Origin of the sequence: Halorubrum yunnanense (assembly GCF_026586675.1) — an archaeon.
Classification (GTDB): domain Archaea; phylum Halobacteriota; class Halobacteria; order Halobacteriales; family Haloferacaceae; genus Halorubrum; species Halorubrum yunnanense.
In genome coordinates this window covers 1-55,641 of the sequence record NZ_JAODIX010000027.1, presented here as the reverse complement: position 1 = coordinate 55,641, position 55,641 = coordinate 1, and the positions used below count along the sequence as shown (strand labels likewise).

General features: G+C 68.2%; 55 protein-coding genes, 3 tRNA genes, 1 rRNA gene and 1 pseudogene (1 of these 60 only partly in view). 35 read left to right on the top strand and 25 right to left on the bottom strand.

Going from position 1 to position 55,641, the window contains the following annotated elements:
• Together N5096_RS05985 and N5096_RS05980 are read right to left on the bottom strand one after the other, a co-directional pair.
• Positions 1–1,824, bottom strand: the 5' portion of a protein-coding gene (locus N5096_RS05985; protein WP_267663406.1) for an ABC transporter ATP-binding protein. 123 nt of this gene lie to the left of the window's left edge; only the first 1,824 of its 1,947 coding nucleotides appear in the window; the start codon lies at positions 1,822–1,824; the stop codon falls past the left edge of the window.
• A gap of 149 nt (positions 1,825–1,973) precedes the next feature.
• The gene (locus tag N5096_RS05980; RefSeq protein WP_267663439.1) at positions 1,974–2,303 is read right to left on the bottom strand and encodes a DUF7538 family protein; all 330 of its coding nucleotides are present in this window, start codon (positions 2,301–2,303) and stop codon (positions 1,974–1,976) included.
• Between the two features lie 163 nt (positions 2,304–2,466).
• Between N5096_RS05980 and rnz the strand changes: the two genes are divergently transcribed.
• The 3 genes from rnz (at position 2,467) to N5096_RS05965 (ending at position 4,775) form a co-directional block, all read left to right on the top strand.
• The gene (gene rnz, locus N5096_RS05975; protein WP_267663405.1) at positions 2,467–3,399 is read left to right on the top strand and encodes a ribonuclease Z; all 933 of its coding nucleotides are present in this window, start codon (positions 2,467–2,469) and stop codon (positions 3,397–3,399) included.
• A 73-nt stretch (positions 3,400–3,472) separates the two neighbouring features.
• Positions 3,473–3,892 (top strand): HIT family protein, encoded by a 420-nt coding sequence (locus N5096_RS05970; protein WP_267663404.1) that lies wholly within the window; start codon positions 3,473–3,475, stop codon positions 3,890–3,892.
• 94 nt (positions 3,893–3,986) lie between these two features.
• On the top strand, positions 3,987–4,775 hold the full coding sequence (locus N5096_RS05965; protein ID WP_267663403.1) for a P-loop NTPase family protein: 789 nt from the start codon (positions 3,987–3,989) through the stop codon (positions 4,773–4,775).
• A gap of 34 nt (positions 4,776–4,809) precedes the next feature.
• Here the strand turns inward: N5096_RS05965 and N5096_RS05960 are convergent, their stop codons facing one another.
• On the bottom strand, positions 4,810–5,322 hold the full coding sequence (locus N5096_RS05960) for a DUF7858 family protein (RefSeq protein ID WP_267663402.1): 513 nt from the start codon (positions 5,320–5,322) through the stop codon (positions 4,810–4,812).
• A gap of 164 nt (positions 5,323–5,486) precedes the next feature.
• Here N5096_RS05960 and N5096_RS05955 point away from each other — a divergent pair, with 164 nt between their 5' ends.
• A complete protein-coding gene (locus N5096_RS05955; protein WP_267663401.1) occupies positions 5,487–6,467 on the top strand; it encodes a transcription initiation factor IIB in 981 nt (326 codons plus the stop codon).
• 102 nt (positions 6,468–6,569) lie between these two features.
• Positions 6,570–8,201: a GTPBP1 family GTP-binding protein gene (locus N5096_RS05950; RefSeq protein WP_267663400.1), complete on the top strand. Its 1,632-nt coding sequence runs from the start codon at positions 6,570–6,572 to the stop codon at positions 8,199–8,201.
• 7 nt (positions 8,202–8,208) lie between these two features.
• Here the strand turns inward: N5096_RS05950 and N5096_RS05945 are convergent, their stop codons facing one another.
• Positions 8,209–8,550 (bottom strand): dihydroneopterin aldolase family protein, encoded by a 342-nt coding sequence (locus N5096_RS05945; protein ID WP_267663399.1) that lies wholly within the window; start codon positions 8,548–8,550, stop codon positions 8,209–8,211.
• A gap of 23 nt (positions 8,551–8,573) precedes the next feature.
• Positions 8,574–9,419, bottom strand: a complete 846-nt coding sequence (locus N5096_RS05940; protein ID WP_267663398.1) for a PHP domain-containing protein — start codon at positions 9,417–9,419, stop codon at positions 8,574–8,576.
• Between the two features lie 117 nt (positions 9,420–9,536).
• On the opposite strand from N5096_RS05940, the gene N5096_RS05935 reads away from it, so the two are divergent.
• The 10 genes from N5096_RS05935 (at position 9,537) to N5096_RS05890 (ending at position 19,375) form a co-directional block, all read left to right on the top strand.
• Positions 9,537–10,871 (top strand): amidohydrolase, encoded by a 1,335-nt coding sequence (locus N5096_RS05935; protein ID WP_267663397.1) that lies wholly within the window; start codon positions 9,537–9,539, stop codon positions 10,869–10,871.
• Between the two features lie 84 nt (positions 10,872–10,955).
• The gene (locus N5096_RS05930) at positions 10,956–11,594 is read left to right on the top strand and encodes a LysE family translocator (protein WP_267663396.1); all 639 of its coding nucleotides are present in this window, start codon (positions 10,956–10,958) and stop codon (positions 11,592–11,594) included.
• 236 nt (positions 11,595–11,830) lie between these two features.
• The gene (locus tag N5096_RS05925; protein ID WP_267663395.1) at positions 11,831–12,883 is read left to right on the top strand and encodes a hypothetical protein; all 1,053 of its coding nucleotides are present in this window, start codon (positions 11,831–11,833) and stop codon (positions 12,881–12,883) included.
• 158 nt (positions 12,884–13,041) lie between these two features.
• On the top strand, positions 13,042–14,331 hold the full coding sequence (locus N5096_RS05920) for an adenosylhomocysteinase (RefSeq protein WP_267663394.1): 1,290 nt from the start codon (positions 13,042–13,044) through the stop codon (positions 14,329–14,331).
• 74 nt (positions 14,332–14,405) lie between these two features.
• Positions 14,406–14,579 carry a hypothetical protein gene (locus N5096_RS05915; RefSeq protein WP_267663393.1) on the top strand — a complete coding sequence of 58 codons (174 nt, stop codon included), beginning with the start codon at positions 14,406–14,408 and terminating at the stop codon, positions 14,577–14,579.
• Positions 14,580–14,640: 61 nt separating this feature from the next.
• Entirely contained in the window at positions 14,641–15,390 is a 750-nt protein-coding gene (gene nucS, locus N5096_RS05910; protein WP_267663392.1) for an endonuclease NucS, read from the top strand.
• A gap of 108 nt (positions 15,391–15,498) precedes the next feature.
• Positions 15,499–16,029, top strand: coding sequence for a 50S ribosomal protein L16 (locus N5096_RS05905; RefSeq protein ID WP_267663391.1), 531 nt, complete (start codon positions 15,499–15,501; stop codon positions 16,027–16,029).
• A 152-nt stretch (positions 16,030–16,181) separates the two neighbouring features.
• A complete protein-coding gene (locus N5096_RS05900) occupies positions 16,182–18,236 on the top strand; it encodes a DEAD/DEAH box helicase (RefSeq protein ID WP_267663390.1) in 2,055 nt (684 codons plus the stop codon).
• A gap of 92 nt (positions 18,237–18,328) precedes the next feature.
• Positions 18,329–18,399: transfer RNA gene (locus N5096_RS05895), tRNA-Pro, on the top strand.
• Positions 18,400–18,658: 259 nt separating this feature from the next.
• Positions 18,659–19,375, top strand: a complete 717-nt coding sequence (locus tag N5096_RS05890; protein ID WP_267663438.1) for an SDR family NAD(P)-dependent oxidoreductase — start codon at positions 18,659–18,661, stop codon at positions 19,373–19,375.
• A gap of 99 nt (positions 19,376–19,474) precedes the next feature.
• Here N5096_RS05890 and N5096_RS05885 read toward each other — a convergent pair.
• Together N5096_RS05885 and N5096_RS05880 are read right to left on the bottom strand one after the other, a co-directional pair.
• A pseudogene (locus tag N5096_RS05885) lies at positions 19,475–20,113 on the bottom strand (RNA-guided endonuclease InsQ/TnpB family protein); the annotation flags it as partial.
• Between the two features lies 1 nt (position 20,114).
• Positions 20,115–20,753 (bottom strand): IS6 family transposase, encoded by a 639-nt coding sequence (locus N5096_RS05880; protein WP_267663389.1) that lies wholly within the window; start codon positions 20,751–20,753, stop codon positions 20,115–20,117.
• A 532-nt stretch (positions 20,754–21,285) separates the two neighbouring features.
• Between N5096_RS05880 and N5096_RS05875 the strand changes: the two genes are divergently transcribed.
• Positions 21,286–21,468: a hypothetical protein gene (locus tag N5096_RS05875; RefSeq protein ID WP_267663388.1), complete on the top strand. Its 183-nt coding sequence runs from the start codon at positions 21,286–21,288 to the stop codon at positions 21,466–21,468.
• Positions 21,469–21,541: 73 nt separating this feature from the next.
• Here the strand turns inward: N5096_RS05875 and N5096_RS05870 are convergent, their stop codons facing one another.
• From N5096_RS05870 to N5096_RS05860, 3 genes are all read right to left on the bottom strand, one after another.
• Positions 21,542–21,772, bottom strand: coding sequence for a hypothetical protein (locus tag N5096_RS05870; protein WP_267663387.1), 231 nt, complete (start codon positions 21,770–21,772; stop codon positions 21,542–21,544).
• A 127-nt stretch (positions 21,773–21,899) separates the two neighbouring features.
• On the bottom strand, positions 21,900–22,643 hold the full coding sequence (locus N5096_RS05865; RefSeq protein ID WP_267663386.1) for an SDR family NAD(P)-dependent oxidoreductase: 744 nt from the start codon (positions 22,641–22,643) through the stop codon (positions 21,900–21,902).
• Between the two features lie 831 nt (positions 22,644–23,474).
• Positions 23,475–24,068, bottom strand: a complete 594-nt coding sequence (locus N5096_RS05860; RefSeq protein ID WP_267663385.1) for a beta-class carbonic anhydrase — start codon at positions 24,066–24,068, stop codon at positions 23,475–23,477.
• A 223-nt stretch (positions 24,069–24,291) separates the two neighbouring features.
• On the opposite strand from N5096_RS05860, the gene N5096_RS05855 reads away from it, so the two are divergent.
• Both N5096_RS05855 and N5096_RS05850 read left to right on the top strand, forming a co-directional pair.
• Positions 24,292–24,365: transfer RNA gene (locus N5096_RS05855), tRNA-Phe, on the top strand.
• A 923-nt stretch (positions 24,366–25,288) separates the two neighbouring features.
• Complete coding sequence (locus tag N5096_RS05850; protein WP_267663384.1) at positions 25,289–25,771, top strand: DoxX family protein; 483 nt, start codon at positions 25,289–25,291, stop codon at positions 25,769–25,771.
• Here the strand turns inward: N5096_RS05850 and N5096_RS05845 are convergent.
• On the bottom strand, positions 25,768–26,055 hold the full coding sequence (locus N5096_RS05845; protein ID WP_267663383.1) for a DUF7577 domain-containing protein: 288 nt from the start codon (positions 26,053–26,055) through the stop codon (positions 25,768–25,770). The two genes, N5096_RS05850 and N5096_RS05845, sit on opposite strands and share 4 nt — an antisense overlap.
• Before the next feature lie 73 nt (positions 26,056–26,128).
• Positions 26,129–26,671 (bottom strand): hypothetical protein, encoded by a 543-nt coding sequence (locus N5096_RS05840; RefSeq protein WP_267663382.1) that lies wholly within the window; start codon positions 26,669–26,671, stop codon positions 26,129–26,131.
• Positions 26,672–26,870: 199 nt separating this feature from the next.
• Here N5096_RS05840 and N5096_RS05835 point away from each other — a divergent pair, with 199 nt between their 5' ends.
• A complete protein-coding gene (locus N5096_RS05835; protein ID WP_004048101.1) occupies positions 26,871–27,065 on the top strand; it encodes a cold-shock protein in 195 nt (64 codons plus the stop codon).
• A gap of 208 nt (positions 27,066–27,273) precedes the next feature.
• Here the strand turns inward: N5096_RS05835 and N5096_RS05830 are convergent, their stop codons facing one another.
• A complete protein-coding gene (locus N5096_RS05830) occupies positions 27,274–27,588 on the bottom strand; it encodes a 2Fe-2S iron-sulfur cluster-binding protein (RefSeq protein ID WP_267663381.1) in 315 nt (104 codons plus the stop codon).
• Positions 27,589–27,749: 161 nt separating this feature from the next.
• Between N5096_RS05830 and N5096_RS05825 the strand changes: the two genes are divergently transcribed.
• Positions 27,750–28,913 (top strand): DUF7093 family protein, encoded by a 1,164-nt coding sequence (locus N5096_RS05825; RefSeq protein WP_267663380.1) that lies wholly within the window; start codon positions 27,750–27,752, stop codon positions 28,911–28,913.
• 78 nt (positions 28,914–28,991) lie between these two features.
• Positions 28,992–29,375, top strand: coding sequence for a DUF5611 family protein (locus N5096_RS05820; protein ID WP_267663379.1), 384 nt, complete (start codon positions 28,992–28,994; stop codon positions 29,373–29,375).
• A 21-nt stretch (positions 29,376–29,396) separates the two neighbouring features.
• Here N5096_RS05820 and N5096_RS05815 read toward each other — a convergent pair whose 3' ends face one another.
• Complete coding sequence (locus tag N5096_RS05815) at positions 29,397–29,990, bottom strand: histidine phosphatase family protein (protein ID WP_267663378.1); 594 nt, start codon at positions 29,988–29,990, stop codon at positions 29,397–29,399.
• A gap of 117 nt (positions 29,991–30,107) precedes the next feature.
• Here N5096_RS05815 and N5096_RS05810 point away from each other — a divergent pair, with 117 nt between their 5' ends.
• The 3 genes from N5096_RS05810 to N5096_RS05800 all read left to right on the top strand — a co-directional run bounded on the left by N5096_RS05810 (position 30,108) and on the right by N5096_RS05800 (position 32,573).
• The gene (locus N5096_RS05810) at positions 30,108–30,926 is read left to right on the top strand and encodes a hypothetical protein (RefSeq protein WP_267663377.1); all 819 of its coding nucleotides are present in this window, start codon (positions 30,108–30,110) and stop codon (positions 30,924–30,926) included.
• 57 nt (positions 30,927–30,983) lie between these two features.
• Complete coding sequence (locus N5096_RS05805; protein WP_267663376.1) at positions 30,984–31,442, top strand: universal stress protein; 459 nt, start codon at positions 30,984–30,986, stop codon at positions 31,440–31,442.
• Between the two features lie 150 nt (positions 31,443–31,592).
• Complete coding sequence (locus N5096_RS05800) at positions 31,593–32,573, top strand: ROK family protein (RefSeq protein ID WP_267663375.1); 981 nt, start codon at positions 31,593–31,595, stop codon at positions 32,571–32,573.
• A 19-nt stretch (positions 32,574–32,592) separates the two neighbouring features.
• Here N5096_RS05800 and N5096_RS05795 read toward each other — a convergent pair whose 3' ends face one another.
• The gene (locus tag N5096_RS05795) at positions 32,593–33,603 is read right to left on the bottom strand and encodes a PrsW family intramembrane metalloprotease (protein ID WP_267663374.1); all 1,011 of its coding nucleotides are present in this window, start codon (positions 33,601–33,603) and stop codon (positions 32,593–32,595) included.
• Between the two features lie 152 nt (positions 33,604–33,755).
• On the opposite strand from N5096_RS05795, the gene N5096_RS05790 reads away from it, so the two are divergent.
• Both N5096_RS05790 and N5096_RS05785 read left to right on the top strand, forming a co-directional pair.
• Positions 33,756–34,169 (top strand): DUF7532 family protein, encoded by a 414-nt coding sequence (locus N5096_RS05790; RefSeq protein ID WP_267663373.1) that lies wholly within the window; start codon positions 33,756–33,758, stop codon positions 34,167–34,169.
• A complete protein-coding gene (locus N5096_RS05785; protein WP_267663372.1) occupies positions 34,166–35,617 on the top strand; it encodes a DUF402 domain-containing protein in 1,452 nt (483 codons plus the stop codon). Before N5096_RS05790 ends, N5096_RS05785 begins: the two co-directional genes overlap by 4 nt.
• A 154-nt stretch (positions 35,618–35,771) precedes the next feature.
• Here N5096_RS05785 and N5096_RS05780 read toward each other — a convergent pair whose 3' ends face one another.
• The 3 genes from N5096_RS05780 to N5096_RS05770 all read right to left on the bottom strand — a co-directional run bounded on the left by N5096_RS05780 (position 35,772) and on the right by N5096_RS05770 (position 37,277).
• A complete protein-coding gene (locus N5096_RS05780) occupies positions 35,772–36,098 on the bottom strand; it encodes a NifU family protein (protein WP_092566548.1) in 327 nt (108 codons plus the stop codon).
• 128 nt (positions 36,099–36,226) lie between these two features.
• Positions 36,227–36,550 (bottom strand): hypothetical protein, encoded by a 324-nt coding sequence (locus N5096_RS05775; protein ID WP_267663371.1) that lies wholly within the window; start codon positions 36,548–36,550, stop codon positions 36,227–36,229.
• A gap of 121 nt (positions 36,551–36,671) precedes the next feature.
• Positions 36,672–37,277 (bottom strand): 2Fe-2S iron-sulfur cluster-binding protein, encoded by a 606-nt coding sequence (locus tag N5096_RS05770; protein ID WP_267663370.1) that lies wholly within the window; start codon positions 37,275–37,277, stop codon positions 36,672–36,674.
• Positions 37,278–37,410: 133 nt separating this feature from the next.
• On the opposite strand from N5096_RS05770, the gene N5096_RS05765 reads away from it, so the two are divergent.
• Together N5096_RS05765 and N5096_RS05760 are read left to right on the top strand one after the other, a co-directional pair.
• Positions 37,411–37,893 carry an RNA-binding protein gene (locus N5096_RS05765; protein WP_267663369.1) on the top strand — a complete coding sequence of 161 codons (483 nt, stop codon included), beginning with the start codon at positions 37,411–37,413 and terminating at the stop codon, positions 37,891–37,893.
• 534 nt (positions 37,894–38,427) lie between these two features.
• Positions 38,428–39,273, top strand: a complete 846-nt coding sequence (locus N5096_RS05760) for an endonuclease/exonuclease/phosphatase family protein (protein ID WP_267663368.1) — start codon at positions 38,428–38,430, stop codon at positions 39,271–39,273.
• Between the two features lie 8 nt (positions 39,274–39,281).
• On the opposite strand, the gene N5096_RS05755 is transcribed toward N5096_RS05760, so the two are convergent.
• On the bottom strand, positions 39,282–39,992 hold the full coding sequence (locus N5096_RS05755) for a DUF1028 domain-containing protein (protein WP_267663367.1): 711 nt from the start codon (positions 39,990–39,992) through the stop codon (positions 39,282–39,284).
• 409 nt (positions 39,993–40,401) lie between these two features.
• Between N5096_RS05755 and N5096_RS05750 the strand changes: the two genes are divergently transcribed.
• The 4 genes from N5096_RS05750 to N5096_RS05735 are packed head-to-tail and all read left to right on the top strand — an operon-like array spanning position 40,402 to position 49,550.
• Positions 40,402–42,477 carry a PrkA family serine protein kinase gene (locus N5096_RS05750; protein WP_267663366.1) on the top strand — a complete coding sequence of 692 codons (2,076 nt, stop codon included), beginning with the start codon at positions 40,402–40,404 and terminating at the stop codon, positions 42,475–42,477.
• Between the two features lies 1 nt (position 42,478).
• On the top strand, positions 42,479–44,944 hold the full coding sequence (locus N5096_RS05745) for a kinase anchor protein (protein ID WP_267663365.1): 2,466 nt from the start codon (positions 42,479–42,481) through the stop codon (positions 44,942–44,944).
• Positions 44,935–46,314 (top strand): DUF444 family protein, encoded by a 1,380-nt coding sequence (locus tag N5096_RS05740; RefSeq protein ID WP_267663364.1) that lies wholly within the window; start codon positions 44,935–44,937, stop codon positions 46,312–46,314. Before N5096_RS05745 ends, N5096_RS05740 begins: the two co-directional genes overlap by 10 nt.
• The gene (locus N5096_RS05735; protein ID WP_267663363.1) at positions 46,311–49,550 is read left to right on the top strand and encodes a SpoVR family protein; all 3,240 of its coding nucleotides are present in this window, start codon (positions 46,311–46,313) and stop codon (positions 49,548–49,550) included. The genes N5096_RS05740 and N5096_RS05735 overlap by 4 nt, the downstream gene beginning before the upstream one ends.
• Before the next feature lie 32 nt (positions 49,551–49,582).
• Here the strand turns inward: N5096_RS05735 and N5096_RS05730 are convergent, their stop codons facing one another.
• The 4 genes from N5096_RS05730 to N5096_RS05715 all read right to left on the bottom strand — a co-directional run bounded on the left by N5096_RS05730 (position 49,583) and on the right by N5096_RS05715 (position 52,256).
• Positions 49,583–50,320 carry an alpha/beta hydrolase gene (locus N5096_RS05730; RefSeq protein WP_267663362.1) on the bottom strand — a complete coding sequence of 246 codons (738 nt, stop codon included), beginning with the start codon at positions 50,318–50,320 and terminating at the stop codon, positions 49,583–49,585.
• Positions 50,317–50,931, bottom strand: coding sequence for a VOC family protein (locus N5096_RS05725; RefSeq protein WP_267663361.1), 615 nt, complete (start codon positions 50,929–50,931; stop codon positions 50,317–50,319). The genes N5096_RS05730 and N5096_RS05725 overlap by 4 nt, the downstream gene beginning before the upstream one ends.
• A 151-nt stretch (positions 50,932–51,082) precedes the next feature.
• Positions 51,083–51,292 carry a hypothetical protein gene (locus tag N5096_RS05720; protein WP_267663360.1) on the bottom strand — a complete coding sequence of 70 codons (210 nt, stop codon included), beginning with the start codon at positions 51,290–51,292 and terminating at the stop codon, positions 51,083–51,085.
• Positions 51,293–51,413: 121 nt separating this feature from the next.
• On the bottom strand, positions 51,414–52,256 hold the full coding sequence (locus N5096_RS05715) for a hypothetical protein (protein ID WP_267663437.1): 843 nt from the start codon (positions 52,254–52,256) through the stop codon (positions 51,414–51,416).
• A gap of 1,027 nt (positions 52,257–53,283) precedes the next feature.
• Here N5096_RS05715 and N5096_RS05710 point away from each other — a divergent pair.
• The 3 genes from N5096_RS05710 to N5096_RS05700 are packed head-to-tail and all read left to right on the top strand — an operon-like array spanning position 53,284 to position 54,856.
• The gene (locus N5096_RS05710; protein WP_089769501.1) at positions 53,284–53,505 is read left to right on the top strand and encodes a UPF0175 family protein; all 222 of its coding nucleotides are present in this window, start codon (positions 53,284–53,286) and stop codon (positions 53,503–53,505) included.
• Positions 53,506–54,012, top strand: a complete 507-nt coding sequence (locus tag N5096_RS05705; protein ID WP_267663359.1) for a PIN domain-containing protein — start codon at positions 53,506–53,508, stop codon at positions 54,010–54,012.
• Between the two features lie 43 nt (positions 54,013–54,055).
• A complete protein-coding gene (locus N5096_RS05700) occupies positions 54,056–54,856 on the top strand; it encodes an SWIM zinc finger family protein (RefSeq protein WP_267663358.1) in 801 nt (266 codons plus the stop codon).
• Between the two features lie 148 nt (positions 54,857–55,004).
• Here the strand turns inward: N5096_RS05700 and N5096_RS05695 are convergent.
• Positions 55,005–55,080 (bottom strand) — tRNA-Cys (locus tag N5096_RS05695).
• Between the two features lie 232 nt (positions 55,081–55,312).
• A 5S ribosomal RNA gene (gene rrf / locus N5096_RS05690) occupies positions 55,313–55,434 on the bottom strand.
• Positions 55,435–55,641: the final 207 nt, after the last annotated feature.

Below are 55,641 nucleotides of genomic sequence, written 5' to 3'. Positions count from 1 at the left end.
GCCTCCGTCGTCGAGCAGCTCCGCGTGGCTCCCGCGCTCGACGACCTCGCCGCCCTCCAACACGAGGATCGCGTCGGCGTCCTTGATCGTCGAGAGCCGGTGGGCGATCGCGAACGTCGTCCGGTCGGTCGTGAGCCGGTCGAGCGAGCGCTGGATCAGCATCTCCGTCTCGGTGTCGACGTCGGAGGTCGCCTCGTCTAAGACGAGGATGTCGGGGTCTTTCAGCACCGCCCGCGCGATGGTGACCCGCTGGCGCTGGCCGCCGGAGAGCTTCACGCCGCGCTCGCCGACCATCGTGTCGTAGCCGTCCGGGAGGTTCTCGATGAAGTCGTGCGCCTCCGCGGCCTCCGCGGCCTCGCGGACCTCCTCGTCGGTCGCCTCGAAGGTGCCGTAGGTGATGTTCTCGCGGACGGTGCCGTAGAAGAGGTACGACGACTGGCCGACGTAGCCGATCGACCGGCGGAGCGACTCGAGGGTCACGTCGCGCACGTCCTGCCCGTCGATCCGAATGGACCCCTCGTCGACGTCGTACATCCGGAGCAGCAGCTTGAGCACCGTGGACTTCCCGGCGCCGGTCGGGCCCACCAAGGCGAGCGTCTCGCCGCCCTCGACCGCGAGGTCGACGTCCTCGACGATAGTCTCCTCGTCGTACCCGAAGCTCACGTCGTCGTAGGCGACATCGCCGTCGCCGACGACCAGTTCCTCGGCGTCCGGGTCCTCGGCGAGCCGCGAGGGCTCGTCCATTAACCCGAAGATCCGGGCGGAGGAGGCGCGGGCGCGCTGGTACATGTTGATAATCTGCCCGAACTGCGCCATCGGCCAGATGAACCGCTGGGTGTAGAGAATGAAGACGACGAACATCCCGACCGAGAGCTCGCCGGTGAACGGGCCCGGCGGGGTGTCCTGAAACACCCACAGCCCGCCGATGACGAACGTGACCACGAAGCCGATACCCGCGAGCACGCGGAGCGCCGGGAAGAACTTGATCCGGGTCGTGATCGCGTCCCAGTTGGCGTCGAAGTAGTCCATCGAGACGCCGTCGACGCGGTCGGACTCGTACGGCTCGGTGTTCGACGACTTGATCACCTGGATGCCGCCGAGGTTGTTCTCGAGCCGGGAGTTCATCTTCCCGACCGAGGAGCGCACCTCCGCGTACTTCGGCTGGATCGTCTTGATGAACAGATAGGTGAACCCGCCGATGATCGGGACCGGGAGGAGCGCGACCAAGGCGAGCTGCCAGTTGATCCAGAACAGCAGCGCGCCGATGCCGACGACCATCACGGAGAGCCGGAACAGGGAGTTCATCCCGTCGTTCAAGAACCGCTCGAGCCGGTTCACGTCGTTCGAGAGGATAGACATCATCTCGCCGGTCTGCTTGTCGGAGAAGAACTCCATGTTCAGCCGCTGCATCTTGTCGTACGTGTCGGTCCGGACGTCGTGCTGGATGTTCTGCGCGAAGGCGTTGAACCCCCAGTTGCGGATCCAGTGGAACGCGGCCCCGATGCCGAACGCGGCCCCGATGACGCCGATGGTGAACCAGAACTGTGCCGTCTGTCCCGTCGGGAGCCACGCGTCCGGGAGGACCACGAGCGGGATCTGCTCGCTGAACAGGGCGTCCTCGTAGAAGACGGCGTCGATGGCGATCCCGAGCATGAGCGGCGGGAGGAGGTCTAAGAGTCGGGCGAAGACGCTGGCGAAGACGCCGACGGAGACCTGCGGGAGGTAGTCGCGACCGTACGCGAGGAACAGCCGTTTCATCGGGTTTTCGATCTTGTCCCGCTGTTCCTCGAAGGGGTCGTCGTCCTCCCACTCGGCGCTACTCATTACCGTTACCTACCGTATCGGGCGGCAAATGGGTTTCCTTCGAGTCGAGAGACACCGGCGTAAATCACCGCTATCGGGCGTCAAAACGCTCGATCGGGGCCTGAGAGGGAAACGGAGTGAGAGGGGGCGACGGCGGCCCGGACGCGAGGTCAGACGCCGCGGCGCTCCAGGTCGGGATCGGCGCCGGCGGCGGCGAGGTCCTCTCGGATGCGACGTCGGAGGGGGTCGGGGACGTCGTCGCGGGGAACCGGGGCGGCCGTGGCGGTCGCCGTCGAGTCGTCGCGGGGCGTCGAGCCGTCGGCGGCCGCAGAGGGGTCGCTTCCGGCCGGGGCCGGTACGGTCCAGTAGAGGACGCGCTCGGCGTCCGCGTAGAACTCCACCGCGAACCGGTCGCCGCCGCCGTCGTAGTGGACTCGGGCGGCGTCACCCTCGGCGCGCCACCCCTCCTGTTCGACCAGCGCGGCGATCGAGTCGTACACGGTCGCGTTCGGGGCGGCGGACACATGTCGGCTTCGGCCTCGGTCGCGTCGCGGTCGGCGGGGCCGCGTGGCAGTCCCGGGGTCAACGGGGCCGCGATGACGTGGTCGACGAGGGGGACGCCCGCCTCGAAAGGAGTTTATCGCCGCCGGCCACAGGACTGGTATGTCCCTTCGCGTCACCTTCCTCGGGACGGGCGGCGCCGTCCCGACCACCGAGCGCGCGCCGAGCGCACTGTTCGCCAACCGCGAGGGCGATCGCCTTCTCTTCGACTGCGGCGAGGGGACCCAGCGCGGGATGATGCGGTTCGGGACCGGGTTCGGGATCAGCCACCTGTTCGTCTCGCACCTCCACGGCGACCACGTCCTCGGGATCCCGGGGCTGGTCCAGACGCTCGGGTTCAACGACCGGACGGACCCCCTGACGATCCACTGCCCGCCGGGGACCGAAAGCGACCTCCGCGACCTCGTGCACGCGGTCGGCCACGACCCCGCGTTCGAGGTCCGGATCGAGCCCGTCGCGCCCGGCGAGGTCGCGCTCGACGCCAACGGCTACGAGGTCCGCGCGTTCGAGACGGAACACCGCACTCGGTCGCAGGGGTACGTCCTCGAGGAAGACGACCGCCCGGGCCGGTTCGACCGGCCGAAGGCGGAGGAGCTCGGCGTCCCCGTCGGCCCGAAGTTCGGTCGGCTCCACGACGGCGAACCGGTCGAGGCCGACGACGGGACGGTCGTCGAGCCCGAGCGCGTGGTGGGACCGCCGCGGCCCGGGCGAACGCTGGTGTACACGGCCGACACGCGCCCGCGAGAGCGGACGGTCGAGGTCGCCGATGGCGCCGACCTGCTCGTCCACGACGCGACCTTCGCCGACGACATGGCCGACCGCGCCCGCGACACGGCCCACTCGACCGGCCGCGAGGCGGGGGAGATCGCCGCCCGGGCGAACGCGAGGCGACTGGCGCTGGTCCACGTTTCCTCGCGGTACGCCGCGGACGCCTCGCCGATCCGCCGCGAGGCGAGGGAGGCGTTCGACGGCGAGTGTCTCCTCCCGGACGACGGCGACCTCGTCGAGGTGCCGTTCCCCGACACGGGCGAGTAGGACGGAGCGGCGCGCGAAGCCGGGGGCCTCGGTCCGGGAAACCTTGATGAGTCGCGCCGACGACCTCTCGAGTATGTCCGACGACTGCATCTTCTGTTCGATCGTCGCCGGGGATATCCCGGCGCGGACCGTCCGCGAGACCGACGACGTGCTGGCGTTCCTCGACGCCAACCCGCTCTCCCGGGGGCACGCGCTCGTGATCCCGAAGTCACACGCCCAACACGTCGGCGACCTCGACGACGACCTCGCGGGCGAGCTGTTCGCGGTCGTGACCGATCTCGTCCCCCACATCGGGTCGACCGTCGGCGCCGACGGCGCCAACGTCGGGATCAACGACGGCGAGGCGGCCGGCCAAGAGGTCCCGCACGTCCACGTCCACGTCATCCCGCGGTTCGAGGGCGACGGCGGCGCGCCGCTCCACGCGGTGGGCGGCGAGCGACCGGACCTCTCCGACGACGAGCTGGACGCGGTCGCCGAAGCGATCGCCGAGTGAGCGGTCGGGCGCCGCGTCCCTCGCCTGCGTCGGCCGATCGCCCGCCCGGCGGCGTGCAACAGAGTTAACAGCGACACTCCGGGTAGCCGAGCACATGCAGGCGACGACGCTCGCGCTCGTCGGGGCGACCGGCGGGGCGGGGACGACGCGAACCGCCGTCGAACTGGCCGCGATCGGGGCGCGCGACGACCGCGACGTGGCCGTGGTCGACGCCGCGTTCACGACGCAGGGGCTCTCCGAGCACGTCGCGGGGCGGATCGGCACCGACCTCACGGCGCTGCTCACCGACGAGACCGACGCGTCGCTGTCGGCGGCGACGTACCCGATCGACGTCGAAGGCGAGGGGAACGGCGACGGGGACACGGCGGCCCTCCCGGGACGCGCCGACGCGGTCCCGGCCCGCGCGCCCTTCGAGCGCGCCGCCCGCGCGAAGACGGCGGAGGCGGCGCGGAAGCTGGAGCGGCGGATCGGCGAGGCGGCGACCGCCTACGACGCCGTGGTGGTCGACGCCGCGCCCGTCGGCTCGAACGAGGCGGTCGGGGCGGTCGCGGCCGCCGACCGGGTCGAGGCGGTGACCCCCGCGACCGCGCACGGCCGCGACGCGCTCCAGCGGCTCCGCGGTCGGGTCGCCGACGTCGGCGGAAGCGTCGACGGGACGATCGCGGTGGACCGCGCCGGGGAGTCCGGCTCGGAGCGCGGCGACGGGGGGAGGGCGGACACCGAGCTCCCGCCGACCGATCCCGTGGTGGGGAGCGCTCCCGAGGCGACGACCGGGACCGGGGAGTACGTCGCGGCGCTGGCCGAGGCGTACGAGCGCGCGTTCGACGCCTCGCTCGGGATCGAGTTCGAGGAGCCGGGGCTGGTCGAGCGGCTCCGGTCCTGAGACGGAAAAACGAGTGACGAGAAGTTCTCGCCGCTCAGCGCAGCCCGTCGGGCGACCCGAGCGCGTCGCCGTCGCCGCGGAGGCCGTCGCCGAGCGGCGCGGAGCCCGCGACGTGCGCGTCGACCGCGTCGGCGACCGCGGGGACCGGGTCGTGGGTCTCGACGTACGTCGCCAACGCGAAGTCGGCCTCGTCGCCGCCGGCAAGCGCGACCGCCTCGCTGCGCGCGATCCGGCCGTCGAGCCAGTCGCGGACGACGCTTCGACGGCTCGGTGCGAGCGGGCAGACGCCATCGACGCCGCAGCGGTGCAGCGCCTTCGCGCCCGTCATCGGCGTCACCCCGGCCTCGCGGGCGGCGTCGCCGACGCTCTGGCCGGCCGTGTACGCGTCGACCAGCGTCGCGGTCGCGGCCGGGGTACACGGCAGGTCGTCCGCGTGCGCCGCGATCCGGTCGACGAGCGGCGTCTCCGTGTCGTCGGCGACGGCGACCCCGCGATCGCGCTGGCTCGCGGTCACCTCCAGCCCGTCCGCGATCTCCGACAGTGTCATGCGGAGAGATGGCTCGCTCCAAGGGTTAAAACCACCGTACTGCGGCAGGGGGGAGTGCCGGGTTCACCGACCGGTAACCGGTCGGTTCGAGCGCGTCGATCCGGGCGATCACCCCCGAATTCTCCCGGGTTTAAGTAAGGCATCGGGCCCGAGTTCGACGTGTGATGAGCCAGGCACGCTCGACCCGCGCCCGTTCGCACCGCACCGAGACGACCGACCGCGCCGAGGAGACGACCGCGACCGCCGAGGGGGAGGCGGCCGGAGACGCGGAGACGACCGCGACCGAATCGACTGCCGTCGACGAGTGCCCCGAGTGCGGCGGCCGGACCCGCGTCGACTCCGCCGAGCGCGTCTGTACCGACTGCGGGCTCGTCGTCGAGGCCGACCGGATCGACCACGGCCCGGAGTGGCGCTCGTTCGACGACGACGACGCGAACCCCAAGCGCACCGGCGCGCCCCTCACGCGCTCTCGGCACGACCGCGGCCTCTCGACGGAGATCGGGCGGTCGACGAAGGTGAAGGGCCGCAAGCGGCGGCGGCTCGCCCGGATGCGGACCCAGCATAACCGCGCGCAGATCTCGACCAAGCGCGACCGCAACAAGGTGTACGCGTACACCGAGGTCCGGCGCCTGACCGGCGTCCTAGAGCTGCCCGACAGCGTCCGCGACACGGCGTGCACGCTGTTCGACTCCGCGCAGGACGAGAGCCTGCTACGGGGCCGGTCGCTGGAGGGCTTCGCGGCCGCCTGCGTCTACGTCGCCTGTCGCACCGCGGACGTCGCCCGGACCGTCGGGGAGGTCTGCGCCGAGGCGAAGGCGACGGAGGACGAGCATCGGGCGGCCTTCGACGCGATGAACCGCGAGCTCGGGCTCCCGATCGGCCCGACGGGTCCCGCCGAGTACCTCCCGCGGTTCGCGAGCGACCTCGACTGTGCGGCCGACGTGGAGCGGCGCGCCGGCGAACTCGCGGAGCGCGCCGTGAGAGAGGGGATCGCGAACGGCCGTAACCCGGTCGGCGTCGCCGCCGCCTGCCTGTACACCGCGGCCCGCGAGCTGGGCGCCGACTGCACGCAGCAGGAGGCGGCCGACGTGGCCGACGTGACGCCCGTGACGGTCCGGCGGACGTACGTGGACCTGACCGAGTGAACAGACCGCTCGGGAGGCCTCCCGAGCGCTCGGTACCGGTCGCGTGGAGTGGGGACGTATCGCACGAAAACCGTTAAGCCCGGCTGTCGCCTACAATCAGATATGAGCGCTGACCGGTCCGCCCTCCGGCGGGCCATCGAGCGCGGCGAGCGCGACGGCGGCGAAATCGAGTTCAAAGAGCGGCTGACCCGCGAGGTCCACTTGGCCGAGGGCCGGATGGAGTCGCTCGTGGCCCAGCTCCGTCACCGGGTGCTCTCCGGGGACGGCGAGGCGACGTACGTCCTCGGGGTCACCGACGACGGCGGGCTGGCCGGGATCTCGCCCGACGCCTTCTCCGAGACGATGGACGTCCTCTCGCTTTTGGCCGACGAGGCGGACGCCCACATCGCCGACGCGGAGACGTGGAGCGCCGGCACCGCGGGCGACGGCAGTTCGGATGGGCTCGTCGGTCTCGCCACCCTCCGCGACGGCGGGATGTTCGAGACGGACGACGACCACCTCGTGATCGGGACGGCGGGCCACGTCGACCACGGGAAGTCGACGCTCGTCGGCACCCTCGTCACCGGGCGGGCCGATGACGGGGAGGGGGGCACGCGCGGCTTCCTCGACGTCCAGCCGCACGAGGTCGAGCGGGGGCTCTCCGCCGACCTGTCGTACGCCGTCTACGGGTTCGAGGACGGCGGCGACGAGCCGGTTCGGATGGACAACCCGCACCGCAAGTCCGACCGCGCGCGGATCGTCGAGGAGGCGGACCGGCTGGTCTCGTTCGTCGACACCGTCGGCCACGAGCCGTGGCTCCGGACGACGATCCGCGGGCTCGTCGGCCAGAAGCTCGATTACGGGCTCCTCGTCGTCGCCGCCGACGACGGGCCGACGAAGACGACCCGCGAGCACCTCGGTATCCTGCTCGCGACCGAGCTGCCGACCGTCGTCGCGATCACCAAGGCCGACGCCGTGAGCGACGGGCGGCTCGCGGAAGCCGAGCGCGAGGTCGAATCGGTGCTCCGGGACGCCGGCCAGACGCCCCTGCTCGTCGACCGACACGGGATCGACGCGGCGGTCGCGGAGGTCGGGGACGGCGTCGTCCCGCTCCTCCGGACCAGCGCGGTGACGAAGGAGGGGATCGGAACGCTCGACCGGCTGTTCGAGACGCTGCCGAAGCGGGCGACTCCGGCGCGCGAGGAGTTCCGGATGTACATCGACCGGAGCTACAAGGTGACCGGCGTCGGCGCGGTCGCGTCGGGCACGGTCAACTCCGGCACCGTGGAGGCCGGCGACGAGCTCCTGCTCGGTCCGATGGCGGACGGCTCCTTCCGTGAGGTGGAAGTCAGGTCGATCGAGATGCACTACCACCGGGTCGACAAGGCGACCGCCGGCCGGATCGTCGGGATCGCGCTGAAGGGCGTCGACGAGGAGGATGTCGAGCGCGGGATGGCCCTGGTGCCCCGCGGGAGCGGCCCCGAACCGGTCCGCGAGTTCGAGGCCGAGGTGATGGTGCTGAACCACCCGACGCGGATCCAAGAGGGGTACGAACCGGTCGTCCACGTGGAAACCGTCTCCGAGGCGGCCGTCTTCGCGCCCGAGGGGGGCCGGCTCCTCCCCGGCGACACCGGCCGGACACGGGTGCGGTTCAAGTTCCGGCCGTACCTCGTCGAGGAGGGCCAGCGGTTCGTCTTCCGGGAAGGGTCGAGCAAGGGCGTCGGGACGATCCGGGACGCGTTTCCGGGAGAGTAACCGCGCTTCAGTCCTCGACCGAGACGAGTTCCATCAGCGGGTAGCCGTCGGTCATGGTCATCTGCGTCCGGACCGTCACGCCCTCGTGTTCGATCCGCATCTCCACGTCCATCAGCGAGCCGGTGAGCTCGGTGTAGCCGTTCTCGTGGTCGATCGCGTCGGCGACGCGGTCGTCGTGAACGGTGACGGTCACCGACTCGCAGAACGGCTGATTCTCGATCGACTCCGCCATCGCGGCCTCCAGGCTCCGCGCGCTCGACGGGCTGACGGGCGTCCCCGCGAACTGGTGGTACAGCGAGCCGAACTTGATCCCGGCCTCGAAACACGCCTGCTGGGCGTCGGTTGCCATACCCGCACTGCGGGGGCGGCGGCCTAAGGGGCTTCGGAGGGGTCCGGCGGTCCCGTCTCCGGGGTACTCAGAGAATCCCCCGGGGAACCGCCGACGACCTCCTCGACCGCGAGCGGCTCGATCCCCGTCTCGTCGAGGTAGCGCTCCAGCCGCGGGACCCGGTCCGCGAAGTCCTCGGGGTCGTGCGAGTCGGTCCCGACGACGAACCGGACGCCGCGGTCGCGGAATGCCGCCACGAACGGGTCGGTCGGGTGGAAGAGGTCGAATTCGCCGCGGTCGCCGGCTCGGCCGGCGTTGATCTCCGGGACCGTCCGGGAGTCGGCGCAGGCGGCCGCGACTCGCTCTCGATGGGCGGCGGTCGTGAGCCCGTTGAGCGCGGGGTGGTTCTCCACGAGGTCGGCGTGCGCGAGCACTTCGAACAGCTCCGACTCGACGAGCGAGACGACGGCGTCGTAGTAGTCGTCGACGAACGCCCGGCGCTCTGCGTCGCTCGCGTCCGCGAACGACTCGAACGGGAACACCTGCTTGCCGGCGACGTAGTGGACGCTCCCGACCGCGTAATCGAACCCGGCGTCGGCGAGGAACTCCCGGATGGCGCCCTCCAGCTCGGGCTCGTAGTCCATCTCGACCGCGTCGTAGAGCGTCAGGTCGGCGGGGTCGGCGGCGGTCGCGAGGGCCTCGCGGCGACGCCCGTGCGTGCGGTCGAAGTTGCGGTTCCAGAGGAGCCGCTCGTCGCGCCACGCCTCGCTCAGGCTGCAGTGGTCCGCGAACCCGACCGCGTCGAGCCCCGCCGCCTCGGCGGCGTCGACCATAAGCGGGATCCCGGAGCCGTCGGAGTAGGACGTGTGCGCGTGGACGTCGACGGTCACGCGTAACCGAAAGGGCCGCAGCGGCCTAAGCCCGTCGCGGGAGCCGGGGGCGGCGGACGACGCTCCCACCGTCGCCGGAACCGAAGCGGTTTGGTCCGGGAGGGGGAACCGGCCCGTATGAACGCGCTTCGCGTGACCGGCGGGCGGGTCCTGCGCCCGGACGGCTCCGTGACCGGCTCCGACGTGACGATAGACCGCGACGCGGGAACGATCCTCGCGGTGGGCGAAGAGACGGCGGGCGACGAGGCGACCGCCGCCGAAGCGGTCCCCGACGTCGACGAGACGCTCGACGCCGAGGGGGGGCTCGTGGTCCCGGGGCTCGTCAACGCGCACACGCACGTCGCGATGACGCTGCTCCGGGGGTACGCCGACGACAAGGAGCTGGACGCGTGGCTCCGGGAGGACATCTGGCCCGCGGAGGCCGAGCTGACGGCCGACGACGTCGAGGCCGGCGCCGCGCTCGGGGCCCTGGAGATGATTCGCTCGGGGACGACCGCGTTCGCAGACATGTACTTCGCGATGGACCGCGTGGCGGACGTCGTCGACCGCGCCGGCCTGCGCGCGCGGCTCGGCCACGGCGTCGTCACGGTCGGCAAGGACGACGCGGACGCCCGCGCGGACGTCAAGGAGAGCCTCGCAGTCGCCCGCGACCTCGAGGGGGCCGCAGACGGGCGGATCCGGACCGCGTTCATGCCGCACTCGCTGACGACGGTCGGCGAGGCGTACCTCCGCGAGGGGGTCGCCGAGGCGCGCGAGGCGGGCGTCCCGGTCCACCTCCACGCGAACGAGACGGCCGAGGAGGTCGACCCGATCGTCGACAAGCGCGGCGAGCGCCCGGTCACGTACGCCGAGGACCTGGACGCGCTCGGGCCGGACGACTTCTTCGCGCACGGCGTCCACGTCGACGACTCGGAGATCGAGCGGCTCGCAGACGCGGGGACCGCGGTCGTCCACTGCCCGGCCTCGAACATGAAGCTCGCCAGCGGGATGGCACCCGTCCAGCGGCTTCGCGACGCGGGCGTCACGGTCGCGCTCGGCACCGACGGGGCGGCCTCGAACAACGACCTCGACGTCTTCGACGAGATGCGCGACGCCGCCATGCTCGGAAAGCTCGCCGCGGGCGACGCCGCCGCGGTCCCGGCCGAGGCGGTCGTGGAGATGGCGACCGCGGCGGGCGCTGAGGCGCTCGGGCTCCCCGGCGGCCGGATCGAGCCGGGCGCGGCCGCCGACCTCGCCGTCGTCGACCTCGACGCCCCGCACCTGACGCCCGTTCACGACCCCGTCTCGCACCTCGCGTACGCGGCGCGGGGGAGCGACGTGCGGCACACGGTCTGCGACGGCCGGGTGCTCATGCGCGACCGCGAGGTCCTGACGCTCGACGCCGAGGCGGTCCGAGAGCGCGCGGCGGACGCCGCGAGCGACCTCGTCGAGCGCGTCGATAGCGGGGTGTGAAGCGGTGCGGCGGGAGGTGCCGGCACGAGCCGCGCGCCAGGCGGGACGGACAGAGTTAATCGATCGCCGACCGACAGGCCGGTCGTGATCGACCTGCCCGTCGTGGTCGCGTTCGTCCCGGCGGTGATGGCGGTCGTCGTCTCCCCCGGACCGGATTCGATATACACGATCGCGCAGAGCCTCGGCGGCGGTCGCGCGGCCGGGGTCGCCGCGGCGGTCGGAACGGCCACCGGCGTGCTGGTGCACGCGGCCGCCGCGGTGGTCGGGCTGTCCGCGCTCCTGCGCACGACCGCCGAGGCGTACGTCCTCATGAAGTACGTCGGCGCCGCCTATCTAGTGTACCTCGGCGTGCAGCTGCTCAGAGACGACGAGACGTTCGATATCGACGAGTCGGCCGGGACCGAGGACCGCTCGGTCGTCGGCTCGTATCGGAGGGCGGTTACGATCAACGTCACCAACCCGCAGGTGGCCGTCTTCGTGCTCGCCTTTTTCCCGCAGTTCGTCCCCGCGACCGCGGACGCCACCCTCCAGCTTTCGGTCCTCGGAGTCGTGTACGCGGGGCTCAGCCTCCTGTATCTCGTCGGCGTGGCGCTGTTCGCCGACCGGGTCCGGCACCTCCTGCTGGACTCGATGGCGGGGCGGCGAGCGGTCCGATACGCGAGCGGGAGCGTCCTGGTCGGCTTCGGCCTGAAGCTCGCGCTCGACGGGGGGCAAGGGCTGTGAGGGGTGACGCTCGTGAGCGGGGGGAGACGGCGCTCGCGAGGAGCGAGGCGCGTCGGGCCAACCCGCGCGCGAGACGAATCGACCCGAATTACCGGTCGGTTCGAAGGTAGACCCGCGTTTCGGCCCGAAACGGGAAAATGAACCGTAGAGCGCCGTCAAGCCGGATATAATCCGGATTAAACCGGGTTAAGCGAATGCCCTTTTTATATGGTAAGGACGGGTTAACCCGAGTGGACATGAACGGACGCACGACAGCACTCCTCCTGGTCGCGGTCGTCGCGCTCGGCGCGATGACCGGCGTCGCGGCCGCCGACGGAGATCTCACGGTGGGCGTCGACGTCGACGACGGCGGGGAGCCGACGGTCAACGTGACCCAGAACGGCACCGCGGTCGAGAATGCCACGGTCGACGTGAGCGTGGTCGACGAGAACGCGTCGTACGAGGGGACAGGTGAGTACGAGACCGACGCGAACGGTACCGTCGGCCTCCCCGCCCCCGACGAGGACGTGACGGTGAACGTGACGGCGAGCAGCGAGAGCCGGGCCGCGTCGACGACGGTCGACCTCGAAGCGCCCGTTGACCTCGCTATCGACGTGTCGAACACCGACGGCGAGCCCGTCGTCGCGGTCACCGACGAGGGCACCGCGGCCGAGAACGCCTCGGTGAACGCCGCGACCACAGACGGCCAGAACGCGACCTACGTCGGCGAGGGCGACTACGAGACCGACGAGAACGGCACGGTGACGCTCCCCGCGGCCGAGGAGAACGTCACGGTCGACGTGACCGCCGAGTACGGGAACGACTCCGTCTCAGCGACGGTCGACCTGACCGCCGGGGAGGGAGGGGAGGCGAACCGGTCGTTCGGCCAGCAGGTCCGCGAGTTCGTTCAGAAGATCAAGGCCAACCAAGGCGCCATCGGCCCCGCCATCTCGGACTTCGTGACGGAGAACAACCCGGGGAACGCGCCCGACCACGCGGGCGGTCCCGGCGGCCCGGACGACGCGGGTAACGGAAGCGACGCGGCGAATGCGAGCGACGGCCCCGGTAACGCGCCCGACCGCGCCGGCCAGGGCAACGGGAACGCCGGCGAGCAGGGACCGCCGGACCACGCCGGAGCCGGTGGCGACGGCGGCGACGCCGCGAACGCGAGCGACGGCGACGGCCGAGGACCGCCGAGCGACGCCGGGCCGGGCGGTGACGGTGGCGAGAGCGACGGAGACGACGGGGAGGAGGACGACGGTGACGACGGGTCTGGTCCCGGTAACGGGAACGGCAACGGTCCGGCGTGACTGACGCGCGACGCAGCAACTGACGCGCCGGCGACTCGGTAACTGACGCGCCGGCGACTCGGTGGCTGACCCGCGTCGGTGCGGGATCCCTTTTCGGCGTTTTTGCGACGTGACCCGGTGTCGGCAGGGTTTAGTGCGCCGTGAGTGAATCGTAGAGTATGAGCGAAACCGCGTATCCGCCGGTGTCACAGCACCTCTCGGACCTCGAAGCGGCCCGTGAGGAGGGGCGCCGGAAGATGGACTGGGCGCTCCAGCACATGCCAATCTTGAACGCGCTCCGCGAGGAGTTCGTTGACGAGCAGCCGCTCGCCGGCGAGACAATCGCGATGGCGATGCACGTCGAGGCGAAGACGGCGAACCTCGTCGAGCTGCTCGCCGACGGCGGCGCGGAGGTCGCGATCACCGGGTGTAACCCGCTCTCGACGCACGACGACGTGTCGGCCGCGCTCGACACCCACGAGTCGATCACCTCCTACGCGGTCCGGGGCGTCGACGACGAGGAGTACTACGACGCGATGCACGCCTGTATCGCCCACGAGCCCACCGTCACCGTCGACGACGGGATGGACATGGTGAAGCTCGTCCACGAGGAGTACCCCGACCTGATCGACTCCATCGTCGGCGGTGCCGAGGAGACGACCACGGGCGTCGACCGCCTGCGCGCGATGGACGCCGACGGCGAGCTCCACTACCCTGTCTTCGCCGTGAACGACACGCCGATGAAACAGCTGTTCGACAACGTCCACGGCACCGGTGAGTCGTCGCTCGCGACCATCGCGATGACGACGAACCTCTCGTGGGCCGGCAAGAACGTCGTCGTCGGCGGGTACGGCCAGTGCGGAAAGGGTGTCGCCAAGAAGGCCTCCGGCCAGAACGCGAACGTTATCGTCTGCGAGGTCGACCCCCGCAAGGCGCTCGAAGCGCACATGGAGGGGTACGAAGTGCTCCCGATGGCCGAGGCCGCCGAGAAGGGCGACGTGTTCGTCACGACGACCGGGAACCGCGACGTGATCACCCGCGATCACTTCGAGGAGATGCAGGACGGCGTCCTCCTCGCGAACGCCGGCCACTTCGACGTGGAGGTGAACCTCGACCAGCTCGACGAGCTGGCCGTGGACCGATACGAGGTCCGCGACGGCGTCGAGGGGTTCGAGATGCCCGACGGCCGCGTCCTGAACGTGATCGCCGAGGGGCGGCTCGTCAACCTCGCGGCGCCCATCGCCCTCGGTCACCCGGTCGAGGTGATGGACCAGAGCTTCGGCGTGCAGGCGGTCGTCGTCCGCGAACTCGTCGAGAACGGCGAGCGCTACGCGGCCGGCGTCCACGACGTGCCCGACGAGCTCGACCGCGAGGTCGCGGACATCAAGCTTGCCGCCGAGGGCGTCGAGTACGACACCCTCACCGACGAGCAGCGCGAGTACATGGACAGCTGGGAGCACGGGACGTAGTCCGCTCGGCGGGAGCCGACGGGGCGGTCGCGTCGGGTCGACCGGCTTTTGTGCGACGCGACCGTATCGAACGTATGAACCCAACGGCGGTGCTTCACGCCGGATTCGGCGTATCGGTCCTGATCGGAATCCTCGTTTCGGACACAGCGCTCCGGATCGGCGCCTTCGCGCTGGGGGCAGTCCTCTTCGTCGCCGGGATCGCGGTCTCGCGACGCGACGAGGGGGAGGACGGGGCGGACGCGGCGTAGCCGCCTCGAAACCGACTCCGAGCGCGCGCCCTTTTTGAGCGACGACGCCCTACACATATCAGTGACGGTCACGAGCGTCCACGATCCGAGCCACCGCGAGGCCCTCTGGGAGCTGGAGGACGCCTTCGAGCGCGGCGACCTGATAAGCGTCTTCGGGCGCTGCACGGTCAGCTACGAGGGTCGCGCCGCCTCGGACCTGGGTGCCGGCGACCGGCTGCTCGTGTTGAAGCCCGACGGCGCCGCCCTCGTCCACACCGACGAAGGGCGCCAGCCCGTCAACTGGCAGCCGCCGGGGTCGGAACACCACGCCGCGGTCCGCGAGGGGCGACTCCGGGTGCGCTCGACCAGAAGCGACCCCGACGAGACGCTCACCGTGCGCTTCGACCGGGTCCATCAGCTCTCCGCGATGGCCGTGACGGGCGGGCGCAACCTCACCCTCCACGGAAGCGAGGAGGACCTCCGGACCCGGGTTCTAGAGCGCCCCGAACTCGTCGAACCGGGGTTCGAACCGAAAGAGACCGAGCGCCCTTCCAGCGCCGGCCCGATGGATGTGTTCGGCGTCGACGCCGACGGGACCCCGGTCGTCGTCGAGCTGAAGCGCCGGCGCGTCGGGCCCGACGCGGTGGGGCAGCTCGCCCGGTACGTGCGAGCGCTCCGGGAAGAGATCGCCGCGGAAGACGGGGACGACGGCGGCGACACCCCTGTCGTCCGCGGGGTCCTCGTCGCTCCCTCGGTCACCGACCGGGCGAGAGGGCGGCTCGCGGACCGGGGGTTCGGCCACGTCGCGCTCGACCCGACGTCCGAGGAGTGAGGCGGCGGCGACCGGGAACCGACCTGCGGGCGTCCGAATCACGAGCCGGCGACGCCGCGGTATCGAAGGGTTTATCGCCGCAGCACGGGCTACATCGGACAAGTAGCCATGTCTGACAAACCCGCCTCTATGTATCGGACGATCGACAAGCCGTCGTACACCCGCCGCGAATACATCACGGGCATTCCCGGCTCGAAGATCGCCCAGCACAACATGGGCGACCTCTCCGCGGAGCCGGACGACTACCCCGTCCAGATCAGCCTCCGCGTCGAGGAGGAGCTCCAGATCCGCCACGGCTCGCTCGAGAGCTCCCGGCTCTCCGCGAACCGCCACCTCATCAAGGAGCTCGGCGAGGGCAACTACAAGATGACTCTCCGCAAGTTCCCCCACCAAGTCATCCGGGAGAACAAGCAGGCGACCGGCGCCGGCGCGGACCGGGTCTCCGACGGGATGCGACAGGCGTTCGGGAAGCCGGTCGGGACGGCCGCGCGGCTCAACGCGAACGACATCGTCTTCACCGCGTACTGCGACGTCGAGCAGGCGTCCGTCGTGAAGGAGGCGTTCCGCCGCGCGTACAACAAGCTCTCGCCGCCGTGCCGGATCACGGTCGATCGCGGCGAAAAGCTCCTCGTCTCGTAGACGCGCCGACCTTTTCGAGGCGCGGTTCTCACGGCCCCGAGCGGTGCGGCCAGAGATGGAGGTGCGACCCCGCTGTCGACGAGCCCACGACCGCGACCCCGCCGCACGGCGAGGCGAACTCCTGAAATACCTTCCTCGCGTACCGATTAGCAGTGTCACAGCAGTTGGCCGAGGTCGAGACGCTGTTCCTCCACGAGGCGCGGAGCGACTACACCGTCGTCGCGAACCGGGACGGTAGCCGGGTGCTCCGCGGGCGGCTCGAACTCAAAGAGACCTCCGCGGGCCCGCGGCCGGGGAAGTTCCGCGTCATCCGCGACGGCGAGGATCACCCCCGACAGCCCGACGAGTTCGTCGACCTCGCCCGCGCGGCCGGCCGGATCCGCATCTCCGAGCAGACGTCGCCGGAGAACCGGAAGCGGCTGGAGGCGATGCTCGACGGTTACCAGCTGGAGGCGACGGCGGTCCGGACCTGCCGGCGCTGCGCAAACGACGGCCGGTACGGCCCGATCACGAGCGAGAGCGCGATCCAACACAACGACGAGCTGATCTGCCGCGACTGCGCCCGCAGGGAGCTGGAGCGGGAGCTCTCTTATAAAGGAGAGTTCACGGGCGCCGCCGAGGGGCGGTTAGAGGAGCTGCTGTACGAGTCCGGCGACTTAGACCGGATCGTCAACCTCCTGCAGGGCGGACTCGACCCCGACCTCACCAAGTACGACGAGGTGTCCGCCAACGTCGACGACGTGAGCCCCGTGCGCACCGAGGACCTGGATCTCCACCCGGACCTCTCGACGCACCTCCAGGGCCGCTTCGAGGAGTTGCTGCCCGTTCAGAGCCTCTCCGTGCGGAACGGCCTCCTCGATGGCAACGACCAGCTGGTCGTGAGCGCGACCGCGACGGGGAAGACCCTGATCGGCGAGCTGACCGGGATCGACCGCGCGCTGAAAGGGGAGGGGAAGCTGCTCTTCTTGGTCCCGCTCGTCGCGCTCGCCAACCAGAAGCACGAGGACTTCAAGGACCGCTACGGCGACCGGCTGAACGTCTCGATCCGGGTCGGCTCCTCGCGGGTGAACGACGACGGGAACCGCTTCGATCCGAACGCCGACGTGATCGTCGGCACCTACGAGGGGATCGACCACGCGCTCCGGACCGGGAAGGATCTGGGCGACGTCGGCACCGTCGTCATCGACGAGGTCCACACGCTGAAGGAGGGCGAACGCGGCCACCGGCTCGACGGGCTCATCTCCCGGCTGAAGTACTACAGTGAGAACCGGATGGAGACCCACGAGGGGTACGGCGGCACCCAGTTCGTCTACCTCTCCGCGACGGTCGGGAACCCGGAGTGGCTCGCCGAGAAGCTCCGGGCGACGCTGATCGAGTACGAGGAGCGCCCGGTCCCCATCGAACGCCACGTCACCTTCGCGGACAGTCGCGAGAAGGCGCAGATCGCCGACAAGCTCGTGAAACGCGAGTTCGACACGAAATCCTCGAAGGGGTACCGCGGCCAGACGATCGTCTTCACGAACTCCCGGCGGCGCTGCCACGAGATCAGCCGGAAGCTCCGGTACGACTCCGCGCCGTACCACGCCGGGCTCGACTACAAGCGCCGGAAGAAAGTCGAGCGGCAGTTCGGGAACCAGGACCTCTCGGCGGTCGTCACCACCGCGGCGCTGGCCGCCGGCGTCGACTTCCCCGCCTCGCAGGTGATCTTCGACTCGCTGGCGATGGGGATCGAGTGGCTCTCGGTCCAGGAGTTCTCCCAGATGCTCGGGCGGGCCGGGCGCCCGGACTACCACGACCGCGGGCGCGTCTACCTCCTCGTCGAGCCCGACGGCGTCTACCACAACTCCATGGACCGCACGGAAGACGAGGTCGCGTTTACCCTTTTAAAAGGCGAGATGGAGGACGTCGCGACTCACTACGACGAGGCGGCCGCCGTCGAGGAGACGCTGGCGAACGTCGTCGTCGCGGGCAAGCGGGCCAAGCGCCTCAACGACCGGATGATCGGCGAGGTGCCGACGAAACACGCGGTCGGGAAGCTGCTGGAGTGGGAGTTCGTCGACGGCTTCGAGCCGACTCCGCTCGGCCGGGGGATCACGAGGCACTTCCTCGCGCCCGACGAGGCGTTCTTCATCCTCGACGCGGTCCGGAAGGGAACGGACCCGTACCAGGTGGTCGCCGACCTCGAACTGCGTGACGACGAGGAGTGAGGAGTCGGGAGGGCTGCGAACGGGACACTGTCGAACGCGACCCGCCCGCGCAACGAAACGCTTTAGCGGCCGATGCGGGTACGTATAGGCGCGGGGCCGTGGGGTAGTGGTATCCTCGCTGCCTTGGGTGCAGTGGACCTGAGTTCGACTCTCAGCGGCCCCATCCACTATTCTTCATCGTCACAGACAATATTCTCAACCTCCTCATGAAGTTCTGGATAGTGTTTTTTGAGAACCTCTAAAACGATGACGGCGCTGTATCCCCGCCCTACTCGCTCACTTCGTTCGCTCCTTGAGGACGGGGGCTTAGCGCCTATAGTCAGCTAAAGAAGAGGATTTCAACAGAGCCATTCGTATGTAAGACACATATCTAAGATCCACTTGTGAGTTATATCCCGGTGGAATCCGTCTACTATGCTGGCATGGCAGATACACCTCCCGACGTGGATCTCAAATCCGATTTGACAGACGATGTTGCCCTCGTGACTGGGGCAAACCGCGGAATCGGAGCCAAGATCGCTACCAAGCTCGCCGACTTAGGCGCGACCGTATACGCAGGCGCCCGAGATCCAACTGATGTTACCGCACCCAACCAGCATGCGATCAAACTGGATGTGACTGCCGAAGAGGAGATCCAATCGGCAGTCGACACAATCGAACAGGAGGAGGGGTCGCTTGATATCCTGGTGAATAACGCTGGGATCTTCCCCCGGTCGGGTCCACTCCACGAGATGGAACGTGCGGACTTCGACCGGACAATGGCTGTGAACCTTCGTGGCCCGGTGTTGTTGACGAAGCAAGCGCTACCACTACTGTTGGACAGCCACAGCGGTCGTGTTGTCTCGATGTCTTCGGGGCTTGGACAGTTCACTGACGGACAGATGGACGGTCAATATCCCGCTTACCGGCTCTCGAAGGTGGGTATTGGCGGATTAACAGCCTACCTAGATGGTGAATACGGTGATCAAGGTCTCATCGCGAATGCCGTCTCACCCGGCTGGGTTCAGACCGATATGGGCGGCGACCGTGCCCCTCGCTCTCCATCGAAAGGAGCCGAAACGCCGGTCTGGCTCTCTCAATTTGCGCGAGGGAGTCCAGCGGGTAAACTCTGGAAAGACAAGGAACAGATTCCTTGGTAAATTGCCCCGGGGTCAAGTGGTTCGAGAGACTTCGTCTCTCGTCATCACGGAAATCTGCGATTTCCGTACGACCCCCAGGCTTTCGCGTGGACTTCCGTTCTAACTGCTGAGAGCAGTAGACGAATATTCGCCGTTCACGTTCAGCGTCCCGCGATTCAAGCGCACATCTACGGGTGCGCCTCCATCGTCTACATTTTGCCGACGACGGAGATACTGTAACCCGGTGTTCTTGGAAGCGTTGTAATGAGCGTGGTTCTCGTACCCGCAGTGCTGACAACAGAACACTCCTCCCGTCCGATTGTCGCTGTGGGTAAACCCACACGTCGAACACTGTTTGGACGTGTTCCGAGGGTCAACTTGTACGACCTCCACGCCGTACTCTTTAGCCTTGTATTCGACGTACTCGTAGAGGCGTCGGAACGCCCAAAGCTGTTGCCACGTCGCCTTCGGGATGGTCTCCCGAATGTGGGTCAACTCCTCGAACACGATGTGCGAGCAGTCGTGTTCGACGGCCTCCTCGATGAGTTCGTTTGCCACCGTGTGCAGGTGTATCTCGAACCGCCCCGTCTCTTTGCGACCGACGTTCTCGATGTTCTCGTGAGCATGACGTGAGCCACACTGTTGGAGCGACCCACGACGTTTCTCGTACTCGTTGCGCCAGTGATTGAACTCGTCTGCCGACCAGAAGCGCCCTGTTGAAGCGACGGCGATGTTGTTGACACCCAAATCCACGGTCGCGTTAACTTTGGCGTGAATTGTGGTAGACGGCGAGGGCTTCGAGCCAGTTTTGAGCTGTCTCTAACGCGACATTGCTAAAACTATTCGCAAACGAAGACGTTCGTCGTTCTATTTCCCAAAAGACACGTTCGATGGCATTCCGATTTCCATGACGAATCACTCGAAATCGATAGCTGTCTTCAGCAAGGACTGATCCGAGATAGTCTGCGTCATCGACGAGAAATTCGACGTTATTCAGCTGGTAACGCCGGTGTAGCTCGGTCAGAAACCACCGCGTCGTCTGTTTATATGCGGTCGGATAGAGACTCACGTGGAGGATCTCGTTCGTCTGTGGATTAACCGCGCCGTACAGCCAGAACTTCTGGCCGTGGAGGCGGATCATCTTTTCGTCAACCGCGAGTTGATCCTCTGAGACGGTCGAGATCGGCTGTAGATCGGCTTTATGAACCCAATTGTGAATAGCGACGTGACTCCGATCAATCCCAAGCCTTTCGGGATGGTTACTTACCTCGCGTAGTAACATACCAGCTAAATGACAGCGGATCCCTACTTCAATCGCCCAGCGCGGCGTCCGATCTCGCTTCACAAATGACAAGTCGATCCACGCGATACTCTCGCTGAGGCGTTCGATTTCGGTCATAGACACTCTGAAGTCGAACGCCTCATCCTCTAACTTTACGCGACCGCTGCTTGGGGGATAATTACTTATTACTCCGCTCACATGTGATAAATATGAATAAGAAGATTCAGTCAGTACTTATCCTAAGCATGGTACTACTGCTATTCACCGGAGTGGCTGCCGCTGAGAGTCTTGATCCTAGCGATATTGAGTTTCTCAACGGACTGTTTGGCATTTTTGAGACGTTCTTCTCAGAGCTGAAAGCGTTGATCAGCGCATAAGCCGTACAACGAGCGTTGTATCGAGACTCTTTCTCGTCCCGTTGACTAGTGAACGTCAATGACGGCTTGAGACGCTGTATCGACTGCTCTGTTGAATAGCGGTGATCGGGTGGACAAGGCAGATATGAATCGACTCGTCATCTCATGAGCTGTATGGTCTCGAGATCGGTGTCGATAAGCCGACACTCAACAACCGCTATTCAACACAGCAGATAGTTTGGGTATCTAACCTTTATCTATCCTACCCGCGTAGTTTTGTGTAGTGTGTTCACATGAAACTTGCATTAATCGGGGTCGGACAGGCAGGCGGGAAGGTGGTCGACGAGTTCTTAGCCTACGACGCACTCACCGACGTCCGCCCGCTGGAGGATGCACGAGCCGAGGTTCCCAACCTCGAAGAGCTGCGCGAACGCGTCGAGCGATTAGAGGAGGCCACGGACGTTGAAGGCCGCTAACGCTCCCACCTCAACTCAGACACGCGAGCAAGCGTAGACCTGCTTGACGGCAGGTCAGCCGTTTGTCTTTCTATCATACCGAGATATCTACCTCTCTACCCTCCCACTCCTCTTCTACTTCATCTACTGACCCCTCGTTGTCAACCACGTCGGCTAACTCGCGGAGGTACTCTACGATGTCATCGTTGTCTACGTCCCAGTTGGATTCCGGTTCAGATGTCGAATAGCGGTTGGTTAGAACTATGTCGCATTCCCTCCCGGCCTGAAGGCCGGGATTCCCTGCTTGAATAAAGACGGGTAGCAAACGGTTCGACGTGGATCACCGGATCGACGGGAATCGTTCGCGGGCCGTCAGCTGACGTGTTTTCTGGCATCTGTCTTTGGTCGGTCACACCAGCGAGGCGTCTCAATTATGGCGTACGCCGATCAATTCAGCTGTCGAACTCAGGCATCCGTCCGCCGTCGACGGCGACGTTCTCCCCGCTAATGTAGTCAGCCGCATCGCTCAAGAAGAACCGCAGCGGAGCAGCAACATCCTCGAACGACGCGGGACGTCCCCGTGGGAACGCATCGACGCCCGCTTCGGTGTTCGAGACCGCGAACGGGGAGACGGCGTTGACGGTGACGCCGTCGTCGCGCGTATCCGTCGCCAGCATGCGCGTGAACATGAGGACGCCCGTTTTCGCGACGAAGTACGGGAAGTTCACCGGGTGGGCGTGCATCCGGTCGCTGTCGGCGAATCCGATGTTGACGATCCGCCCCCACTCCTGTTCGCGCATCGCTGGAACGGCACGGCGAGAGCACAGTACGGTGCCGTAGAACGTCGTTTCGATGACGTTCTGCCACGACTCCCATTCAATCTCGGTCCAGTGACGCGAGTCGAAGTCCCCGACGTTGTTGACCAGAATGTCCACCGGTCCGAGTTCCGACTCGATCGTCTCGAACAGGTCGTCTACGGACGCCGGATCGGTGATGTCGCCCTGAGCGGTCATCGCAACCCCGCCGCGGTCGCGGACCTCTTCGGCCGTGGCGGCCGCCGCCGCTTCGCTTTCGTTGTAGTGCACGACGACGTCCGCGCCGCACTCGGCGATCGACACCAACAATTCGCGGCCGACCCGTTTCGCACTACCGGTCACGAGGGCCGTTCGTCCACTCAAATCCGGGAGTGAATCCATGGAAGGTGTAAGCGTCGGAACGAAAGTAAACGTTCCTTCGTCGGCCAGTGAACTACCCTACCCTGCTCGCGCTGATGCGCTCGCTGAGGGTGGGGCTTCCTGCTTTCATGACGCACTTTGCAGGAACCGGAGTGGTTCCCGTAGGGAGCGCAGTCTCCACGGGCGTTAACGAATTGCTGTGCGATTCGTTCGCACACCAGAAATCTTCGATTTCTGGGGACGTTGATTCGGAGTGTCACACTCGTAAATTGGAACAAGAACAGATAGCGTACGAACGTATAGAATGTGACGGTGAGAGAACAGCGGAGATATATTGTGAAGATATCGAATTTCGAATTCGTGTCGAACCAGCATGGAACGAAAACGGATTCGTTCGATTCAACGCAAACGGTGAGAATGCTGATTATTACTCATTCAAGAACCCAGAAACAGAGGACTGGTATCTGGTAGCAGCTGATTCGTTCGGAAGTTCTCTCTCACTTCGAGTCGATCCACCCAAAAAAAGGACAGCCGAATCAATTTTGCAGGAGACTATCTATTAAAACAGTCTTGGCCAGTGTAGCTGGTTCCTCTTTTTTGTGACATTTTATGGTAGTGGCCACCAGCGACAAGGGGCCGTTCAGCACTGTCACACAATGTTATAGATCGAGTCGTGTGCGGCGCGAGCAACGTCGCGAGCGTCGCCACCGTGAGCGGATTCGAAGCAGGGAGCGGAACGGAGTGGGGCGACTGAGGTTCGAATCCGGGCGGTCCCATTCTGCTGCTGCGAGCGACATCGCGAGCAGCAGGCGGAGTCGATTCAGAGAGCGACCGGCGTGCTGCTCGCCGCTTTCAGTCCCGTCGTTCGCTGATCGCCTCGGCGACGCGCTCGCCCGGACGGCGCAGTTCGCCGGACTCGACCTCGTAGACGTAGCCGGTGACGGCAACGTCGTCCGGGATGAACGCCGATTCGCGGAGGTAGGTGACCTGCGCGGCGCAGGCCTCGTCGATATCGCCGGTCATTTTTATCCACTCCATGAGGTCGACGTCACCGATGGTCAGCGCCGGCAGTGAGGGGTCGAGGTCGGCGTCGTCGAGATCGCCGACCTGTGTTTCGAGCCCGTCGCGGACCGCCTCGTCGGGGGCACTCATCATCCCGCAGTCGGTGTGGTTGATCACGATGATCTCGTCGGTGTCGAAGAAGTTCGTCGTGAGCGCCGCCGACCGGATCACGTCGTCGGTGACCTTGCCGCCGGCGTTGCGGAACACCTGCGCGTCGCCGAGTTCGATCCCCAGCGCCTCCTCGATCGGGATGCGCTCGTCCATGCAGGCGACGACGAGGAGGTTCTCGTCGGTGGGGATCCCCTCGCGGCGACGACGGGCCCAAGCGGTCCGGTCGTCGACGGCGGCGTCGACGCGTTCGTGGTGATGCTCGTGGTCTGACATCAAGCGGACTAACGGGCGGGATAACCGGCCCTATTTCGGTGGAGACGGTCGCTGCCGGAGCCACAGATCACCAGCAAGAACGTCCGAAACTCGCGGCCCCGACATCAAGTCACCAGCGGCGAAGCGCGGTCAAGCGGCGACGGGCCGGTGGCGGGTCCGCGTCCGATCCGCCCGCCGCCTTTCGAAATCCTTTTGTCTCGATTCGGCGTTGGTCCGAGTGCGAGCCGCCTTAGCTCAGACTGGGAGAGCACTCGACTGAAGATCGAGCTGTCCCCCGTTCAAATCGGGGAGGCGGCATATTCTGAACCCGCGAGCGACAGCGAGCGGGTGGAAAAACGACGCCGAGCCGATTTGAGGACGGAAGTCGCAACGCGGAACCGAACTGACCGTGGCCGCCTTCCGGCGTCAGCTACCCCACCCTCCTTCGCTCAGTCTACTGACTTCGCTCGTTGAGGGTGTCGCCAGAACTCGAAAAGTTCTGGCTGCTAACCAGAAGTCTGTGACTTCTAGTGATGGGGCTTGTCCATGAACTCGGCTTCAAACCCTTCCGGGTGGGCGGTAACTCCTCGACGACGTCGAGACCGTTTCCGGGGTCGTGCGGCCGGAAGGAGTCGGCGTACCCTTTCGAGACGGTCCGTAGTTACGGAGAATAAAGGAGAAAGCCCCGTGCTTTAGCGCGGGGATGAATCCGACAGTATTCTACATCAACCACGACCACCGCCCCGGTCGGATGATTTAACTAATCTATTGTTGTACTACCAGTTAGCCGAGGCGGCCTGCCCGCCCGCTTAATCGGACAATATCGGGATTCCCCGATTCCACACAGAAAGCACCCCTTTTTGTTGTGGAACTCGGAGTGTAGTCAGCAAAAGTATCTCTGAATCCCATGCCGGGATAGGAGTAACGGCTGGTTGGCACAGCCAGTAGCGGCCTTCTAAGGTCGCTACAAACCGTAAACATCCCAACCCAGCGGTGCAGTGCCGTGGGAATCCTCGCGCTTCAGCGCGGGGAGGATGTCAAGGCTGCTCGACTGAGGGCCGAACCGTCTCCGCGGCCGGGACGCAGTCCGTTCCGAAAGCGAGTGAGGCGAAACGCCCGGGCGTCGAGTTCGCCGTTGCCGTCGTCGCCGGTCGCCCGGAGCGTCGCGGCGTCGGTCGCCGATCGCTCATCTCGGGGGAGCCGGGAGAACGCTCATTAGCCACCCGCCGCTATCCACGCGGATGAGCGACGAGACGAGACCCGACAGTGGTCCGACCGGCCCGGTCGGGCGGCGGAAGCGATTCCTCCGTCGCCTGATGGGCGCGATATACGCGATCGCGGGCGTGACACACTTCCTCGCGCCGGAGTCGTTCGCCCGGGCGGTCCCGCCCGAGCTCCCCCGGCCGCGGGCCCTCGTCTACCTCTCCGGGATCGCGGAGGTCGCCCTCGGCCTCGGGGTGCAGTTCGAGCGGACGCGACGCGCGTCGGCGTGGGGGATCGTGGCGCTGCTCGTCGCCGTCTTCCCGGCGAACGTCTACATGGCGACCGACGACGTGGCGACGGAGCTCGTCCCCGACCGCCTCGCGAGGGTCGCCCGGGCGGCAGCGTGGGCGCGGCTGCCGTTTCAGGCCGCGCTGGTGCTGTGGGCGTGGTGGCACGCGTCTCCGGAGTCCGGCTCCGGAAGTGACGCCGAGACGGAGACGAGAGCCGGGACGGCGAGCTAAGTATCGGAGCGGAGCGGGGCCGCACAGCGTCGGCAGTAGCTGAATCCCGGCTCGTTGTCCGCCCCGCACCCGGGGCACGTCGCGATCGGAGGGTCCGAGCCGGCCGGCGGTTCCGATCCGGACGCCTCGTCTTTCGCGTGCCGCTCCGCCGCTCCGGCCCGCCGGCGCCGGCGGAGCTCGAGCCCCTCGCGGGCGACTCCGAGGAGCACGCGGAAACCGAGCGCCAGCGCGACGAACAGCAGCGCCCCTGTGACGGCGAGGTAGACCGTCCCGAAATCGGTCATGCGACTCCTACGGGTCGGAGGCTTAGGTATTGTGGGGTGATCGCACGGATCGCGGGTAGGAGACGCACGCGGCTCAGTACCGCAGCGTGGCGTCGAGGATGCCGGCCGTCTGTCCGGCGCCGACGACGGCGATTCCGACCGCGGTCCACGCCGCCGACGGTGCGACCGCCACCGCGACCGCGCCGGCGACGCAGCAGGCGACCCCGACGTCGTAGACCCGCACGCCCGCCTCGACGCGGCGCCCGGTGTACGCGAACCCGGCCGCGGGGAGGAGCGCCCAGCCGTACAGCGAGACCGCGAGGAGGGGCTCCGGGGGGGTGCCGAGTGTGTCACCGAGCGCGAGGAAGCCGGCGACGCCCGCGAGCGTCACGGGCGTGCCCGCGAGGATCGCGAGCTTCCACGCGCGGAGGACGCCGGTCGCCATGTCGCGCCACGAGGCGACGACGAACGCAACGAGCAGGGCGCTCATGACGACGTGGGCGACGAACAGCGCGCGCGTCGAGACGACGCCGAGGACCGTCGCGGCCGCGACGGACCAGGCGGCGGGGACGAGCAGCGCCGGACCGTTCTCCCTCAGCGATCGGAACACGACGGAGAGATCGCGGCGGTCACACATAAACGTCGCCTCGGCGGCGGCGACCGAGGTCGCGAGATCGAGGAAACCGACGGATCGGTCGGTGGACCGGGTCGAGTCCGAACGCGCGGACGTCGATCGCCTCGAGAGCCGGTTGGATCTGCGAGAACCGTCCACCGACACCCGTGGTAGCTCTACACTCGCAATCCTTATGCCCTGACGGGGCGTCTGCTAGAATGCAATGGCGACCGGAAAGGTTGATTTCTTCAACGACACTGGCGGCTACGGATTTATTGAGACTGACGACGCTGACGACGACGTGTTCTTCCACATGGAAGACGTCGAAGGGCCGGACCTCGAAGAGGGCCAGGAGCTCGAGTTCGACATCGAGTCCTCGCCCAAGGGGCCGCGCGCGTCCAACGTCGTTCGGCAGTAAGCCGATCCGATAAGGTGGGTCGGTCCGGCTGACGCCGAACGCGACTCTGACACGCGACAACGAGACTTTTGCCCGCCGCGGACCCGCGTCCGCCGCGGGCTCTTATCACGACACCGAGCGTCGCCGCCGATCGACTCGGTCGGGGACGACGAGCGGCGGCGCCGGGCGTGTTCGTATTTATAAGTCAAGAGCGGCCGCGAGGGTCGAGTCAGATGTGTTGCCCGAAGAGCCCGCGCCCCTTCGTCACCTCGACGTCGCCCTCGACCTTGGTCTGACAGGCGAGGCGGACGTCGTGGCTGGGGTGGTGCGGCGGGAACCAGAGGCGGGCCGTCTCCTTTTTGCCCGGCTCGCTCACCTCGCCGTCGACCTGGACCGCACAGGAGCCGCACGACCCCGCGCCCCGGCAGTTGAGCTGCTTCATCTTGCCGTTGTACACGGAGAGGCCGGCCTCCGCGAGTACGTCGCGTAACACGGCGCCCTTCTCGCACTCGATTTCCTCGCCCTGATAGGATACGGTAGGCATGTCGGTGAACGGTACAGCGGCGATCCACAAAGAGCCTGTGTCCGCGGCGCGGGACGGCCGGAACCGGGAGGGTCGACCGCGTCGTCCCCGAAACGGTCGTGCGCCAGGCGTCGGACGCCGGACGGGGCGTTTTTTACCTTCGGCACCGCACGACGGACGTAATGGGACTCAGGTGTCTGCTCGGGCACGACTTCGACGAGCCCGAACTACGGCGGGAGCGCGAGGAGGACGGGGACGAGGTCGTCACGACCGTCACCGAGGTGAAGACCTGCGCTCGCTGTGGTGAGACGCAGGTCGTGAGCGAGAACACCGAGGTCACGACGATGGCGCAGTTGGCCGACGAGGCCGCCGCGGGCGCCGAGGCGTCGGGAGGCGGTCCGGCCGAGACGGGACCGGCGGTCGGCGGCGGCGACCGCGGCGCGTCGAGCGATGCGGGCTCGGACGCCGGGCCGACGAGCGCCGCGGCGACGGACGCGGAGGCGGGAGCCGCCGAGTCAGCGACGGGCGCGTCCGCCGACGCGGGTGCCGACGACGCCGTGATCATCGACGACGGGCCCGACGGGGTGGACGACGAGGGGACCGAAGGCGAGGTCGCGAGCGACGGGCCCGCGGGAGCGGCCGGCGGCGACGGCGCCGCGGCGGACGGGGTAGGCGCCGCCGATGACGGCACCGAGGGCGGCGAGGACGAGGGCGCGGAACTCCTCAACTCGGGGGCGGACGACGGGGGCGACTCGCTCGGCGGCAGCGAGGAGTACGCGGAGTACCCCGACGTCGAGTCCGCGGAGTCGCCGGGGGCCGACGGGCAGGACGCCGAGACGGACGACGGCGTGATCCTCGACGATGAGGGCGAGCAGGACGAGGGGGCGGCCGACCGGGAGCGGGGAGCGTGGCCGGAGGTCGACGAGGAGGACGACTCGGGGGCGACGACCCCGTGGCCCGAACAGCGCGCGGAGGACGAGGGGTTCAGCGCGGAGGTCGGCGAGGGCGGGGCCGGCGACGTCGATTTCGGCGGCGGCCTCACCCCCGAGGCGGCCGAGTCGTCCGCGGGAGGCGAAGACACGGAGTACGTTGAGGCGCCGGAGCGGGACGCCGACGAGGTCGACGGGACGGTCGAGCCGCAGGAGGGGGAGGCGGAGCCGGCCGACGCGGAGACGGGGATCACCCGCGCCGAGAGCCCCGACCTGTCGACGTCGACCTCGGAGACGGCGACGGAGTACCACTGCCCCGAGTGCGGGATGAGCCGCGACGCCGACGGCAACTCGATGCGCGCGGGCGACATCTGCCCCGAGTGCAAGCGCGGCTACGTCACCGAGCGGCCGATCTGATCGGTCTCGAGGGGCCCTCAGGCGGCTGAAGACCCCGTGACGAAACTGGTTTACGCTCCCCAATCGAACGGTCGCGGCATGAAGGAGTACAAGATGCGCCGCGGCGAGCATCTGGACGACCGCATGCCCGACCTGAAGGGCTCAGTCGAGGAGTATTTCGGCGAGATCTCCGACACGGAAGAGTGGCAGGGCCACGAGCTGTACGTCGTCGCGGACCCCGAAAACCCCGTCTTCGAGCGGATCGTGGCCGGCGCCGCCGAGTACGGGAGCAAGAAGGACAAGCTCGCGGTCCACTTCGAGGAGCGCCCCGCCGAGGACGTCATCGCCGAGGGGAACGCCGACGCCGCCGCCGACGCGGTCGACGCGAAAAACGACTTCCTCCTCGAGGCGACCGGGCGCGACGCGAAGTCCCGCCGCGACTCGCTGAAACGGGAGGTCGAGGACGACGCGCCCGACTACTGAGCCGGACGCCGCCGGCCGACGCTATTTATACGAGCGCGCGTTTTCGCGGACGACCGCGCCACTCTCGTCGACCTCGGTCACCGAACAGTTGTCGGCCGACAGCTCCGTCAGCGACCGCACCACGGAGAGGTCGCGACGCTCGCCGACGACGAGCCGGATCGGGTTCACGTGCGTGACGGCGACGGTGGTCCCCTCGCGGGCCCGGAGGTCGGCGGCGGCGTCGAGGACGCGGTCGCGGACGGCGAGCCAGCTCTCGCCGCTCTCGGGCGCGCGCTCGGCCGCGGCCCGCCCGTTCTCCAGCAGGTCGAACGCGGGGAAGCGCTCGAAGAAGTCGCCGGACGGGAGCCCCTGAAAGACGCCGAAGTCGCGCTCGCGGAGCCGCGGGTCGGTCTCCACGTCGACTCCGGCCGCCGCGGCGATCGGCTCGGCGGTCTCCACTGTCCGCACGAGATCGGAGGCGACGACCGCGTCGACCGCGTGGCGCTCGGCGATGGCGTCGGCGACCCGCCGGGCTTCCTCGCGCCCGGGCTCTGAGAGGCCGACGGGCGCCCACCCCTGGATCCGCCCCGTCTCGTTCCACTCGGTCGTCCCGTGTCTGACGAACAGCGTGCTCACGGCCGAGAGTGGGGTGGCGCGCGACAAGGAGGTTTCGGCGGGGAGCGGGGATGACGGGTGGCGATCCCCCCTCGACCGACGACAGGCTATTGACGACCGGCCGGGTAGTGGAACCGAATGCGTCAGGACCCGATCCCGGCCACGGTCGCCGACCGGCTGTCGGGCGCCGCCCGTCGCCTGCGGGCGGCCCGCCGGAGCGCCCTCGAGCGCGTCGCCGTCGAGGAGACGGAGTGGGAGTACGCGGGCCGGACGTGGTCGTGGCCGGCGGGCGAGGCGCGGACCTACTTCCGCGAGCTCGCACCGGGCGAGCGCGAGGTGCTCGACGAGCTGACCGCGGAGCTGGACGAGGTCGTCGAGGCGAGGGATCCGGACGCGTTGCCGGCGGAGTCGAGGGCCGAGGTGGTCGGGATCGGGACGGGCCGCGTCGCCGTCGAGATCACCGGGCCGATCGGCGGGCGGTTGGAGGCGGAGGGTCCGGAGGCGCCCGACTGCGACGCCCTCGTCGCCAAGCTCGCGCGGTACGGCCCCTCCGCGGAGATGGGGGACGGGCGGCCGCAGAACCGCCGAGAGCGTCGGATCTGGTCGGCGGTCGAGTCGCACCCGTTCCTCCCCGTCCTCGCCGGCGACCCCGACGGCGGCTGGATCGCTATGCCGCGCGCGGACGTCCCTCCGGACGAGTCGGTCCGGGACGAAGCGCTCGACCGCGTGCGGGCGGCGCTGGCGCCGCACCGCGACCGGTTCCACTTCGACGAGCTGAAGCCGGAGAACGTCGGCGCCTACCGCGGCCGCTACTGGATCGTCGACTACGGTCGACCGGCCGGGGATCCCCTGTTCGTTGAGCCGCCGGACGAGTCGGAACCGCACCCGACCGGGACGTCGACCGAGCCCGGCGCCGACGCGGGCGAGAACCCTCAGGATCGATCGCATGAAAGCTAATTCAAAACTGAGTTAATATCTCGACAGTGTTAAACAGACGGGGGGCGAAGGGTAGGTATGAGCATCGAGACAGTGCTGTTAGCGGTGGGGACAGAGGGCGAGGAACGAGCCGAGCGACTCGCGAGAGAGACGATCGCGATCGCCGAGCCCGCGGGCGCGGAGGTCGTGTTGACCCACGTGTTCACCGACGAGGAGTTCGACGGGGTCCGCTCGAAGCTGGGGGTCGACCCGACGAGCGAGGGGTCGACTCCGGACGCGGTCGCCAAGCGACACACGACGACGCGGGCGCTCGCGAGGGCGCTCGACGACGCCGGCGTCGCCCACTCGATCCGCGGGGCGGTCGGCGACCACGCCGACGAGGTCGTCGAGGCGGCCTCGGCCGTTGAGGCCGACCGCGTGGTAGTCGGCGGGCGGGGGCGGTCGCCGACCGGGAAGGCCGTCTTCGGCAGTGTCGCCCAGGAGGTCATCCTCTCGGCGCCGTGTCCGGTGACCTTCGTGCGGGAGACCGCCAGCTAGGGGAGAGAGGCTCCCACTCTCCCGGCGTACCGAGCGCAGCGAGCGGTCGGTGGCGACGGCGTCGCTCCGCGACGGGCGCCCGTCGTCGGTCGCGGCGAACCGCCTCGGGAAGCGTCCCGCTTAAGTGACACCGGTCCGCGTTTTTACCCGATGTATTACGTTGGCGTCGACCTCGGGGCGACGAACGTCCGGGCGGTCGTCGGCGACGGCGCGGCGACGATCCTCGGCTCCGACGAGCGGGGAACCCCCCGCGGCCCGAACGGGATCGCCGTGACCGAAGCCGTGCTTGGGGCCGTTCGGGGCGCGTGTGCCGACGCCGAGATCGACCCGACGGAGGTCGCCGCGGCTGGGATCGGCTCGATCGGCCCCCTCGACCTTGCGGCCGGAGTGGTGCAGGGACCGGCGAACCTCCCGGACACCGTGGAGCGGATCCCGCTCGTCGGACCCGTCTCGCAGCTCCTCGACGCCGACGAGGTCTACCTCCACAACGACACCATCGCGGGCGTCATCGGCGAGCGGTTCCACTCCGAGCGTAACCCCGACGACATGGTGTACCTCACGATCTCCTCGGGGATCGGCGCGGGGGTCGCCGTCGACGGCGACGTGCTCTCGGGGTGGGACGGCAACGCCGGCGAGGTCGGGCACATGACCGTCGACCCGCACGGGTTCATGACCTGCGGGTGTGGCCTCGACGGCCACTGGGAGGGGTACTGCTCCGGCAACAACATCCCGAACTACGCCCGCGAGCTCCACGCGGAGGACCCGATCGAGACGTCGCTGCCGATCGAGGACCCGGACTTCTCCGCGGTCGACGTGTTCGGGGCGGCCGGCGAGGACGTCTTCGCCGACCACGTGATCGACCAAGTCGCCCACTGGAACGCCATGGGCGTCGCCAACGTCATCCACGCGTACGCCCCGCTCGTGGTGAGCGTGGGGGGCGCGGTCGCGCTCAACAACCCCGATCTCGTGCTCGACCCGATCCGCGAGAAGCTCGCGGACATGGTGTTCATCAACGTCCCCGAGGTCCGGCTCACCGATCTCGGCGACGAGGTGGTGGTGAAGGGGGCGCTCGCGAGCGCGCTCACCGGGGGCACGGGCGACCGGTCGCGCGCGGAGTCGCCGAGCGGGTGAGCGGGTCGCGCAGTCGCCGTCAGTCCTCGAACTCCGTGAGCTCCGGCTTCACGTCCGGGTCGACCGCGTCCCGCGTCTCTAGGAACGCGTCCCGGTAGCGCCGGATCTTCCGGAGGAGGACGTAGCCGAACGCGCCCTGGAACAGGACGACGAAGAGGAACAGCGTCGCGAGCCGCGGCAGAGGCGTGAGCGCCGGGATCACGGAGGTGACGGGACCGACGAGAGTGTTGTACAGCCCGTGGATCGCGGCCGCGATGACGAGCCCCTTCACGACGATCGGGCCGCGGTTCTCGGGGTTGAACTTCGCGAGGCCGAGGTAGTAGCCCGCGAACGCCGAGTAGACGACGTGGCCGGGGCCCGCAAGCGCGCGCAGCGCCGCGATCCCGTCGCCCGCGCCGAGGACGGCGACCCCGATAGTCAGCTCCGACATTTCGACGGTCCGGGCGATGTACACGAGGTTCTCGATGACGGCGAAGCCCAGCCCGGCGATCGCCCCGTACACCGCGCCGTCGACGACGGCGTCGAACCGGTCGTCGGTGTACGCGTACAGCCGAACCGCGAGCAGCTTCACCGTCTCCTCGACGGGACCGACGACCAGGAAGAAGAAGAGGACGAGCCCCGGGAAGCCGAGCGGGGAGAAGAACGGCTGTAGGCGGCCGTTGAGCACCGCGGCGAACGTCGCCGTGAGGATCGACAGCAGGAACGTCGCCACGAGCAGCGAGAGCGGCTCCGCGGTCGTGACGTCGGAGACGTACACGTACGCGGCGAGGCCGAACGCCGGGACCGCCGAGAGACCCACGAGCATCGCGACCGCGGGGTCGAAGACGAGGCCGAGGCCGAACGACCCGAGGATTGCGAGCAGTCCGAGGAAGGCGGCAAGCACGACCAGCCCCTTCGCCGACCGGGTGATGAGCCAGTACAGCGCGACTGAGAGGCCGTCGAGGGAGGTGCGTTCCTCCCACGTGGCGACGTCGTAGAGGTCGCGGTCGTCGTCGGCGCGCGACTCAACCGGGTCCGACCGAGATGGCATACGGTTCGGTTCGGTCCGGGGCGACTTAACCCGTGGCCGGACGGCGCCGATCCGTCGCCACGTCCGGGTCGGTCGCCGCGTCCCGACCGGGCACCCCGAGCGGGACGCCCCCGAGCCGGTAGAATTGAAACCGCGGCGCCCGAAGAGAAGGTATGCACTTCGACCGAAGGACCCAGCGGGCGCTCCGCGAGGCGGGGCTCGACGCGGACGCGATCGCGGGCGCCTCCGACCGCGTCGCCGAGCTGGTCGCCGAGGACGCCGACCGCCTGCGGGGCTTTTTCGCCTCTTCCGGGCCCTACTACTCCGACATGGAGCTGGCCCACAGCACGGCCGAGACGCAGGAACACCCGACCGCGGACATCGACCTGTTCACCCACGGGAGCGACCTCCGCGGCTACCTCTCGCTCGACGGGTGGGGCGTCCCGGTCGAGGGCGGCCGGGTGTTGCGGGCCGCCGAAGCCGACGACAGCAAGGGCGGCGGCGAGCGCCCTGTCCTCGTGGAGCTCTCGCTCGGGGAGACGGTCCACGGCCGGGCGCGCTTCGCGCGCGACCCGGAAGAGCTGTGACCGCGACCGTCCGCGTCCGCGGCATCTACGCGACGACGCTGACGCGGCTCCTACTCGACGCGGGCCACGAGGTCGTCGACGCGTCGCCGCCGATCCGTCGGCGCTTCGACGCGGAGTTCGGTGACGCGCCCCCGGACGTCCGGATCGAGACGACGAGCGACCGACAGGGCGTCGGGATCCGCGGCGATCCCGAGGCGGTGGGGCCGCTCCGCGACCGGCTCCAGGGCGTCGGCCTCGACGCGCTGGCGTGGGCCGATCCGACGCCGCCGGGGACCGTCCTCGACGGCGAGGTGACCGAGACGCTCGGCGGCGGGGCGGTGGTGCGCCTTCGGACCGGGGGCGGCGCCACCGCGGAGGGGTACCTGCCGTACGGGAGCGTCGACGACCGCGTGGAGACCGGCGATTCGGTCCGGGTGCGGGTCGACGCGTCCGCGGCGCCGTGGACGGACCGGCGCCCCGAGCTGGACGGGTCGCTGCGCGCCGCCGGAGGGCTCGTCGCGCTCGAGCCGGGTTCGGGCACCCGGGTCGGCGTCCGGGACGACGAGGCCGGCCGGGAGCTGGCGGGGATGCTCGACCTACTCGGGCTGGAGCCGCCGGACGGGTGGCGGGCGGTCTGGAAGCCGCCGGCGGTCGACGCCGGGACCGAGGCGCTGGCGGCCGGGCTGGAGCGCGCCGTCGCGGCGGCCGAGGGGCTCGACGACGCGGTCGACGCGGCCGGCGGGATCGGCGTCCTCGAGGACGCGACGCTCGTTCGCGACGACCCGATCGCGTCGCCGAACGCGGGCGCCTGGGTCTGGTTCGGCCGGGAGAGCCGGTTCGCGCTCGACGACCGGCGGCGCGAGGCGACGGCGACGATGCCGGGCCACCACCGGGTGAAGGCGGGGTCGGCGGACGCCTCGGCCGGGGTCGACCTCGCGGAGGCGCTCTGCGAGCCCGACCCGAACGCCGCGTTCCCGTTCGGGGTCGTGGCCGACGCGTTCGGACCGGCCGAGGGCGACGCGCTCCGGCTCGAACACGGGAAGCCCGACGGGCGGCTGATCACGCTGGGCGAGGGGCAGGTGACCGCGGTCGACGCCGACGGGTCGGTCACCGTCAAGCGCGAGATGACCGGCGGCGGCAGCTACGACGGGCTCGGCACGCCGCGCGAGGCCGGCGACGTCGCCGAGACGAGCCTGAAGGAGGGCCGGTGGTGGTATCCGACCACCTACCGCGGGCGCGACGGGACGGTCCGGGGCACCTACGTCAACGTCTGCACTCCGGTCGAAGTGTTCCCGGACGCCGCGCGCTACGTGGACCTCCACGTCGACGTGGTGAAGCGGCCGGACGGTCGGGTCGAGCGCCTCGACGACGACGAGCTCCGGGACGCGACGGCGACCGGCGACGTGCCGGAGCCGCTGGCGGAGAAGGCGCGGAGCGTCGCGTCCGCGCTGGAACAGGCGCTCCAATGACGCCGGAGGGAATCAGCCAGTCCGATGCGCTCGACTACGGCCCTGATTCGCTGGCGTCGCTTCCGTTCACGCCGCTGTAGCGGGCCGGATCGCGGAGACGAGAGCAGAAAAGGAAGCGTCGGTGGGGGATAATTTTCCCCGCAGAACCGGCGCCTCAGAAGTGGTTCGCGGACTCGGTCTCGTGTTTCAGCTCCCCGCCGCGGCCGCCCTCGACGGTAGAGGCGCCCTGATCGCCCGAGGAGGCGGTCCGCACCGTCACGTTGTCGACCTCGTCGAAGTCCATGATCAGGTCGCGCCGGATGTTGTCGGCCGTGATGTTGGAGATGCCGCAGCCGGAGCAGGTGCCGCCGAGTTCGACGACGACCTCGCCGCTCTCAGGGTCCGCCTCGCGCACGACGCTCGTGCCGCCATGCATCTGGATGATCGGCATCTGCCCGACCATCCACTGTTCGACTCGGTCCGCGAGGCTCTCGTCGCTCATTGCCGACTGTTGGCACCCGAGCCTATGGAAGCTTGCGGTTTCCGAGGCGGCTGAAGAAACGAAACGAACTGTGTCACCGTCGATCCCGCGGGAACGGAGCGGTGGGGCCGGTTTCGGTTACGCGCCGGTCACTCGTCGCGGTCGTCCGCGCGCTCCGAGTCGCTCGGGAGGCGGGTCGGGTCGGCGGGGTCGTCGCCGTGCACGGAGTCGTCGCGTTCGAGGAGGTAGAGGAGCGGCCCGAGCGCGGCCACCACGAGCACGCCGGGGAGCGGCGCGTCGGGGACGAGCAGGGCGGTAGTCAGGGCGACGCCGGAGGTGGCGACGAGGAGGACGCCCCACAGCGCGGGCGAGCCGAGGTCGACCCCGACGCGGGCGGCGTCGCGGTAGACAAGCGCGGCCGCGGCCGCGACGAGGAGGACGGCGGCGCCGCCGAGGGCCGTGGTGACTGCCATACCGATTGTTCGGGCGAGACGCGAAAAAGGGTGTCGCGAGCGGGCGGGGCGAAGGGGGAGATGGGGAAAGCGAAAGAGCGGAACAGACGGACGGTGCGACGATCGGGACGCGCGAGACGAGCTACGGCGCCTCGCCCGTCTCGATGCTGAAGGAGTCGCGCGGGTACGCCACGCAGGTCAGGGTGTAGCCGTCGTCGATCTCGCCCTCCTCGAGCATCTGCTGGTCGTCGTGCTCGACGAAGTCCTCGGAGGGACCGTCCGTGATCTGACCGGCACAGGAGACGCACTGGCCCTGGCGGCAGGCGTACGGGAGGTCCCACCCCTCGTCTTCGCCCTGTTCGAGGATGGGCTGGTCGTTCGAGAGCTCGACCGTCTCGCCCTGCTTGACGAACTCGACCTCGAAGTACTCGACCTCGTCCTCGGGGACGTCGCCGGGGCCGGACGCGGCGGCGCTGCCGTCCTCCAGTTCGCCCTCCTCGCCCTCGGCGCCGCCGGCGGGGATCGCCCCGCCGCCGCCGCCGCCGCCGACGGCGCGGTTTCCGGGCTCGGGGAATTCGGTCTCGGGCACCGCGGACGCGCGGCGTTCGAGCAGTTCGTCCGAGACGTCGGTCGTGGTCTCCCACCCCGTCCCCTTCAGGCTGCTAACGAAGACGACGAGCAGCGTCACGATCGCCCCGAGAACGATCGCGGGCGTGTTCGCGACGTTCGCGATGAGCGGGTTGAGCATACCAGACGATATGGAGAGGTGGCATAAGGCCGTTTTGATCGGTCCAACCGCGTGAGAGCCGCGGTGCGGGGATTGGAGCGCCACCACGTCACGGAACGGACCATTTATCGGCCGAGCGGTCGACTGGACGCCCATGGAAGTGAAATCTCGGCACCACCTCCGGAGCGACGACATCGCGGCGATCCGCGAGGCGGTCGCCGACCACCTCGGCGTCGACATCGACGGCGACACGTTCGAGTTCGTCGAGTTCGTGGACGCGAACTACGAGCTCGTTCTGGTCGACGGCGAGCCGGCCGTCTTCTACGTCGACGACGACGAGCCGTTCCTCACCGTCCGGGGGGCGAACGACTACGAGCCCGAGACCGGGATCGTCACGGTCGACGCGGGCGCCATCTCGTTCGTCTCCGACGGCGCCGACGTGATGCGACCGGGAATCGTCGAGGCGGACCGGGAGATCCGCGAAGGCGACCTCGTCGTGGTCGCCGAGGAGACGCACGAGAAGGTGCTCGCGGTCGGCCGCGCGATGGTCGACGGCGACGAGATGGTCGGGGACAGCGGGAAGGTCGTCGAGTCCATCCACCACGTCGGCGACGAGCTGTACGAGTTCTCGGCGTGAGCGCGCGGGATTCATTTATAAATGCCGAGAGCGGTCGTGGCGCCCTTTTATAAATAGACGAGGGCGGTGGCGTGCGCTTCCGAGCGGCCAGAGGCCGCGAGGAACATCGGGCGAGGGAGCCCGCGGCCGTCACCGGCGGCCACGGCAGCGAGGCGCTTCGCGCCTCTGGCAGCCGGTGCGCAGCGCCGGCGACGAGGTTGGGGAGGTGTAAGGCGGCGGTCCCGCGGGCGACCGGTGGGAGCGAGCGGGATCACGGAAGTCGCAGCGCCGAGCGCAGCGAGGCGACCGTCTTCCGGCGGTGCTGTGCGGGGTGGGACCCAAAGGGGGAGCCGCGAGGGCGGCTCCCCCGTTGGAGGTGTTCACTGTCGATCCACCAGCAACCGATTAGAAGCGAGCGGCTGGGGCTTTGGAGACGTTCGTCAAAGAGCCACCGGCGACAACTTATAAACAAGCGAGTGGAGAGTCAACATCGCATCCGTCGAACTCGCGATCGCCCCACGTGTTTTAATCTCCTCGCCCGCGACGCTCACGGTAATGACCGCGATTCGGGTGCTGAGCTACAACGTCCGCTACGCCAACCGCGGCGACCACCACGACGCCTGGCACGACCGCCGCGACGCGATCGGGCGGCTCGTCCGCTTCCACCGCCCGGGCGTCGCCGCCTTTCAGGAGCCGCTTCCCGAGCAGCGCGCGGATCTCCGCGAACGACTCCCGGGCTACGAGTTCGTCGGGCGGGGGCGAGGGACCGGGGGCGAGGGCGAGGGGTGTCCGATCGGGGTCCGAGCCGACCGCTGGGCGGTCGCCGACAGCGACACGTTCTGGCTCTCCGAGACCCCCGACCGGCAGTCGGCCGGCTGGGACGCCGCCCACCCGCGGATCGCGACGTGGGCGCGGCTTCGGTCCGTCGGCGACGAGGCCGGGCTCCTCGTCGTCAACACGCACTTCGATCACGTCAGCGCGGAGGCGCGACGCGGGTCCGCCCGGCTGCTCCGCGAGCGACTCCCGGAGATAACCGGAACGGGCGCCGACGGGCGCGACGTGTCCCTCCCGGTCGCGCTCGTCGGCGACCTCAACTGCACGCCGGGGTCGGACCCGCACCGGATCCTCCTCGGCGACGACCCGGAGGCGGACCGAGAGGGCTCCGAGGAGCCGGACGGCGACCGGGTCGCGCTCCGCGACGCCGCCGCGGCCGCCGACCTCCGGCACGGCCCGGAGACGAGCCTCACCGACTTCGCGCGGCTGATCGGGGGGCGCCGGATCGACCACGCGCTCGTCTCGCCCGACCTCGACGTCGAGGCGTTCGGGACCCTCACCGACCGCGACGACCGCGGGCGGTACCCGTCGGACCACCTTCCGATCCTGACGCGGCTGTCACCGTAGACGGGGCGTTACTCCTCGTCAGTCTCGCCGCCCCCATCCATCTCGTCGGCGTACTTCTCTAAGGCCGCCTCGTAGCCGCGCTTCGCCGTCTCGTACGTCTCCCGGAGGTCGACGACCGGCGTCTCGCTCGCGTCGACGCGGAGATCGCTGTAGTACGGGTCGTCGACGTCCTCCTCGGTGTTCCGCACGATCAGCGCCGCGGACTGGACCTCCAAGTCCTCGCGCTTGTCGCCGCCCGCGGCGTGGCCCGCCGCGAGCGCGTCGATCAGCCGCTCCGCGAGCGGGGCGTCGCCGTGGGCGTCCGACTCGTAGGCGGCCGCGGTGTCGTCGACCACGTCCTCGCCCGTGAGGAGGTTGCCGGCGACGGTGTAGTTCTCGCCGGCCACGTGGCCGTACCAGTCGCGGCACTCGTCGCCGGAGAAGGCGAACGTCCCGTCGGCGTCGACGCCGTGGAGTTGGCGCTGGGGCTTCTCGTCGTCGGCATTTAAAAGAGCCTCCAGCGCGTCGTCGACCGCGAGCCCGTCCCCGAGGTACTCGATCCCCTTCCGGCCGAGTTCGACGTTGACGAGCGACTGCGTGGCCACCGCGCCGTCCGACGACGCAAACGGACAGAGGGTGCCGACCCCCGGCAGCCGGGTGGTCACCGCCACGCCGTACCGGACCTGGTCGTCGCCGTCCTCGTCGGTGTACCGCTCGCGAACGCAGATGCTGAACGTCACACCCGGAGTGGGACGGCGACCGGGAAAAGACCCCGCACCGGGAGCGACGGTTCCAGTCGGGCGCGACTCCGGGCGTGGCTCTGGGCGTGGCTCCGGGCGCTCATACCCCGATGGCCGTTCCACGCCGATTGCGGCCGGCTCGCGGGAGCAAAAACCGCAGAGCGCGGGGCGGTCCGCGAGCGCGTGGGGCGTGTGAACTGGCGACACACTTATGAGTGCGAATCCCTCCCATACATATAGCCTCGGTTACGGGCGAAACGGCGACCCGCGGCGGGTCCCCCTCGACGACGGCGGCGTTCGCGGCTCGATGAGCCGTTCGTTCCGGCACGGAGAGCCGCGCGTCCACTCGGCGCGCGTCCGAACGCGTGGTCCGGTCGAGACCGTTCGCCCGTCCGAGAGACGTGATACAATGTCAGAACGACACACGCTCGAACGGCTCAGCGAGGAGTACCGGACGAACGTCCCGGACGACCTCCGGGAACCCCGCTCGTTCGACTGGTACCTCGACGCGCTGTACGAGGAGCCGCGCATCGCGCGGAATGCCCACCAGCGCGTCGCCGACATGTTCGACCACTACGGGACGCGGTACGACGAGGAACGCGGCGTGGTGGAGTACGCGCTCGCCGCGGACGATCCCCTCCACGACGGCGAGAACGTCTTCTACGGCCGCGAGGTCCACGAGTCCATCCACGAGTTCGTCAACAAGGTGAAGTCAGGTGCCCGCGGGCTCGGGCCCGAGAAGCGCATCAAACTGCTGTTGGGCCCCGTCGGCTCCGGGAAGTCGCACTTCGACTGGCTCACTCGCCGGTACTTCGAGGCGTACACCCGCGAGGACGCCGGCCGGATGTACACCTTCAGGTGGGTCGACCTCTGTTCGGTGATCGACGACCAGGACCCGGGCGACGACGCGGTTCGCTCGCCGATGAGCCAGGACCCGCTCGTACTCCTCCCGCGCCCGCAGCGCGAGGAGGTCATCGAGGACCTCAACGAGCGGCTCGACGCCCCGTACACCCTCCGGAACGACCAGCACCCGGACCCGGCCTCGGAGTTCTACCTGAACGAGCTGCTCGCGCACTACGACGACGACCTCCGGCGCGTACTCGACGAGCACGTCGAGGTCGTCCGGCTCGTCGCCGACGAGAACCGCCGGGAGTGCATCGAGACGTTCGAGCCGAAAGACAAGAAGAACCAGGACGAGACGGAGCTCACCGGCGACGTCAACTACGCGAAGCTCGCGGTCTACGGGGAGTCCGACCCGCGGGCGTTCGACTACGCCGGCGCGTTCTGTAACGCCAACCGCGGGCTGTTCTCCGGGGAGGAGCTGTTGAAACTCCAGCGGGAGTTCCTCTACGACTTCCTCCACGCCTCCCAGGAGTCGACGATCAAGCCGAAGAACAACCCCCGGATCGACATCGACCAGGTCATCGTCGGCCGGACGAATATGCCGGAGTATCGCGAGAAGACCGGCGACGAGAAGATGGAGGCGTTCAACGACCGCACCAAGCGAATCGACTACCCCTACGTGCTGGAGTACGGTAGCGAGGCGAATATCTACGAGAAGATGCTCGACAACGCCGACGTCCCCAACGTCCACGTCGAGCCGCACGCCCTGGAGATGGCCGGGCTCTTCGGGGTGCTCACCCGGCTCGAGGAGCCCACCGACGAGACGGTGAGCCTCCTCGACAAGGCGAAGGTGTACAACGGCGAGCTCGAAGACGAGGAGATCGACCGCCGGAAGCTGCGGGAGGACGCCGCCGAGCGGGCCGACGTGAGCGAGGGGATGGACGGCGTCTCCGCCCGGTTCATCGGCGACGAGATCGCGGAGGCGATCATGGACGCGACCCACCGCGACCGGGGGCACCTCTCGCCGCTGTCCGTCTTCGACCACTTCGAGGCGAACCTCGGCGGCCACGGCTCCATCGCGGCCGAGGACCTCGACCGCTACGAGCGCCTGCTGGAGACCGTCCGAGAGGAGTACCGCGAGCGCGCCATCGAGGACGTCCGGCACGCGCTGGCGTACGACGTCGACGAGCTCCGCCGGCAGGGGGAGAAGTATATGGATCACGTGATGGCGTACATCGACGACGCCACCGTCGACGACGAACTCACCGGCCGCGAGACGGAGCCCGACGAGACGTTCATGCGCGCGGTCGAAGAGCAGCTCGACGTCCCCTCGGACCGGAAAGACGACTTCCGGCAGGAGGTGTCGAACTGGGTCTCTCGGCGCGCCCGGGAGGGGCGCGGCTTCGATCCGCGGGAGAACGACCGCCTCAGGCGCGCCTTGGAGCGGAAGCTGTGGGAGGACAAAAAGCACAACATCAACTTCTCCGCGCTGGTCTCCGCGACCGACCTCGACGACGAGGAGCGCAGCGCCTGGGTCGACGCCCTCGTCGACCGGGGCTACTCCGAGGACGGCGCGGCAGAGGTGCTGGAGTACGCGGGCGCCGCCGTCGCCCGCTCGGAGATCGAAGACGGCGGGAACTAAGATGAACGATCGCGACCGATCCGACGGCGAACGCTTCGTGCGAGCGGCCGACGAGACCCTGCGCGGCGCGTACGACCCGCCGATGAGCCTCGACGAGTACGTCGACCGCGTGTTGGAGAACCCGGTCGCCGCCGCCTCCGGGGCTCGGTACGTCCTCGCGGCGATCGAGTCGGAAGGGACCCGCGAGGTCCGCGAGCGCGGCGAGCGCCTAGAGCGGTACCGCTTCTTCGACGACCCGTTCAACGACGGCGAACACGCCGTCCTCGGCAACACCGCCGCGCTCAACGCGTTCGTCGACGATCTCCGGGCCGCCGCGTCGGGCCGCGGCAACGACGAGACCATCGTCTGGATCGACGGCCCCACGGCGACCGGGAAGTCGGAGTTCAAGCGGTGCCTGGTGAACGGGCTCCGGGAGTTCTCGAAGACCGAGGCCGGGCGTCGCTACACTGTCGAGTGGAACGTCACGGGCGCGGGGAGCGGGGTCGACGGCGCGGGCGCCGCGTCGCTCTCGTACGGCGACGGCGGCGACGCCGGCGCGTGGTACCGGAGCCCGGTGCAGGCGCATCCGCTCTCGGTGTTCCCCGAGGACGTCCGAGAGTCGATCGCCGAGAGCGTCGAGGACGACGCCTACCCGATCGCGGCCGACGTCGACCTCGACCCGTTCAGCCGTGAGGCGTACGACCACTTGGAGTCGGCGTACCGCGACGAGGGGCGTCGGGACCTGTTCTCGGCGATCACCGACCGCGACCACCTCCGCGTGACGAGCTACGTCGTCGACGTCGGGAAGGGGGTCGGCGTGCTCCACGCGGAGGACGACGGCACCCCGAAAGAGCGGCTCGTCGGCTCGTGGATGGGCGGGATGCTCCGCGAGCTCGACTCGCGCGGGCGCAAGAACCCGCAGGCGTTCAGCTACGACGGCGTGCTCTCGCAGGGCAACGGCGTCGCCACCGTCGTCGAGGACGCGAGCCAGCACGCCGACCTGCTCCGGCGCCTGCTCAACGTCCCCGATGAGCGCCGCGTGAAGCTCGACAAGGGGATCGGGATGGACCTGGACACGCAGCTGATCGTTATCTCGAACCCCGACCTCGACGCAGAGCTCGACCGCCACGCCGAGCGCGAGGGCGCCGACCCCCTGAAGGCGTTGAAGCGACGGCTCACCCGCCACGAGTTCCGCTACCTGACGAACCGGCGGCTGGAGTCGGAGCTGCTCCGCCGCGAGGTCGGCGGGGTCCGCGGCGTGCCGACCGTCGACGGCGTCGACGAGGCGGAGACTGAGGGGGAGGCAAACGAGCGCGGCGAGGGCCCCGGGGACGACCCGGACGCCGATCCCGAGCGCGACCCGGCCGACCAGCCCGGCGCCGCGGGCCTGACGATCGACGTCCGCGGCGACGACGGGACGGTCACCCAGCGGGAGCTCTCCCCCCACGCGGTCGGGGCGGCGGCGCTGTACGCGGTCGTCAGTCGGCTCGACGCGGAGGATCTGCCGGCCGATCTCGGCCTCGTCGAAAAGGCGGAGCTGTACGAGACCGGAGAGCTCAGACGCGAGCGGGATGACGGCGACGACGAGCGGATCGCGATCGACGACGTCGACTTCGGCGACGGCGACGGGCGAAACGGGATCCCGGTGACGTACACCCGCGACGTCGTCGCCGACCTGCTGGGGTCGGACGGCGACCGGAGCCATTCCGAGTTGCCGGTCGAGCGCGTCGTCACGCCGACGGACGTGCTCGACGCGATGGCCGAGGGGCTCTCGGCGGCGCCGCTGTTTTCCCGGTCGGAAGTCGCGGAGTTCGAGAGCCGGAGGGCGCCGGTGGCGGCGCGCGTCCGCGAGCGACAGCGCGCCGACGTGATCGACGCCGCCCTCGCGGAGGCGACCGTCGCGGAGGAGACGGTGGCCGAGTACGTCGAACACGTCTACGCCTGGGACGCTGACGAGCCGGTGGAGACGGAGCGCGGGCCCGAGGAGCCCGACGCCCTCGTGATGAAGGTGTTCGAGACGGAGACGCTGGGCCGGTTCGACGAGGACGACTACTACGGGACCGACCCGACGAGAGGGGTGGCCGAGTTCCGCCGGGAGCGCGTGATCCGGGCGCTCACCCGGTACGCGTGGCGAAACCGCGGCGATGAGTTCAGCGTCGACGACGTCGACCTCGGCGAGATCCCCGAGCTCCGGGAGGTACTCGACGCGAACGATCTGGCCGACGTGAAGCGTCGCTTCCCCGATCTCGACCCGGCCGAGTGGGCCGATCCGCCGGCCGACACCGAGACGGCGCGGGTGAAGACGGCGACGATCGAGCGGCTCGTCGACCGGGGCTACAGCCCCGCGTCGGCCGAGCTGACCAGCCGCGCCGTGATGCGCGACGCCCGCGACGAGTGGGCCGACCTCGCCGCCGACGAGGACGAGGGGGCCCGGCGAGGCGGGCGGGACCGCAGCGGCGAGAACGGGGGTGACGTCTCGTGGGACTGACCGACGACCGCGAGCGCTTCCGCGAGGTCGGCGAGGAGCGCCGCGGGGACCTCTCGGAGTTCATCAGCCACGGCGACCTCGGCGGGTCCGGCCCGGACCGGGTCAAGATTCCGGTGAAGATCGTCGACCTCCCCGAGTTCGAGTACGACAAGCGGGAAGCCGGCGGGGTCGGGCAGGGGCAGGGCGGCCAGCCGCAACCCGGTCAGCCGGTCGACCCCGAGCCGGGCGACGGCGACGAGGACGGCGACCCCGGCGAGGAGGGGGGCGAGCACGAGTACTACGAGATGGACCCTGAGGAGTTCGCGAGAGAGCTCGACGAGGCGCTCGGGCTCGACCTCGAGCCGAAGGGGAAGCGGGTGGTCGAGGAGGTGGAGGGCGACTTCACCGACACCGCGCGGGCCGGTCCGCGCGGCACCCTCGACGTCGACGAGTTCTTCAAGCGCGGGCTGAAGCGCCACCTCGCGACCGACTTCGACGGGGAGTACGTCCGGGAGGGACTGTTCGTCGCCGGCGCGGACGTAGACGAGGCGTTCGCGTGGGCGCGCGGGAAGGGCGTACCCGTCTCGCGGGCGTGGGTCGCCGACGCCGCGGCGACGCTCGCCGAGGAGCGCGGCGAGCCCGTGATGGCGCTCGACCGCTGGGAGAGCTTCGACGCGCTCGACGACGAGGTCGAGCGTGAGCCGGTGAGCCACCGGATCCGCCGGGAGGGGATAGACAGCGTCCCCTTCCGCCGGGAGGACGAGCGGTTCCGCCACCCGGAGGTGATCGAGAAGCGCGAGCGCAACGTCGTCGTCGTCAACGTGCGCGACGCCTCCGGCTCGATGCGCGAGACGAAACGCGAACTGGTCGAGCGCGTGTTCACGCCGATGGACTGGTACCTGACGGGGAAGTACGACGCCGCTGAGTTCCGGTACGTCGTCCACGACGCGGAGGCGTGGGAGGTCGACCGCGAGGAGTTCTTCGGGATCCAGTCGGGCGGCGGCACCCGGATCTCCAGCGCCTACGAACTGGTCGAAGAGATCGTAGAGGAGTACCCGTACAATGAGTGGAACCGCTACGTCTTCGCCGCCGGCGACTCCGAGAACTCCGGCAGCGATACGACCGACTCGGTGATCCCGCTGATGGAGTCGATCGATGCCAACCTCCACGCGTACGTGGAGACGCAGCCCGGCGGCGCCGCGCCGAACGCGCGCCACGCCGACGAGGTCGAGAACGCGCTCGGCGACGCCGACGACGTCGCCGTCGCTCGCGTGTCGGAGCCCGCCGACGTCACCGACGCCATCTACGAGATCCTCAGTACCGAGGCCGAGGGCGACGGCGACGCGACCGCCGGCGGGGCGGCGGCCGACGGAGGAGGTGAGCGGCGATGAGAGACGAGCGCGTCGAGGCGAAGCGCGAGGCGGAGTCCCTCGACGAGCCCGCCGCGGCGGCCCGCGAGCTCGCCGAGCGGCTCGGGCTGGAGCCGTACCCGGTCCGGTACTGGGTTGTCGACCACGACGAGATGAACGAGCTGATCGCGTACGGCGGCTTCCAGCGTCGCTACCCGCACTGGCGGTGGGGGATGAACTACGAGCGACAGTACAAGAAGGACCGCCACGGGCTGGGGAAGGCGTTCGAGATCGTCAACAACGACGACCCGAGCCACGCGTTCCTCCAGGAGTCCAACTCGGCGGCCGACCAGAAGGCCGTGATCACCCACGTTGAGGCGCACGCCGACTTCTTCGCGAACAACGGCTGGTTCGGGCTGTACGCCGACCGCGGCGAGGGCGGGCCGAACGCCGCGGCGCGGCTGGAGCGCAACGCCGACAGAATCGCGGCGATCGCCGACCGGGCAGACGTCGACCGCGACGAGGTCGAGCGCCTGATCGACGCCGTGACGGCGTTAGAGGACACGATCGACCAGCACAGCCCGGTCGACGCCGCTCGGTCGGTCGAAGAGCCCGGCGTCGCCGAGGACGTGAACGACGCCGACGAGGACCCGCTGGCGGCGATCGAAGAGCGGGTCGCCGACCTCGACCTCTCCGAGGAGGTGCGCCGGGACGTGTTCGACGACGAGTGGCTCGAAGCGCGGGGCGAGGGGGTCGAGCCGGAGGAGCCGCGCCCGGACGTGCTCGCGTTCCTGCGCGACCACGGGAAGCGGTACGACTCCGAGAGCGGGAAGGCGGTCGACCGCGAGCCGTGGGAGACGACCGTCGTCGACGCGATCCGGGAGGAGGCGTACTACTTCGCGGGCCAGAAGCAGACGAAGGTGATGAACGAGGGGTGGGCCTGTGTCGCGCCCGAAACCCCCGTCTTCACCGAAGGGGGACTCCTGCCGATGCGCGAGGTCGTCGATGATCTCCCCGCCGTATCGGACGGTGACGGGGTGCGAGCCGCCTACGATTCAAACGTCATTTCGGATCATGACACCGTTTCGATCGAGACCCGACGGGGCTTCGAACTACGCGGCTCCGACAACCACCGGATCCGGAAACCAGACGGTTCCTGGGTCGAGCTACGAGATATCTCGAAAGGCGACGAGATCGAGATATCAGGAGGTGACGGTCTCTGGCCGACGAGTTACGTCGGTATCGATTGGCAGCATCCGGAACACACCACGCTCAACGACGTGGCCGACGAGGCGGGCGTCTCGATCTGGACCGTTATGCGCTATCGTAAGACGGGCCGTGCGGAAAAATCCGAGACCATCGAGAGAGCACTGACGTCGTACGATGGGGAGAATCAGAGCGTCGCGAAGAGCGACATCATCGCCGTTCCCGATCAGGTGTCCGAGAAACTCGGACGGTTCCTCGGGTTACTGGTCGGAGACGGACACGTCTCGGAAGCGTCCGAGCAGGTCGGGTTTACGTCCGGCTCGAAGGCCAAAGCGGAGGAGTTCGCCGGATTGGCTGACGAACTGTTCGGCGTCTCTCCGACCGTCTCCGAAGACGGGTCGCGATGGCGGACGTACATCTACTCCGCGAATCTGGTTCGGCTGCTCACGGAGTGGTTCGATCTGCGAACGGGTGCCGCCGACAAAGTCGTCCCGAAGCCAATCCTTCGATCGCCGAAACCGGTCGTGAGCGAATTCCTTAGAGGGTTGTTCGATGCTGACGGATACGCCGGGGACCGAGGGGCAATCCTCAGCAGCAAGAGCGAGTCTGTCTCGAAGGTCGTCCAGCTACTGTTGACGAACTTCGGGATCCTCTCACGCCGTCGAAAGCAGTCCGACGGCTGTTTCCACGTTCATCTGACCGGCAAGTCCGTTGATCGGTTCCATACGGAGATCGGGTTCGGCTACTCCTCCAAGGACGAAGCACTCGAGAAGTATCTCGACGAGCTCGCGTGGTTCGAAGCCGAGGAATGGACTGACGAGGTCGTAAGCGTCGAAGAGGGAACCGGAGACGTGTACGACATCTCCGTGGAGGAAACTCACCGATACGCGGGTGCGGGATTCATCAACCACAACTCGTACTGGGAGTCTACCATGATGGGCGGCGAGGGGTTCGCCGGCCCCGACGAGTTCCTCACGTACGCCGACCACATGGCGCGGGTGCTCGGCTCGCCCGGGCTCAACCCGTATAAGCTCGGCTTCGAGCTGTGGACCCACGTGGAGCTGCGGGCCGCCCGCCGCGACGTGATCGACCGGCTGCTGCGCGTGGAGGGAGTGACCGCCGACAACTTCCACTCGCGGATCGACCTCGACGAGGTCGCCGAAGCGCTGGAGCCCCACCCCGCGATCGCCGGGGCGGGCCCGGCGACGCTCGACGAGCTGGCCGACCTCGCCGCCGACGGCGACCCGCGGGTCGACGCCGAAGCCGTCGACCGGGCGCTGTCGGCGCGGACCGACGACGAGGCCGGCCCCGACGACGGCCCCGACATCGAACGCTACCCCTGGAAGCTCCTCACCCGCGAGGGGCTCGCGGAGCGCCACTACGTCCTCTCGCGGCCGGAACACCGCGGGGCGCTGCGCAACGTCTCGCGGGAGACGCTGGCGGAGCGCGCCCGGTACATGTTCGACGTCGACCGGTACGGGAGCGTCGACGAGGCGCTCGCCGACGTCGACCGGACGGCCGGCTGGGACCGGATGCGAGAGGTGCGCGAGAGCCACAACGACGTCACGTTCATCGACGCGTTCCTCACCGACGAGTTCGTCCGCGAGGGGAACTACTTCACCTACGAGTACAGCCGGACGGCCGAGGAGCACCGGGTCGCCAGCGTCGACGCCGACGACGTCAGACGGAAGCTCCTCCTGCAGTTCACGAACTTCGGGAAGCCGACGGTCGTCGTGCTCGACGGCAACTTCCGGAACCGCGGCGAGCTCCTGCTCGGCCACCGGTTCAACGGAGTCGCGATCGACGAGGCGTCGGCGAAGGAGACGCTCAAACGCGTGTTCGAGCTGTGGGGCCGCCCCGTGAACCTCGCGACGATCCGGGTCGAGTACTCCGACGAGGCGATCCGTCGCGCGAAGCGTCGCGGGGCGGAGCCGGAGGGCGAGGAGGTCGGCGTGCGGTTCCAGTACGACGGCGGCGAGGTGACCGAACACGACCTCGACCCGGAGATCCGCGAGCGGATCGAGGCCGACGAGGTCGACTACGACACCAAGCCCGACGACTGGCTGGCGTGAGAGAGTGACACGCCGGCCCGGTCGCGGCGCCTCTACGACAGCGACGCGACCAGCGCGGCCACCGCGTCCGTCTCGTCCTTGTTGATCCCGTGACCCATCCCCTCATAGATCCGCTCGTCGACGTCCGCGCCGAGCGCCTCCAGCACCGCGGTCGTCTCTTGGACGCGCTCCTCCGGGATGTGGGGGTCGACGTCGCTACACCCGAGGAACGCCGGGGTCCCGGCGAGCGGTTCGGCGGCGTCTCCGTCGACGGCGGCCGCGGGGTGGGAGACGTAGTCGTCGACCTCGACCGACTCGCCGCTCAGGACCGCGAGCCCGCCGTAGCGGGCCGGATTTCGCGCGACGAACTCGCTCGCGAGGCAGGCGCTCTGCGAGAAGCCGGCGACGAGGACGCGCTCCGTGGGGACTCCCGCAGTCGTCGCCGTCTCGACCGCACGGCGGACTGCGCGGAGCCCGGAGCTCCGGCCGGGCTCGTTGTCCGCGACGGGCGCGAGAAAGGAGTTCGGGTACCAGGTGTTCGCCGCCGCCTGGGGGGCGAGTAGCGAGAGACCGGCGGTCTCTCTGACAGCCGGCGGCGAAGCCGACGGCGACACCGCGACGTCCCCGTCACCAGCGACCTCTTCGCCGAAGTCGACAATGCTTCGGGCGGTCGCACCGCGGCCGTGAACGAGGACGATCGCGGCGTCGGCTTCGGCGGGGCGCGTCCCGGCTCTCACTAGCCCCTCGTCGGCGTGAGGGTCGTCGCCCGCGTGGGGCGTCCGACCGCTCATACGCCGACGCCCGCGTCCGCGTCGGGCAGGTCGTGCTCCTTCACCGGGAGGCCGAGCTCCTCCAAGGCGCCCTTCATGTGGCGGTCCTGCGCGAAGTCGGCGCCGTCCTCCTCGCGGAGGCGCTGGGCCGTCGCGAGCACCTCCCCCTTGCGGTCGTCCGGGATCTCGTACTTGTCGGCGGAGAGCTCGATGACGAGTCCGTTGTTGTCCTGGGTGTAAATCGAGTGGAAGATGCCGCGGTCGAACACGTTGTACCCCTTGCCGGCCTCCTCGAGCGCCGCCATGATATCCTCGTACTCGTCGGGCTCGACGCTGAAACAGAGGTGGTGGACCGCGCCGGTGCCGGCGCGCTGGCCGCGGGCCGAGGGGCGGTCGTCGCTCACGAAGAACGTCAGGATGCGGCCGTCGCCGGTGTCGAAGAACAGGTGGGTCTGCGAGGGGTCGTCGAGGTTCGGCTGCCGGAGAACGAGCGGCATCCCGAGCAGGTCGCGGTAGAAGGCGATCGTGTCGGCCTCGTTACTCCCCCAGACCGTGATGTGGTCGGTGCCGCTGGTGTGGATCGGTGCGTCCGGAAGCTCCGTCGTGACCGGAGCCGCGCTTTCGTCGCTCATACCGTTCCTACGAGACGAGTGCGTATAAAAAGGAAAGTGACCATCGGGTGATCGACTGACATCGGTGTTATCGCCGTAAAGCGGTCTGGAACGCGATCGTCGGGGGAAGGGAGTGTCACGGAGAGACGCGCGATCGGCTCGCACGAGGCGATCACGAGCACCGCCAGATCGGTGGAGCGACGCCGAGCGCCCGGACGGCGTAGGGGTAGCCGGTCGCGACGGCGACGACCAGCCCCAGCGAGGGCAGGAGCCCGGGGGCGCCGGCGACTCGCTCGACGAGCGACAGCGCAGCGATCATCAGCAGGAACATCGCGGCCCAGTGCGAGGCGAGCTGTCGCACCTTCTCTCGGGTCGAACTCATGTCTCGTACAACGAGCGCGACACAGGTAGCGTGTCGATCGCCGTCTCGGTCTATGGGTGACGAGAGGCGATCGAAAGGGAACGAGAGCAGCGAGAGGCGTCCGAGTCAGAGCAGGGGGCGTTCAGTACCGCGAGGGGATGAACGCCGCCCCGAGCAGGAGCACCGAGGAGAGGAGCGTGAGGACCAAGACGCGCGCCAATCCGCTGTTGTACTGCTCGAACTGCTCGATCTGTGCGACCTGGGCCTCGTACGCCTCAATGTCGCTCGACAGGTGGAGGGTCGATGAGTCCGCGAAGTGCGCGACCAGATCCGTCTCGACGAGCGTGACGATCCCCTCGTCCTGGACCTCGATCGACTCCGTCTCCGTGGCCTCCCAGACGAGCACCGCCTGGCCCGCCGTGATCTCGTCGACAGTCACAGTCTGGTCGCCGTACGCGAAGGAGTCGCCCGTGGCGTACGACTGCTCTTCGGGGGCCGGGAAGTACTCGTCGACCGGGACGAGCGTCGACTCGCCGTCCTCGGTGACGACGACGTACTCCCCGTCGTCACGCTCGACCGTCTCGTTGTCGGCCTGCGAGTCGCTTTCGAGGATCGCCTGCCGGTCGGGCACCTCGACGAGCGTGAACTCGCTCGGGTCCTCACCCGTGATCTCCACGCGCCACTCCTGCTCGCCGACCTGAACCGTCGACTCGTTCGCCCAGGCCTCGGACTGTTCGACGGTCACCTCGCGCTCGATCGTCGCCACGAGCGAGGCCCCGCCGCCACCGCCGCCGTGACCGCCACCGCCGCTCTCCTCGACTTCGGAGATCTGGACGGTGTACTCCTGGCCTTCGATATCGACCGTCTCACCGTCCGAGACCACGTAGTCGGGGTTTTCGAAGCCGATCTCCGGGCTATCGGCTGTCGCGGTGAGAACACCCGCTCCGCCCGCGATCAGCACGAAGAGCGCGACGTACACGGCCACAGCGCGTCGTTGCATGGTTTCAGGATGGGTCACCCGGTGTATAACGGTTACTAAGCCGAGCCACCGGGACGGCCGGAACGCGCTACTGCTCTCTCCCGACGATACCGGCAGACGACGGACGCGGACGGGTCCGAGAACGGCGTCTCCGACCGCGCGGTGCCAGCGGCGTGGCGCGCGAGCTCGCCGACCGTCGTTGGAGTGCTTTCCCCGTCGTCGCGGGTGGCCGGTCGCGGACGAGCGCGACAGCGGACCGATCGCAGTCGTGTTCGACGAGGTCACGAGCGATATCGTCAGGTGTTCAGTCGAACAGGCGGGCAAGTAGAGTTGCTGTCGCTCGCTGGCGTCTGAAGCCAGCCAAGGTCGTCGTCGAGGCACGAGGGGAGGACCGGACCGTTCTAATTGGGCTCAACGCGAGTTCGGACCTGCCCCTGTGAGGTCCGTCGGTGTTGACATCCTCTCCGCCCTGAAGGGCGAAGATTCCCACGGCACCGCACCGCTGGGTTGGGATGTTGAAGGTTTGTAGACGCCTCGATGACGGCTACTGGCTGTGCCAACCAGCCGTTACTCCTATCCCGGCATGGGATTCGGAGGTACTTCTGACTGCCTACACCCTATTTCGGCACGGAAGAGGGTGTCTTCCGCTTGAAATGAGGGAATCCCGATATTGTCCGATTAGTGGGGCGGGTGGACCGCCTCGGTTGGCATCAAATACGTCTCAGGTTACTTAAAACATCTTTTCGGTACGCCGAACGTGGTTCGTGGAGGGTTTGTCGGATTCATCCCCGCTGTGAACGGCGAGGCTTTCTCCTCAATTCTCCGTAACAAAACAAAGCCAAGGGCCCGAATTAAGGCAGTATTTTAAGTATAATAAACCATCACATCAAGTGAATTATCGTCAGATCGCCCCAGATAGCGGATGAATCAATACTTTTGTCCTAGATTGCTATGTGGATGGCAACCCGGTGAGTCGATGAGTGCCCCGTCCCACGATAGATTATTAGGTCCGTGGATCCGATAACTACGTACGATGGCCTCTTCCAGTAGCGAGTCCTCCGACGAACTTGCGACCGCGGTGGGTCGGTACGTTCTCGGCGACCTCTCGCTCGGACGTGCTGCCGAAGCGGCCGGACTGTCCCGGTGGGAGTTCGAAGAAGTGCTGGAAGACGCTGGCTTCACGTCGCTCTACGGGCCACGAACTGACGACCAGTTACAGCGCGAGATCGACGTTGCACTCGACCTCGACGAATAGATGCCGGACGGCTACCCGCAACCGGTTTTTCTCGACGCAACTGTCATCAGTAATTTCGCCAGCACGACCTCGGTCGAATTTCTCGTTCACCTACTCGAAGCTCCGATCGTAGTACCCGCAGTCCGTGACGAGATTGAACGGGGATTCAAACACGGTCACGAGTATCTGACCAGCGCCGTCGAGGCGTTCGACAACGGACTGGCAGTCAGTGACGTTCCACCCGAAATAGGAAGGGTGAGCCTCCATGAGCGACTTGATCCAGGAGAAACGGAAGCGTTGCGGGGAGCCGTTGAACGCGACGGGACGATCGCCACTGATGACCTCGCAGCACGCCGTCTTTCGACAGAACTGGATGTTCCAGTCACTGGATCGATAGGCCTCCTCGTCCTCGGCATCAAACGCGAGCGTATCGACAGCGAAACTGCGGACGAATGGCTGGAGGTCTGGCGGGACGAACGCGGCTACTACGCCCCCGTCGAGAGCGTCACCGAACTACTAGACAAATAGGGCTGCAGACTGGTAAAACGGGTTAAAGAAGCGTTCTACAGCCATGGACCCCGAGAACGTGAACATCCGGGAGACCTGTACCGACGCGGTGTTCGAGCGCGGACGGAACTACCGGGATGAAGGACGCATTCAGCGAATCGAACGGTTTGGCGACGTGGTTACAGCTGCGGTTCGGGGATCGAGTCTGTACGACGTGACCGTCGAACTGGGCGAAAACACCGTCGATGCGCGGTGTACGTGTCCTTACCAAGGAGCGGGCGAGTGTAAGCACGTCGTCGCGGTGCTACTGGACGTCGTCGCTAATCCGCCCCAAGACGAGAGCGAACACGTCGAAAGGGTTATCGAAGATGTCTCGTCCGACGACCTACGCGCGTTCGTGCGCGATGCACTTGCCGAAAACCCGGACCTGCGTGAGCAGTTTCTCGCACGGTTCGGCGACGACCACAAGTCGGTCGAAGCGTACCGCGAGAGAATCGAGGAGTTGTTCGACCAGCACACCGAGGACTATCCAGTCGTCACGGAAGCCATCGACTTTTCTCACTTCTTCGAATCAGCCGAGCAGTACCGTGAGCGCGAGCGCTACCGGGCGGCTGTGACCGTCTACCGTGCGCTGTTCGAGGGAATCGACGACAACCACGGCCGCATCGACGCCGCATACGATCACTACGCCAAGGCCTTGCAGTCTGCGCTCGATGGGTACGTCGACTGCGTGCTCGCGGCCGACCCAAGCGACGGCGAATTCGAACAATACGCAGGCGCACTCGAAGCACAGGCGATGTCCGAACCGCGGATCAACGAGGAGCAGTTCCGACGTGCGCTCAACGCTCTCGAAGAGCGGCGATGACGGTGACGTTCTCAGTCAAGATACGACAACACGAGCGAATCCGGCTGGACAACCCACTCAAGTAGGATTGTCGTATTCCTGATATTCCGATGGGAAAAGAGGGACGTGCCAAGATAATATCGTCTTGGGCTTTAGGGTAACGTGTGAGAGCCAAGGGCCGGATTTGAACCGGCGTTGGGCGGCTCTGCAGGCCGCTGCGTCTGACCAGACTCTGCCACCTTGGCGCTATCAGACGTACCGCAGTCGAGCGTTTAAGCCTAGCGGTCGCACACCGGTTGGTGGGAACCGTCGCTTCCGGGCGTCATGCGTGTTCGCAAACTGTCAGGTTCGTGGACGACACGGTCCGTCGATTCGGAGTGAACTGAACCGAGCCGAATCGGGCGGAGACGAACGTGGGCCGAGTTATTCTGGAGCAATCGCTCCTATGAGTGGGCTACGAGGATGAAAGTATGAATGGGCAGGCGGCGAACCGCGGTTCCCAGAGGATCGCTCACTCCAGTACTTCCCGGTACGCTGGTGGGCTTAACTTCCGTGTTCGGAATGGGTACGGGTGTTTCCCCACCGCTCTGGCCGCCTTCACGCCGACGCTCGGACTCGAACCGAACCTCTCTCCGCTCTCACGAGCGGCGAGAGACGCCTGTGTCGGTGGCTCTGATCTCTCGATCAGCCGACCGTGTATACGTGCGATCCAGTTACCGCCTGAACTCAACCGAGTGTGGTGTCAGTGCCGTATGATTGTGGCTTCGGTCTGTTAGTACTCGTGGACTCAACACCTCGTTGCCTTG

Coding starts and splice junctions, on each gene's coding strand:
- rnz (WP_267663405.1), top strand. CDS start 2,467: ATGTCCCTTCGCGTCACCTTCCTCGGGACGGGCGGCGCCGTCCCGACC.
- N5096_RS05970 (WP_267663404.1), top strand. CDS start 3,473: ATGTCCGACGACTGCATCTTCTGTTCGATCGTCGCCGGGGATATCCCG.
- N5096_RS05965 (WP_267663403.1), top strand. CDS start 3,987: ATGCAGGCGACGACGCTCGCGCTCGTCGGGGCGACCGGCGGGGCGGGG.
- N5096_RS05960 (WP_267663402.1), bottom strand. CDS start 5,322: ATGACACTGTCGGAGATCGCGGACGGGCTGGAGGTGACCGCGAGCCAG.
- N5096_RS05955 (WP_267663401.1), top strand. CDS start 5,487: ATGAGCCAGGCACGCTCGACCCGCGCCCGTTCGCACCGCACCGAGACG.
- N5096_RS05950 (WP_267663400.1), top strand. CDS start 6,570: ATGAGCGCTGACCGGTCCGCCCTCCGGCGGGCCATCGAGCGCGGCGAG.
- N5096_RS05945 (WP_267663399.1), bottom strand. CDS start 8,550: ATGGCAACCGACGCCCAGCAGGCGTGTTTCGAGGCCGGGATCAAGTTC.
- N5096_RS05935 (WP_267663397.1), top strand. CDS start 9,537: ATGAACGCGCTTCGCGTGACCGGCGGGCGGGTCCTGCGCCCGGACGGC.
- N5096_RS05925 (WP_267663395.1), top strand. CDS start 11,831: ATGAACGGACGCACGACAGCACTCCTCCTGGTCGCGGTCGTCGCGCTC.
- N5096_RS05920 (WP_267663394.1), top strand. CDS start 13,042: ATGAGCGAAACCGCGTATCCGCCGGTGTCACAGCACCTCTCGGACCTC.
- N5096_RS05915 (WP_267663393.1), top strand. CDS start 14,406: ATGAACCCAACGGCGGTGCTTCACGCCGGATTCGGCGTATCGGTCCTG.
- N5096_RS05905 (WP_267663391.1), top strand. CDS start 15,499: ATGTCTGACAAACCCGCCTCTATGTATCGGACGATCGACAAGCCGTCG.
- N5096_RS05890 (WP_267663438.1), top strand. CDS start 18,659: ATGGCAGATACACCTCCCGACGTGGATCTCAAATCCGATTTGACAGAC.
- N5096_RS05880 (WP_267663389.1), bottom strand. CDS start 20,753: ATGACCGAAATCGAACGCCTCAGCGAGAGTATCGCGTGGATCGACTTG.
- N5096_RS05875 (WP_267663388.1), top strand. CDS start 21,286: ATGAAACTTGCATTAATCGGGGTCGGACAGGCAGGCGGGAAGGTGGTC.
- N5096_RS05865 (WP_267663386.1), bottom strand. CDS start 22,643: ATGGATTCACTCCCGGATTTGAGTGGACGAACGGCCCTCGTGACCGGT.
- N5096_RS05860 (WP_267663385.1), bottom strand. CDS start 24,068: ATGTCAGACCACGAGCATCACCACGAACGCGTCGACGCCGCCGTCGAC.
- N5096_RS05850 (WP_267663384.1), top strand. CDS start 25,289: ATGAGCGACGAGACGAGACCCGACAGTGGTCCGACCGGCCCGGTCGGG.
- N5096_RS05845 (WP_267663383.1), bottom strand. CDS start 26,055: ATGACCGATTTCGGGACGGTCTACCTCGCCGTCACAGGGGCGCTGCTG.
- N5096_RS05840 (WP_267663382.1), bottom strand. CDS start 26,671: ATGTGTGACCGCCGCGATCTCTCCGTCGTGTTCCGATCGCTGAGGGAG.
- N5096_RS05835 (WP_004048101.1), top strand. CDS start 26,871: ATGGCGACCGGAAAGGTTGATTTCTTCAACGACACTGGCGGCTACGGA.
- N5096_RS05830 (WP_267663381.1), bottom strand. CDS start 27,588: ATGCCTACCGTATCCTATCAGGGCGAGGAAATCGAGTGCGAGAAGGGC.
- N5096_RS05825 (WP_267663380.1), top strand. CDS start 27,750: ATGGGACTCAGGTGTCTGCTCGGGCACGACTTCGACGAGCCCGAACTA.
- N5096_RS05820 (WP_267663379.1), top strand. CDS start 28,992: ATGAAGGAGTACAAGATGCGCCGCGGCGAGCATCTGGACGACCGCATG.
- N5096_RS05810 (WP_267663377.1), top strand. CDS start 30,108: ATGCGTCAGGACCCGATCCCGGCCACGGTCGCCGACCGGCTGTCGGGC.
- N5096_RS05805 (WP_267663376.1), top strand. CDS start 30,984: ATGAGCATCGAGACAGTGCTGTTAGCGGTGGGGACAGAGGGCGAGGAA.
- N5096_RS05800 (WP_267663375.1), top strand. CDS start 31,593: ATGTATTACGTTGGCGTCGACCTCGGGGCGACGAACGTCCGGGCGGTC.
- N5096_RS05795 (WP_267663374.1), bottom strand. CDS start 33,603: ATGCCATCTCGGTCGGACCCGGTTGAGTCGCGCGCCGACGACGACCGC.
- N5096_RS05790 (WP_267663373.1), top strand. CDS start 33,756: ATGCACTTCGACCGAAGGACCCAGCGGGCGCTCCGCGAGGCGGGGCTC.
- N5096_RS05780 (WP_092566548.1), bottom strand. CDS start 36,098: ATGAGCGACGAGAGCCTCGCGGACCGAGTCGAACAGTGGATGGTCGGG.
- N5096_RS05775 (WP_267663371.1), bottom strand. CDS start 36,550: ATGGCAGTCACCACGGCCCTCGGCGGCGCCGCCGTCCTCCTCGTCGCG.
- N5096_RS05770 (WP_267663370.1), bottom strand. CDS start 37,277: ATGCTCAACCCGCTCATCGCGAACGTCGCGAACACGCCCGCGATCGTT.
- N5096_RS05765 (WP_267663369.1), top strand. CDS start 37,411: ATGGAAGTGAAATCTCGGCACCACCTCCGGAGCGACGACATCGCGGCG.
- N5096_RS05760 (WP_267663368.1), top strand. CDS start 38,428: ATGACCGCGATTCGGGTGCTGAGCTACAACGTCCGCTACGCCAACCGC.
- N5096_RS05750 (WP_267663366.1), top strand. CDS start 40,402: ATGTCAGAACGACACACGCTCGAACGGCTCAGCGAGGAGTACCGGACG.
- N5096_RS05745 (WP_267663365.1), top strand. CDS start 42,479: ATGAACGATCGCGACCGATCCGACGGCGAACGCTTCGTGCGAGCGGCC.
- N5096_RS05735 (WP_267663363.1), top strand. CDS start 46,311: ATGAGAGACGAGCGCGTCGAGGCGAAGCGCGAGGCGGAGTCCCTCGAC.
- N5096_RS05730 (WP_267663362.1), bottom strand. CDS start 50,320: ATGAGCGGTCGGACGCCCCACGCGGGCGACGACCCTCACGCCGACGAG.
- N5096_RS05725 (WP_267663361.1), bottom strand. CDS start 50,931: ATGAGCGACGAAAGCGCGGCTCCGGTCACGACGGAGCTTCCGGACGCA.
- N5096_RS05720 (WP_267663360.1), bottom strand. CDS start 51,292: ATGAGTTCGACCCGAGAGAAGGTGCGACAGCTCGCCTCGCACTGGGCC.
- N5096_RS05710 (WP_089769501.1), top strand. CDS start 53,284: ATGGCCTCTTCCAGTAGCGAGTCCTCCGACGAACTTGCGACCGCGGTG.
- N5096_RS05705 (WP_267663359.1), top strand. CDS start 53,506: ATGCCGGACGGCTACCCGCAACCGGTTTTTCTCGACGCAACTGTCATC.
- N5096_RS05700 (WP_267663358.1), top strand. CDS start 54,056: ATGGACCCCGAGAACGTGAACATCCGGGAGACCTGTACCGACGCGGTG.